Source organism: Paenibacillus algorifonticola (assembly GCF_050481745.1).
GTDB lineage: Bacteria > Bacillota > Bacilli > Paenibacillales > Paenibacillaceae > Pristimantibacillus > Pristimantibacillus algorifonticola_A.
The window spans coordinates 1-57,671 of sequence record NZ_JBCNGR010000024.1; the positions used below are offsets into that span (position 1 = coordinate 1).

Below are 57,671 nucleotides of genomic sequence, written 5' to 3' on the forward strand. Positions count from 1 at the left end.
CGCGGCGCGTTTCAGTCCGAAAAATGCTATAATAATGTTGGCATCTTATTCATAGAAGGATGATTTATTGTAATGACAGAGCAGGAACGCATGAATTGCATGAAATGCCGCTATTATTATGTAACTTGGGACCCCGGCGCGCCAAGAGGCTGCAGGGCGTTCGGCTTTAAATCGCGGACGATGCCAAGCCAAGTTGTGCTAGCTTCCTCCGGGAAGCCTTGCCTGAACTTTGAAGCCAAGGGCAAAGAATAAGGCAGCAGACCGTCAAAGAACGGTTTGCTGCCTTATTTTTGTCGGTTTTGGCTTCCTGTCTTCTCTACTGAAGGTAGACAAGAGACAGATTTACATAGGGGGAAGCCTGCTCCATGTGCTGCGCGTATAGCAAAGGCGCATGCCAGCACGCTCCATATTCCGCTGGCTGCTAGAGCAATAGGCGGCTTGTCCTATAATAAGGCTGCAGCCCGCTTGGGCAGCAGCCTGCAAGCGGGCTGCAATTAAAGCTGCTTGAACACCTCGCTTGCGATATTCCGGCAATGTAGCGGCAAATGTAAGGGATGCGGAATGTTCATGTATATGCATGACGCCGACCCCAACAGCAATATGATCGATCTCAGCAGCATAAAACTGCCAGCCTTCCCGGCTGAACAGCATGTGATTATTGTCGGCAATGTGATTTTTCCCCGTTATCGGCAGCCCGCTGCCCAGCGCATGCAGTTCTGCATAAAGATCAACCTCATGCTCATCCAGCCTGCGTACGACAATACCCGTTAGATGCTGCTCCAACTTCACGTCGGCTTTTTCAGCAATGTTTCCTGCCATACTCGCATGAAAGCCCGACTGATAAAAACCTTGCTTAGCCAGCGCCAGCATCGTCTCCCCATCTGTACGCGAAGGCACGATTTCAAATTGCGGGCTCCCGCCCTGCTCTTTGTACCACTTTAGCACTTCATTCAGCTGTGCTGCGCCTGCACGGCCAATACCTTTAACCGTATTAAATTGCGGCCATGGCATGGCTCGGCTGGCAATAGCCACTGCTGGGCCGAAGCGTTGAAGCGCTATCCCCATTGGGTTATGCTCCCGTTCCTGAATGGCCCTCATTCGATCCAGCATATATGCAAGCTCGGAATTCTCAACGTACTCCACAAGCTCAGGGGTAGTCATCCACGTATTCAACATGTGAAGCCTCCTTATAATTGGAATAACGGAATATCCTCAATTTCATTAACGATCCAATCTGCGCGGGAAAGATCTTGATCGCCGGAATGAATATTAATATAGCCAATGCAGCGCATGCCCGCCTCTTTAGCTGCGATGACCCCGTTGCGTGAATCCTCCAAAACGACGCAATCTGCTGGTAACACGCCAAGCTGCAGCGCTGCCTCCAAATATATATCGGGAGCTGGCTTGCCGCTCGGCACCTCTTCCCCGCTTACGATACTTGCAAAATAATCGATCATATTGAACTTGCGCAGCACTTCTTCAATAAAAATCCGCGGGGAGGATGACGCTAAAGCGATTGGCAGGTTCCGCCCCTTAAGCTCGGCAAGAAGGGACACAACACCTTGAATTGGCGCAAAATCACGAGCGCGAAGCTCCTCTATTTTTCGCCGCTGCTGGTAAGAAATGATCTCCTCCACCGTCCGCTCAATGCCATATTCCACGCGAATAAGGCGCCACATGGCCGGATTGGTCATGCCCACGTATTTTTCCAGGTCGTCCTGCGAGACCTGGAAGCCCAGATGCTCCATCGTCTCAATATCCACTTCAAAATGCAGCGGCTCACTATCAATAATGACGCCATCCATGTCGAAAATAAATGCTTTCATTGCACTCTCCCCATTCCGCTTTTATTTTTTGTTTACATAATTATATTTATGTAACTAATTGATTGATTTCAGACTATTCAGAAAACAAACCTCTACTATCCTATTTATGCTACAGTAAATTAAATACCTTGAATCATTGACCAAATTTGTATCTGTTGGAAATTACAGAGCAATATCCATTTATAAATAAACGCTTAAGTGTGAAGCAAGTGAATTTGCGAAATCTGCGGAAACTCGATTCGTCCTATTGAAGCGACTACCACTTCAGCCGGATAAAATTGCGCCTGTCTGCCGCCTGAGAAATACCATTCCCGGGCTTGCTTCACTACAATAAACAGCCCCTGCTCATCGCCGGCAGGAGTTAGTCCTTCGCTATCCTCACGCCAATTGGGAATGCCTAAAGCGTTTAGCTCTCGAACGGCAGGGATGACTTCGACAGCAACGATGCCGAGCTCACTGATTTCAATGCAATCGGAGAGAGTAAACGGGTGCGCGGTACTATTTTTCAACTGATGCCTGGCAATAAACTCGACAATATTTCCAGCGGGATCGGCGAAATAAACGGCCCCTGCATCCCATGAAGTGAAAAATACTTCGTCACGGCCCTGCTCCTCAATGAGCGCTACTTTTCCCTTTAGCCAGCTTTTTGCCTCCGCAAGTTTGTTTTCCGGTATATTGATCGCAAAATGATAGAACGGGTCGGTCTGGTCCGTTGTCGCCCGGAAAGTGAGCTGCGTGCTGCCAATTGCCGCCGTGAAGGACTGCTCGTCACGGTCGAGCACCGGGAAACCAAGCTGCTCCTTATAAAAGGAATACAGCGCGTCCAGCCTGCTTGTCCATAATGTGATTTGTTCAAATTTCATCGTGCCTATTCCTCCCTACAGCGAAGCATTGCTGCCTGCACCTTAGCAAATATTTTGAAAGTCTATTTTATACCACCTAGCCTTTAGCTTCAGCGCTGCAAGGGAATGACGATGGTAATCGTCGTGCCTTCGCCGGGTTTAGAGCGCACACGGAGCTCAGCCTGCTCGCCATACAGCAAGGCCAGACGTGAAATGACGTTGCTCATTCCGATTCCTGCACCTTCCTTGCTCCGCGCGTCCGCCGCCTGCTGCAGGCTCATGCCTTTGCCATTGTCGCTTACCTCGAACAACAATCGGTTTTCCACCATCCGGCCGCTAATGATCACAAGACCGCCCTGCTCGCCCGGTTCGCCGGATTCAAAGCCATGAATCATTGCATTTTCCACGAGCGGCTGGAGAAAAAGCTTCGGAACGAGGCCATCCTCCGGCACGCCCTCTATATCATAGGCCACTTTAAAAATGCCAGCATAGCGATTTTCCATAATATGCGTGTAGCTTTGCAGCCAATTTAAATCGTCGCGCAGCCGCACCATTTCCTGCTTGTTTTTCACCGTGTATTGCAGCATGGAAGACAAGCTGACGATCATTCGGCTAATGGCTGGCTCATCCCGGTCAATTGCCATCCAGTTAATAATATTAAGCGTATTGTACAAAAAATGCGGGTTCAGCTGGAGATTAAGCGCCATAATTTCCGTTTCCTTCTCCCGCAGCCGACTTTCGTAGTTTTCTTGAATCAGCTCGCGTATTTTATCATTCATCACATTAAATTTCTTCGTTAAAATGCGGAATTCCAGCTGCGGCTGATCAGGAATTTTCGCCGTGAAATCGCCTGCTCCGGTCATTTGAATGGCAACCAGCATTTTTTTGATCGGCTGGGTCAGGCGCCCCGCGATGAAGGAGGCAATAACGATGGAAATAATGAGCAGCGCCACGCCTGATAATATATCCATATAGCGAATGGCTGGCAAATTTCCCAGCAGCTGCTTGTAAGGCGTCACATTTACCGTCACCCAGCCCGTAACCAGAGAAGTATCGTAGCTGATCAGTACATCCTCCCCGTTTTCCTTAACGAGCGAGGTGCCGAATGGCTGCTGAAACTCCGTCTTGTACCACTGATTGTGATCCGCTGTACCGAGCTTGCTTAGCTCGGGATGCGTAACGATTCTTCCATCCTTGGAGACGATATAAAAATAGGAGCCTTGAACCGCGGACAAGCTCTGCTGCACACTGCGCTGATAAAAGGATTCATTGAAGTTAAGCAGCAGCACCGGACGCTCGACATGCGCTGGCCAATTGTAGATGGCACCGTCAATAATCGGTGAGCTGTTGAGCAGGCGGGCGCAGGAAAACACCATCCGGAACTTGGCATCCATGTCATATAGCGCCTCCTGTTGGAAAGCGCGGGTTAAATCATAGGTGGGTACCCAAATTAGGCTGCCCCTGCTGGCCAGCACTTCCTTATAAATGGCCGACTGGCGGAAGCCTTGAGGATCTGCTGAGACGAACGGGGAGGAGGACGTATACATGCCGCTGCCCGATCCAAAGCTGAAATAGCTCGTCACAAGCTGAGCGGTATATAAATCCTGATCATGTCCAAAATATTTATTCAAAATAACCGTTGCCTGCCGGTCCATCTGGAGCAGCTCGTAATCGTTTTGCGGCTTAGGGCGGTTGAACAGCCGATATAAGTCCGGGTCGGAAATGAGCGAAACGGTGCGCTCTTCAATGTTGCTGAACACGATATCGCCGATTTCATTGTTTTTTTTCACAATTTCCAGCATGCTGTCGCGCGCATTCGTGACAATAATATCCGAGCTCGCGCTGTAATGCAGGATGCCGCTCAGCACAGATGGAAGCGTAATCAACAGCACAAAAAACAAAATGAGCCTCGTTCTGAATTTCATATCCCGTACACGCTCGCGAATTTTCCGCAAAATGTTCCCTGCTTCCTCCGGCTTCTGACCTCGGGTCAGGAGCGCTTCATATGACGGGCTATCGATCGGTATTCCTCTGGCGTCAGTCCAAATTCCTTTTTGAACACGCGATTAAAATATTTCACATCATGATAGCCGAGGCTTCCAGCTACCTGATAAATTTTATCGTTGCTTTCCTCGAGCAACTGTCTCGCTTTCGTGAGCCGAACCTGCGTAACATATTGGCTGAAATTGATGTTCAGCTTGCTTTTGAAGTATTGGGAGAAATAGCTGGCATTAAAATGAAAGACGGCCGCAACCGACTCCAGTGACAAATCTTCCATGTAATGCTCGTCAATATAAGCGATACACTTGTAAATCAACTGCTCCTTATGATTCCGCTTGGCTTCGGCATGCGCAGTTGCCAGTAAGCCCAGCTGTTCTGAAATGACGGTTTGGAGAGCGCTCAGGCTGGTAGCTTCACCTAATGCCTGTTCCATCCGCTCCCTCCATTCCTCCAGCGTCTGATACTTCGGCATCGTTAAGCTTTCGGACAACCGTACAAGCAGTTTCTGGACGCAAAGCGTCAGTCGCTCTGGCTGCGGAAGCCCGCTGCCTGCTTCCCCAAGGAGCTTGTGCAGCAGCTCGCCTGCGATAAGCCTAAACTGCCCTTGCTCCTGTTCATGAACAACGGCCTCATGCAGCAAGGCCTCGTGCCGGGCATCCAGTTTAAGCGCAAGCTCTGCACTCACGTTCGTCTGCAGGGCATGGAATACGCTCTGTTCCTCCACATAGAAGCTTTCCGATAAAGCTAACCTTGCTTCTGCATACATCTGCGAAGCGGAAACGAGCATATCCTTCGCGTGACTGCTCACGCCAAGCGTAATTTGATAGAAGCTGGGAACTGCCTGCTGCATTTTCTGCTGCAGCACCTGCAATTGCTCCTCGCTGATTGAAGCATTCGTTACTGTAATCAGCCTGCCGTTTCTGTCTCCCTCCCCTTCATACAGCGGAATGCTGCTGCTTGAGCTACCCAATGCTTGCAGGCAAGCTTCCAATTGCTGCTGGACGCGGGGAAAAAGCATATCCTCCGGCTCCCACGCTGCCTTGCTGCGCAGCCGAATTTCGGTTAACAGCAAAATGCCGGGGCCGCCGAAGCCAAGCCATTCTTCCAGCTCTTTGCTCTCGGCGTTGGATAACGCTTGATTATGCAGCCATTCCTTCATTACACGGCTGCGATACAATGGCGCAATTGTGTTCAGCTTAACCTCTAGCCGGCTATTCGCCAGCTGTGCCTCCTGCTCGTTTCGAAGACTTCGCTCGGCCTTCTCCAGCACAAGTTCGAATTTTTCCTGATCGACAGGCTTTAACAAATAATCAAAGGTGCCGAGCCCTATCGCTTTTTGGGCATAGTCAAAATAGTCATAGCCGCTCAAATAAATAAATTTCTGCGGCTGATTCGCCGGGGGAAGCTGCTCCAGAAATTCGAGACCGTTCATCAGAGGCATTTGGATGTCGGAAATGATCAGCTGAAATGGCTGCTCTTGGCATTTTGACAGCGCTTCCTTTCCATTGCGCGCTATAGAAATCGCATATTGAGGGCGGAGCTTTTGCAGCATTTTGGATAGTCCCGCCAAATGGCCCGGCTCATCATCCACCAGCAAAATGTTGTACATAGACACCGCTCCTGTTCGTTTCATTTTGTAACATTTTCCGCTGCAGTTTCGAAAATGACACCGATTTACTCCCTGCACAAAACACGAAAATAAATTTGGCTGACTCAGGAGCCGCTAATGGACTGCCAATCGCCATTTTGACGGGAAATTGAGGGCAATAACGGCTCTCCTGTTCGCAGGCAGCCTAAGATAGGAAAAAAAGCCAGAATAGCAGAACCTCAGTCCTCCAGAAAAATTAACTCACTCTCAACGAGGCGTCTATTTACACCTCTCATCTACCTAGCTCTTTGTTAGACTTGCAGGCAGCTTTACGGCATGCAGCGTGCCGCCAGAGCGTACATAGATCATATCGCCTGACTTCAGCGTCGGATCAAATTCACCCGAGCCGGTCTTCACGCTGAAAACGGGCTTTGTAGTTGCGAAATTATACGCATCCAGCGTTCCGTCAGCGCGAGCGACAAACAGGCCGTTGGCGAATAAGTCCGTCTGCACGGGTTTAATACCGCTCGGGAAATGGATTCCTTGACCGCTCGTTGTCTTAAGAGCGAGAATGGAACCATAATTGGAGCTCTGATAGAGCAGTTTGCCGCCATAAATACTATAGAGCGGTTGATATTCTTTCGGATTTGGCGCGTTCCACTTCTGAACGGCTTTACCGTTTGGGGTATAGGAGGCAAAATTATATTTGGCAACCGCTTTTCCCTGATAAATATAAAGGTCATTGCCATCCAGAAATGCAGAGCCACTAGCACCGCCGAATTCAATTTGTCCAGGTGCTTCAGGCTCCACCGTCCAGTTGTAAACTCGTTCGCCTTTCTTCTTCCCAGTCAATAAGTCCAGAACCGCGATATGCAAACTTCTATTAATGGAATCGTCATCTCCCCTCATGAACGTGTCCATGACCGAATACACCAGCCCGTCCTTGACCAAGAGCGGGGAAAATTGGGCAAATGACGACCAAAGTTTTTTACCTGTTGCCTGATCGTAGGCATTAATCTGACTAGAAGTAAGAGCGCCTTGAACCAAATAACTGCGAAGCACGACACCTTTGCTTACGACTATGTCATTTGTTCCTGATGAGTATTTGTTCTCCTTCTCCGTTATTTTCCATTTCAACTTGCCCGTTGCCCGATCTAATGCAAAAAGAGTTAAATTTTGCGTCACATAAATCGTATCTCCGACCACAATGATCTGATCCGCTTTAGTTGCCTGAATCGCTGTCGTCCACTGCTTGCTGCCATTTTTGGTAACAGCAATGACTGCGCCATCTGTTGTCAGACCATACAAGCTGCCTTGATTATAGGCGAGCACAGGCCTCAGTCCAGAGCCATATTTCCACAGCTTTCGCCCACTCGTGCCGTCATAAGCCGCAAGCTGCCCCCCATCTACAAGCGCGAACAGGCGCCCCTCCTCTGCAAGCGCCGCTGTTATAGCTCTGCCATCCTGATCAAATTTCGCAAGCGGCAAGCTCCATAATGGTTTGACAGCTGGAGCAGAGGCTACTCCATACATAGGGGTGGTACTGCTAATGACAGGCTTCTCAGCAAAAACAACCGCTCCTCCCTGCAAGCCGTAGGCGAGAATGGAGGAAGTGACACTAACCGCGACGATCCTTTTCATTTGTTGCGAAAGATTGTTAAGCATCTAACACCGTCCCCTTCTTTCATTTTTTAAATATGCAGAATACTTTTTCAACATAAATGACCGAATTGCCCATTAATCAATCTGCAAGGGCAATCCGGTTTTTGTTCAAACGCCATGACCAGCTATTCAACACTCTCTGCCATTTCATTATCCTTAGCAAAATGGCATCATATCCATATTATAGGTCAATCAGGGTGGCGATTCTACTTATTTTTATGAAAGTCGCTTCTTTTTACCATATGAATCTAAGCTTCAGCACGATCTAATGGCAGTGGCATAGAAACGGTAAATTCAGTCCCCTCTCCCAGCTTGCTGCGCACAGCTATTGAGCCGCGATGGAGCTCCATAATTTTATGGGCAATGGACAGACCGATGCCGCTGTTCTACATCCAGTTTGTCATCCTTCAGCGCCTTGGCAAATCCGCTGATCGATGTAAGCGGCGAGCCGATTTCATGCGATACGTTCGAGATGAACTCCTGCCGAAGCTCCTCCATCTCCTTCAAATTTGCTGCCATGCTATTGATGCTGTCAACAAGCTGGACATAGGGATGCCGCTGCTGTTCATTGTTTCTGCCGAACTCCCACTCCAGATTGACTCGAAAATCGCCCTGTGAAATACGCTTTAACGCTTCAAGCATGTCATTCAGAAAGTAATGCTCCTTCGGGCGAAAATATTTGCCTATAACGGCTATTCCCATCCCAAAGAAACAAAAACCGAGCACCGCATTTATGAGCAAACTTAGCAAGTCATGAGGGGTCCATTCTAAAGCCGAAAAAATGGACTTTGTTATATAAAAAGAACCGATCCAGCAGACGAGCAATGCCGACAGGGCAAGCGTAAAATTTATCGCCAGATGGAGGAGGCTCGGTTTCCGGTTCACGACTGCACCTCCAGACGGTAGCCAAGTCCCCGGATCGTGCTGATGCGAAAGCCATGCTGCTCCTCTGGAAACCGCTCCCTCAGCCGCTTTATATGCACATCGACGGTTCTCTCGTCCCCTTCATAATCGTAGCCCCAAATCTGCTCAATCAGCTGATCGCGCGTGAACGTCTTGCGGGGATAGCTGGCGAGCTTAAACAGCAGCTCAAATTCTTTAAGCGGCAAGGTCAAGTCTTGTTCACCTGCGCGGCACTCGAACGTATCGCGGCGCAGCGTCACATTGCCTATGATGACCGCTTGTGAGGATTGAATCCGATAGCGCCTGAATAAAGACTTAGGCCATCGTGAGCGAGTTGCGGATCGATTGTCCCAAGCTTGTATGTTTTTTCAACTGGCGACTAATACGTGGATGGATGGACGCGCTTTTCATACGGCTGCCCCCTCTTTCTTATTCGATTGTTCGGGCGGCAATGAAACGTTGTCTTTCACGCCATGGCCTGTAATGGTTAAGAACACCTCGTCAAGTGTAGGCTTCTGTACGCTCATCTCCGCCAAATAAATGCCCGCCTCCCGAAGAGCTACAAGCAGGTCGGTAACTTTGTCGACATCCGCCAGCGGCGCCGTAATTTTTGCATTTTCTGCTGATACAACAGACTCGACCCTAAACACTTGTTCCACAATTTGGCGTGTGGCCGCGATGTCCTGTGGATTTTGGATTTTCAGCTGCAGCGAGGAGGTGCCGACTGAAGTTTTCAGCTCATCGACCGTCCCTTCTGCAACGACCTGACCGCGATCAATGACCGCAATTCGGTCAGCCAGCTGGTCAGCCTCATCCAGGTATTGCGTCGTTAACAGCACTGTTGAACCGGTTTTCACCAGCCGGCGGATCGTATCCCACATTTGCGTACGCGTACGCGGATCAAGTCCTGTCGTCGGTTCATCGAGAAAAATAAGCGGCGGCTGCGCGATGAGGCTGGCTGCCAAATCCAACCGGCGCCGCATGCCCCCGGAAAAATGCTTCAGTGGACGTTTCGCAGCTTCCGACAGCCCGAATTCCTCCAACAGCTCCTCCGTCCTATGCCGCGCCTCTGCCCGCCCAAGCCCTAGCAGCCGGGAAAAGATGACCAAATTTTCCGTAGCGCTGAGCGCTTCGTCGACGGATGCGTATTGGCCTGTCACCCCGATCAATTGCCGCACGATTTGCGGGTCCTTCGCTGCATCGTACCCGAAGATGCGTGCCGAGCCGGCATCGGGTCGCAGTAGCGTAGCCAGCATTCTAATGGTCGTTGTTTTGCCTGCTCCATTAGGGCCAAGCACACCATAAATGGTTCCGGCGCGCACATTCAAATCTACGCCATCCACTGCGCGGTTATTGCCAAATGTCTTCACAAGCCCACGTGCTTCAACCGCCAACTCCCCGCTATTTTTCCATAGCTCTTCTTTGTATCGATCATTTACTGTCATTAGTCGTGCCTCCCTGTAACGGTTTATAGATGGATGTTAATCCTCGTATATGAACTGAATGTGAACCCCCTAGCAAGAAGGGCACGCAATGGCAAAAAAAAGCCGACCCGGCAACCGGATCGGCCTTTACCTGTTATTTTTTCAGTTCAGCGTCGTTTATTGGGGTCCATTCTCCATCCTAAGCATTCGTTAGCGGAAAAAGCATAATGGACAGCTTCATCGGCTGCGGCTTTATTAAATAAGCTTCGAGCGTCGGCGCGTAGCCGCAGCTATGATTGCCGAGGCCGCTTTGCTTGGCGTCGATTTTGACGATCGTTTCTGGCAGCCTGGTCAGCTTATGCACGTGGCTGGTGCGCGACATATCCTCCGTGGAATAATGGTGGACGCTAATGTTGAGCAGCTCGCTGCCCGTAATGCCGATTCCAGCACCGTCCCCATCTCCAAGCTTCGCCCAGCGGACATCGCACTTATTGCCGTTTTCCTGGGGCTTTACATAGGGGACAAATTGTTCCGCTACCGTACCGCTGTAAATACCAAGCTTGCCGCTTTCTTTGCGGTCGGCGTAACATTCATGAGGGCCTCTGCCATACCAGCTAAACTGGTCATAGCCATCACACAGACGCAGCTCCAAGCCAAAACGCGGCAGCGGCGGCAGCTCGCTTCCAAGCGGTTCAAGCGTGGTCTCCACGCCTATGGAGCCGTCGGCATTTATTTGGTGAACTATCTTGCTGCGGAAAGCTGCTGGCTCGCCTTTTGCCCCGATGACCGCGTCAGCTGTTGTTATAACGCTATCCTTGTTGCCAGCAGCTATTGAAAATCGGCGCAGCTGCCATTGAAGTCGGTCATAACCGGCTTTCATCCATTCCTTCGCCAGATGGACATCGTTGTCCAGCGGGGCGCGCCATAGCTGCAGCTGTGGGCCTGCAAGCAGCAGCTCATCGCCATGATAAAGCCAATTGCTAATTGTGCCTGTCATTTGATCGACGTCTACTTGAAACCTGTTCCCACTTATGCGATAGACAAGCTTGCCGTCTTCCCGCTGCAAATTTTGGTACTGAGGTTGCATGTGGACGGGAATCCCTTCGGACGCATTGGCTGCCACTAGATGGAGAGTACTAGAAAACTCAGCATTAGCGTTATACGCTGTAGCATTTTCCTGCGGGGACCAACCCGCCTCCTTAAACAGCAAATCGGCCCAAGCTGTCTCATGGCCAGCGTCACACCACAAGCTGCTATTACGCTCTGTAAAGCAGATATGCAGCGCATACTCGCCCTTTTCCTTCAATTGCTCCAAAGGCAGCGGAATGATTAGCGTCTCTTCCCCGCCCGGCGGCGTATGCAAGCGTGCAAGCTCGCCTTGGGCAATCGCCGTGCCGCTTCGCAGCAGCTGCCAATGCCCTTTCAAATGCTCCAGCGACAAATAGCTGTAGCGATTCATAAGATGAACCCTGCCAAGCTGGGCGGGGTCCGGCTTTATTTTCACCGGCTGAATGATCTTCTTGTATTCCAGCAAGGACGCTTTAACGCTTCTGTCTGGAAACAGCAGCCCATCCAGGCAAAATGGTCCGCTGTGCGGGGCATCGCCAAAGTCGCCGCCATAGGCGTAAAACGCTGGTTCGCCATCGTTTTGCTGTAAAATGCCCATATCTGACCATTCCCAAATAAGGCCGCCCAGCAGTCGTGGATATTCGTAAACCGCATCCCAATATTCCTGCAAATTGCCCGTTGAATTGCCCATGGCATGACCAAATTCAACCATGAGATAAGGGCGTTCATCCGGCTTCCGGCCTTCTTCTATGAGCATATCGACCGAAGGATACATGGAGCTCACGATGTCAACGACTGCGGCCTCATAAGCCCGTTCATAATGGATCGGACGGGTCGGATCAGCGCTGCGTATCCACTCCGCCATCGCATCATGATTTTCACCGTAGCCTGACTCATTGCCAAGCGACCATACGATGATAGAAGGATGATTTTTATCGCGTCCAACCATTTTCTGCGCACGATGTAAATACGCCTCACGCCAATCGGGATGCTTGCTCAAATAGGACTCATCGCCCATAAAATGAAACCCATGCGTCTCCAAATCCGCTTCGTTTATAACGTACAAGCCAAATTGGTCGCATAAATCGAGCCAGCGCGAATCGTTCGGATAATGGGACAGCCGGACCGCGTTAATATTATGCTGCTTCATCAGCCTTATATCTTGCAGCATCGCATCAGGCGTCGTTACATACCCCAATTGCGGGTGGAACTCGTTGCGGTTGACGCCTTGGATAACGACAGATTGTCCATTAATGAGCAGCTTGCCTTTTTCAATTTGAATATCCCTAAAGCCAACCAAAAGCCGCTTCACCTCCGCTATCTCTCCATCCGGCCCATATATCGTCAACAACAGCGCATACAAATAAGGCGTTTCTGCTGTCCATAGCTGGGGCATGGAAATAGGGATCTCGGCGGAAATCGTTCTGAGCTCTTTAAGTGAATGGGACGTTGGATAGCTGCCTGTTCCCTGTGCATCAGAATGGCAAGAAGGGTCTGGCGTGTTCACATTGAACGATTGCTCGGCAACGGTTTCTCCGTCCGCATCTAACAAGGTGACGCTTAAACGGAAGCCTTCTCCATCTGTATAATCGGTCAAGTTGGCGGTTTCCGCCGCAATTCTCAAAATGCTGCTTTGAGCGAGCATCAATTGCAAGCTCAAGCTCGCCTCCCGGTAGGCAGAATCGGGGACGAAAACGGTTCGCACCAGAACATCCTCAATCGTAACAGCGGCCTGTGCCGTTAAATAAACATCGCGAAATATGCCGCTTAGCCGCCATTTGTCCTGCGACTCCAAATAGCTGCCCTCGCACCATTGGTAGACGCGAACCGCAAGCAAATTAGAACCGGGACGGATGAGGCGGGAAATATCAAACTCTGTCATATGATGGCTTCCCTGACTGTATCCGACCAGCTCGCCGTTGAGCCATACATGGAAGGCGGAATCAACTCCGCCAAATACGAGGCGAATTTGGCGCTTTTCCCAATGCTCAAGAACCGTAAAGCTGGTACGGTAGAAACCAGTAGCATTGAGCAGTGGAATATGAGGAGGGTCAAGCGGAAAAGGATAAGGGCAGCTGCTGTAATGGGGCTGTCCGTACCCGTGCATTTGCCAATTGGAGGGCACGGGAATCTTATCCCAGCCCGTATCATCGCAAGCATCCAAATGGCTGCCCTCTGGACCATGCAGCGGCGATTCGAAGTAGCGGAAACGCCAATTCCCGCTAAGCAGCTTGTAATAGGGCGATTCTTCTCGGTCGCCACGCAGCGCCGCTGCCGTATTGTCAAATGGAATCAGCTCGCTGCGTGGAGGCAATGAACCGCGCTCCAGCACGTTTAAGTTGCGATAATCTGGCAGTTGCTCGTTTTCATTCGGCATATGCTGTCCTCCCTTGCTTCATCCGGGTGAAAAAATCCCGTTCGCCGATTTGTCCACCCTTCAGCACCAGCTCCAGCCCATCCAGCGCAGACTCCTCCGAGAAAGCTCGGCATAGTGGTGCACCCGGCGTTAATGCAGCCACGCATTCCAGTGCATAAATGCCCAAGCCGCGCGTTACATAACCAGACGTATCCCCGCCAGCGATGACGATGCGTGTAAGCTGCTCGTCGATGATCAGCTCCCGTGCAAGCGCTCCAAGCAAAGCGCCTAATAGGCGGCTGCTTTGCTCAGGCCCATAGCCCTGCGCAGCAAGCGTTTCCCGGAAACGCGGAATGCCTGGATCGTCCACACCTTCTGCTGAATATAGGAGCAGGCTGCGCCCATCTGCCAGCTTTTCCCGAGCTTCTTTCAGCAGCCGCTGCCTCGCAGCCGCGCCTTTCTTCCCGTCCAGCAGCTCCTCTGCCGGAACGCGAACGCCTGCAAAGCCTGCCGCCAGCGCTGCCTTGATTTGCTGCTCCGTAACAGGCGAGCAGCTTCCCGATACTACGAGCAGACGTTCAACTTCTGCCGCAGAAGCAGCGCTACTTTCTGGCTGCTCCTGCAGCAGACCAAGCTTGCGCCAGCAGGCTCCAAGTGCGTACTCCACGCCAGAGGAGCCAATAGCAAACAAGCCGTCGCGCTGCTGGGCTTCCGCCCAAATCAGCTGTCCAGCCGCTGCCAGTCTAGCTTCGTCGAGCACATCAAACAGCACGAGATCAGGCTGCTCGCGCTCTACCAGTTTAGCGAGCCGTTCGCCCACTTCGGCCGCGTCTCCCTCCAGCGCCAAAATATCCATCAGCGCCGTCTTTAAGTCCGTCTGCTGCGCCAAATGCTGGCGCAAATCTGCTTCCGCCATCGGCGTAATCGGATGGCGCGACATCGTCGGATGGCGGTCAAGCCGATACATCTCGCCGCCTGCCGCTGCAAAATGGTTGCCGAACAACGTATAGCGGCCCAAATAAGGAACCCCCGCCAGTATCGGAACATAGCCAGAACCGAACACGGAGCGGCCAATTTCCGCTGCCTTGCCGATGCTGCCAACTTCAGCGGAGGAATCGAATGTCGAGCATATTTTGTAATGCGTAATGGCTGACCCTATTTTTCGCAGCTGCTCCAGTACCGGACGCAGCTCGCGCTCCGCCTCCTCTGGCGTCAGCGAACGCCCGATGCCCGCTACTCCTATGGCCTCTAGATCTGCAAATTTGCGGGCAAGCAGCTGCTCGCTCGGCGGCTCCAGAAATAACGCTGCCCGCAGACCCGCCCGGAACAGCGCTTCCAGCACATCGGTTGAGCCTGTGAAATCGTCGCCATAGTAGCTGAGCAGGCGCTGCGCTGCCGGGAGTCGATCACCGGAGCTGCCAGAGCCTGCCTCCTTCTGGCGCCACCCGGTGTCCCCCATATTGCCTTTGCTGAATGACATCTTTCCGCCGCTGTCGCTGCTGCTAGTGTCACAATCGTCTGGCTTATGCGTTAATCCCGCTCTGTCCATCCCCGCTCAGCCCTTTCCGTATTTTGCTATAGCCTGCTGCAGCTCAGAATGCCGACTTGCATACTCAGCTAGCGGAATGCCTTGAACAGCTGCTTCCCAGCCCTGCTTCATGCTTGCAAAGCCAGCCGCCGCCCCGCCCGGATGGGCCAAAATGCCGCCTCCGGCCAAATGCATCACATCTACCGTCCCTGTTGCTTCATAAGTAGCCGGAGCAGTCCCTGCCCATTGTGCCGAGGAAACGACTGGCATCGTCCCGTACCCGCCATACATAGGCTGCAAACAAGCACGGATGGAGCTGACAACCGAGCTGTTGCTTTCATAAAATTTGCTGTCTAAACCGTTCACATGCAGATGGTCGGCTCCTGCCAGACGGCACAGCTTCTGATAAGCTGGAAAAGCGAAGCCCAGCTGCGGGCAGCGCGTCATCATGCCCCACTGATTGCGATGGCCGTGAATCGGCACCTCGCTGTATTTGCTCAAGTGGGCAAGCCCCGCCAATCCGACGCTCATTATGCTGACCATGACACAGTTGCCGCCTGCCTTGACGACCAGCTCATGCCCACGCTCCATTTCATCGATATCACCGGTAATGTTAAAGGCGTACATGATTTTTTTGCCTGTTGCATCAGCCGCCCGGTTGACGGCATCCATGACTGCACTCACCCGCTGTGCAAGAGGCGCGTAGGTTCCATTAGCATTCAGCTCATCATCCTTTATAAAATCAAGCCCGGCAGCCGAAACGTCCATAATCATCTGCTGGAGGTCAGCCATAGGAAGACCGATGCTCGGCTTGACAATCGTTCCTATAATCGGACGGTCATACACGCCCGTTAGCTCCCGAGTACCCGTGATGCCAAATTTCGGGCCGGGGTACCTTGCTGCGAACGCTTCCGGCAGCTCCAAATCGATCAGCCTCAGTCCGGACAATTCCTGCAGCTCGAACAAATTGCCGGCAATAGCAGACATTAAATTCGGAATGGATGGCCCAAAATTGTGCAGCGGAAAGGATACCGTTACCTCCCCGCGCCGATAAAGACCATCATGACCCAGCGGTGTTTTGGAGCCCGGCAGCGTCGGAGCGTACACAGGCGGAAGCTCGACAATTTGTTCAATCCGCGCCCCATGCCGCTCTTTCAGCTGATCCGTTTCGCCTGGAACCGCAGTAAAGGTGCCCGTCGATTGCTCGCCGGCAATCACCTCGGCAGCACGCTCCAGCGTATAGGGTGTCTCTATTAAATAGACGGCCGTTACTCTTTCTTGTTCCACGCTATTTCCCTCCTGCTAAATCTGCCTTTGTCCCTTGCTGTAGCTGTTCATGCTAAAATTATCGCGGCTAAAGCAGTCCTCGCTCTGCCAGCATCTCCTTAATTTGCTCGGCAGCAAGCCGCGGGCTGGATAACACCGGCTTGCCTGTCGCCTCCCGTATGGCTCCCTCCATCCGCGCCATTGATCCTTGGGCAAGTACGATGACATCCGCTTTATCGCTGGCCGCAAGCGCCGTCTCCAGCAAAATGCGATCATGCTCCGCCGGGCTTCCTCCTACCAGCGCATCGAAGGCTCCGACTGCAAGCCCATTCAAGATGGTGACCTCTTTGCCAATGGCTTCCGCCTGCTTCGCCAAAAAGCGCATCGTCGGTTCCAGAGTTGAAGGCAGCGTGGCCAGCACCGCAATCGCGTCGTATTCGGCCGCCGCCTTGGCGGTCATCGCCTCATCAATTTTAACGAGCGGAATGCCAAGCTGTCCCCTCGCAGCATCAGCCACTTCGCCAACTGAGGAGCAGGTATTCAGAATAATATCCGCCCCCAGCTCCTCCCCATTCTGAAAATATTGCGTCAGCCGCTTGCTCACTCCCGCAGGAATATGCCCCGCCATGACGACATCGCCGATCAGGCTGTCATCAATAATGTTGACCAGCCGCACGCCAGGCAGCACCTCCTGAAACACAGCCTTCAGCGGATCAGCAAGCCCTTGTCCGGTGTAAACCGCAACTACCGTTGTCATACTCCCAGCCTCCCATTCGAACAATTATTGAACCTGTACTTTAACCTGCTCTATAGAATTATCAAACTTGCAGACTTGCAGACTAGCAAACTGGCTGAGCTACCAGACCAGTTCGTTCTCCACTCGCCGTATGCTGGCTTCGCGCATCGGTGCTTTATCATATACCTCTCTGCCGCTGTAGAATGGATGATGCTCCCCTTCCGGCGAAATGCCAATGACATCATCGCCTTGCCACTGGGTTAGGAACGTTTGTCCGATTGCGGTTTCAACCGTCTGGCGGCGCGAAAGCGGGAACGTAATCGTAATCGTTTCTCCAGCGGATGCTGCGCCAAGCAGCAGGAAGCATTCATTCACCCAGCGGCTCGGCTCACTGCCTTTGCCCTGCTCCGTGCTGCCGTTCAGCTCGCGGGTAAAGGCTACCTTCGCGAAGCCCGCCCACTCGGGAATGCGCACCTGCAGACGCGGAATGTCGCGGTGGATATGCAGCACCAGCTTGCCTTCATGCGGCAAATAGCTGTCGACATCGAGCCACGCCGAGCTGCGGTTGAGCAGGAAATTAACGCTGACGGTACCTTTTTTCTCAGTAACGGTGTTGCTCCAGCCCATGAACAGTCCGCGCGTGCCCGAGCCGAGGCAGCAAATTTGCAAATCATTCGTATGTCCCCGCCCATGGTTGACGTTGCAGCAAAAATCATTTGGCGCCGAGTAGCCGGCAAAAGCGCCCCGCGTCCGCTTTGCAATATTTTCATGCGTAATAAGTCCAGGAATGTTGCCGGATCGGTCTTCCGTTTCCTTTACCCAGTCCATATCGAGCAGCTGCGACTCAGTAAGGTGATTGCGAATATAACGCTCGGTCACGCCCCAGTAGCGGGTATAGCCGCTTTGCGCGAGCGTAATGCCCGTGGCAATTAGATCGACCAGCGAGCATGTTTCATGCTCATAGGCCTGCTCCTTCATGTCGCCTGGGGTCCAGCCGAAGGCCGTACACTGGTTAACCGCCCAAGCGTAGCTTTTTTCTACAAAGCTGAGCAGCGCCGCATCCCCTGTGAATACGCCAAACCGCGCCAACGCATCGAGCGTGCCGAGCCTCGTATGGAAATGTCCGCTGCGGTAAGCGAGCGCATCGTTAAAGCTGCCGTCGGCGTTAAACACGCCGCTGCGCTGCACGATGAGCGCGGTGAAAAACTGGCACAGCTCGAACGCATCCGCATTGCCTGTGAGCTCATGGTATTTCAGCAGCGGCATAACGAGCCTTCCGCAGAAGGCAGCCGGATCTGGCGCAAGACGCAGCATGATCCCATTGGACGAAGGCCAGCCGCCTTCCTTATACTCCGACGCCGGATAAAACCACACATCGCGCTCCTTAATCGCAATCCGTTTAAGCGCCGCAACATGGTTATCTGCCGCCTCCTTTACCAATGGATCACCTGTCTCCATAAACCAGCTAGTTAGCGATAAAATGACCGCGCGCTGGTCGATCAGATTCGCATTCGGCTCCCAGTTGAAATTCGGGTTCGTCTGGCGATAGCTAAGACCATCTTCCTTGAAAAAAGAGAGCAGATTCGCACGGTATTTCTCCTCCGTCTCCTTGCCGAACGTTTCCCCCGACATATGGCGGGCCAAAATCATCCCGTCCACCATTCGACCATGAGATGAGCCATAGTCCCAGTCCCCATGTGTCAGATTGGCTGGCTCCTTCATCAGGTTCGCAGCAAAAAAAGGAATATCGTTATAGTCGCGGTCTGCCATTCCAACTATCGCATTCATCGCATGTCCGGCTCTGTCCGCAAGGGTCAGCGTATCTGGTATTTGTCTCGTTTGCATCGCAAGTCTCTCCCCTATCGTTTATTGCGGCGTTTTTACAGCTGCGCCGCGGTAATCGCCAATCGTTTGCCCGGTTTTCTTTTTGAAAATTTGACTGAAATAACGGTAGTCCTCATAACCGACAAGCTCCGCTATTTCATAGTTTTTATATTGCGGATAACGCATCAGCTCGGTTGCCTTCGCAATCCGGTAGTCGGTTAAATAATCGACAAAATTGCTGCCCGTCGTTTTTTTAAACAAACGGCCTACATAATCGGCATTCAAAAAGCGGCTTTCCGCGATTTGCGGCAGGCTAAGCGGCTGGTCATAATGCTGCTCAATCAGCTTTTGGATTTCACGGACCAGCTGCTCGCCATGCCGCCCTTGGCTGCTGCCGCGCTGGGCAGCAACAGCGGACAATATTTGCTCCTCGAACAGCCGCTTAACCGATACATGGTCTTTGCGCAGCCGGATCAGCTCCATGTAGGCGAGCGCGCTTTTCCCGCTCAGCTGCTCCAGGCTTGTGTCGGCCGCTTGAAGCTGCCGCTCCAGTGCATGCACAAGCATGGAGGCGCTGCGCCGCAGCCCATCCACCGTCCGCGACGGGGCGGCAAGCGCTGTGAAAAAACGGTTGAATTCCGCCTTCATCTGCTCCACATTGCCAAGCTGCAGCTGCACGAGGAACGCTTGCTCCAGCTCCGCCGGATAAAAATCGGCATTTGCAGCACCTATAGGCAAATGCGGTTGATGCTTACCCGGCTTCTCCTCCGGCTCAAAGCCACACTCCACGAATCCCATAATCGCCATTTCTCCCAGCTGTCTCCCGTCCAGACGCTGCTGGAGCTTGCTGTAGACAGCTGGAAGCTGGTTGGCAAGACAAGGCTTGCTCCCGGCGATCATGCTGTAGCTTGTGCCCGTCTCCTCTTGCAGCATGCTTTGAAGGAAAATCGCAAGCCGCTGTATCTCCACCTGCTCTAAGCGGCTGCCGAACAAGCAAATGGCTATTTCGCCGAGGTTGACCGGGGGGGCGGCTGCAACAAACGACCAGCTTCCTTCAAAATAAAAGGGCTGGCTTTGCTGCAGCGACCGCTCTATTTTCCCAGCTGCCTCTTGAATGCCAGCCTGCTCTATATAATAGTCCGGCTGAGCGAGCAGCAGCAGCGCTTTAGTGCCTGAGCCTCCTCCTGGAAGCTCAGGCAAACACTCCGTCCTTAAAGCTGTACTTGTCTGTGCAATCCCTGCCGCCAGAGACTGAGCATGCGCGTGGTTCTGACTTTGTGCAGCCTGTTCGCCGCGCAGCAAAACGTCCAGCAGCCACTTTCTCAGGTTGTCCCGGTGCTGCTGCTCTTGCCGCCTATCTCGTTCATCCAGCACCACCAGCGCCTTGCCGAGCACCGTAATCAGCTCCTCCCGCTTAAGCGGCTTGAGCAAATAATCAAACGCCTTATGGCGGATGGCCTCCTTCGTATATTCGAAATCCGAATAGCCGCTGACGACGATCGTCACAACGTCCGGCAGTGATTCGGCCAGCAGGCCAAGAAGCTCCTTGCCGTCAAAGCCGGGCATGCGCATATCGAGAAACAATAGGTCGGGCTTATGCCGCAGCGCCAGCTCGTAGCCTTCTTCGCCGTCAACCGCTTCACAGGCAAGCTCAAGCCCTAGCTCCTCCCATGGAATCATTTGAATAAGTCCCCGCCGTATCCAGCGTTCATCGTCCACAACCATGACCTTGCGCATAACCCTCGCCCCCCTTGGCTGTCGCCCTCTTTTATTCGCTTAGCCTTTCACTGAGCCTGCCGTCAGACCGTCAATAATGTAGCGCTGCAGGAACAAATAAATGATCAGCACTGGTGCAATGACAACGATCATAAAGGCAAATACGACACCCCAGTTCGTGCTGTACAGTGTAACAAAGTTAAATACTTGCAGCACAATCGTCCATTTCGTGCTGTCCGTGACCAAATAGAACGGGCCGAAAAAATCATTCCATACCGACACAATGACGACGATCGAGACGGTAACGAGCACTGTGCTGATGAGGGGTAAAATGATTTTGAAGTACAGCCGGAAGTAACCGCAGCCTTCCAAAATCGCCGCCTCATCCAGCTCGCGCGGCACCGATTTAATAAACCCAACGAGCAGAAAGACGGCAAACGGCAGCAGCACCGCTGTATAGTACATAATGATGCTTAAGTAGCTTCCTTTGATGTGGAGTATATCCATTAGCCGAATCGTCGGAATGATGGATACCGGGACAATCAGCCCCATAATGAAGGCAAGATAGACGCCTTGCAAAAACTTCCCGCCGCGCCGCTGGATGACGAATGCAGCCATCGAAGCGAAAAAATTGACACTGACGACGACGAGCGCCGACAGCAGAAAGCTATTTTTGAAACCACGCAGTAGATTATCCTGATTAAATACCTCTTCATAATTGCTGAATATCCAGTTGCTTGGCAGTGACAGCCCGAACAGCGCCGACTCCCGAATATCCTTAAACGAGTTAATGAATATCATAAAAAATGGAATGAGAATGAGCATAGCCAGGCAGATCGCGAGCAGCTCTAGCAGCAAAGGCGAATATTTTCGGCTTCTCACATTTCCACCTCCCTCTTCTTCATCGCCAGCAATACCGGAATGCCGACAAGCGTCACCAATACGAACAACAGCATATTAATCGCCGTCGCATAGCCCATTTCACCTGAGCTGAACGTATTGCGGATGTACGTGTAAAATACTTCCGTTGTATAGCCCGGACCGCCTTCGGTCAGCACCATTACGATTTCGAACACCTTCATCGAGCCAATCATCGCCAGCAGCACGTTAACCGTGAACGCCGGAGCGAGCAGCGGAAAAACAACATGCTTGAACCGCGTCCAATAGTTCGCGCCATCAATGGATGCGCTCTCCGTCAAATCCTTTGGAATAAACTGCAAGCCCGCTAAATACACGACCATTGAAAAGCCAGCTACCCGCCAAATATCCGTCATAATGACGGTGAACAGCGCGAAGCGCGGATCATTCAGCCAATCCTGGACCATAAAATCCATGCCCAGCAGCCCGAAAAACTGGTTGACGATGCCATGCTCGGGATGATAGATCGCCCGGAAGATGTAACCGATAACAAGCGGAGCAATAACATACGGCATAAAAAAGATCATCCGAAGCAGATTGCGCAGCTTCAGCTTTTCATTCAACAATAGCGCCAAGGCGAGGCCAACTGCATTTTGCAGCAGCGTAACAGCGGCGGCGAAAATAAGGGTGTTTATAAAAGCCTGCTTCAGGCGCGGCTCGTTAAACAGCTCCTTGTAATTTTCAAGTCCAATAAACTTAATCGCATCGGCGTTAATATTCCAGTCGGTAAAGCTGTAATAGATTCCGATAATGGTTGGTGTAATGAAAAACAATAAAAATACGAAAACTGCCGGAAATGAAAAATATAACGGATATTTGCTTCTCTCCATAGGGCCTGCCCTCCTGCTCCTGCCTTGTTTGGCCGGGATGGCGCGGGGCGAAGCCTTGGGTGACCTTAATCATCTCGATCACCTTAATAGCATCGCCCGCTGCACCTATCCCGCCTGGTAATTAACAGCTTCGGCTTGTTCTGCTGCCGTCTCTGTTTTTTGTTTTTGCCCCGTTCATTTATTCAAAGCCTTCAAGACGCTTCGAGTTGCCGTCCTTCACATAGTTCGCATCCATCTCTTTAATCGCGGTGTCTACGTCGCCAGTGATGTGGAAGTTTTGCAGAATTTTGCCCAAGTCCAGGAACGATGCGGTCAGCCGGTTCTGAACATTGACCTTCGATTTGCCTTGATCAATATAGTCTTTAACCGTCTGCTGCATCGGATACAGCTCACTCGTCGCATCCTTGAACACCGGAATACCCGGCTGGCTTTGGTAGAAGATATTTACGCTTTCTTTCGAAATCATAAATTTAACCAATTCTTTGGCTGCATCCAGATTTTTCGCCTTCGACGGCACCATCAGCTGGTTCGGAGGCGTAATCATAGCTGTACCCGTATCTGTTGCAGTCGGGAATGGGAAGAAGCCGATTTTGTTCGTTACAAAATCTTTGCCAAACTTCTTTTCCAGCTGCGGCAAAATGCCATCCAGCATAAAGGCCATCGCTACCTTGCCTTCGCCCAGCTCGTTTTGCAGCTCGTCGAATGTGCCGGACAGCGTATTTTTTTGGAACAAGCCGAGATCCTTGATTTCCTTCGATTTTACAAAAAGATCCTTCAGCGCCGCGATGTCCGACAGCTTCAACTGATTGACGTTCAGCTTCTGCACGCCTTCGTCGCCGATCTCCTGATCTACCTGGCTAACCCAGCCGGTCAAATAAAACACTTGCGTCGGCCAGCCATCTTTTACCCCCTCGTAAAACGGCGTTACGCCGTCGCCCTTCAGCTTTTTAGCGATTTCAATTAAATTCGCATAATTTGTTGGTGCGGCGACGCCCGCTTTTTCAAATACATCCTTATTGTAAAAGACGCCCATCATGCCGGTTTTGCCGAATGGCACGCCATAGGCTTTGCCAGCCGCATCCTTCTGGAAGTCCACAATTGTATCAATGACATTGTCCCAAACGCCAGCTTCGCTGGACCATTCGTACAACGTTTCATCCGCTCTGAGCTTTACATATTGCTTCGTTCCCGGCTGCATGAGGAATACGTCAGGAAAATCGCCCGTCGAGAAGCGGGTTTTCAGCATATTGTCATAGTCGCCGCCTGGCAGCGCCTGTACCTCGACTTTATTGCCCGTCTTCGCTTCAAATTCTTTGAAAATAAGATTGTAAGGCGTGACATCCTCCGTATTCGGAATTAGAAAGGTCAGCGTAACGGGCTTTGCTGACGGCTGTGCGGACGCTTCAGCTGAGCTGCCAGCTGTTGCTGTTCCCTCCGGGGTATTCGTCCCCTGCGAGCTGCCATTGTTGCTGCCGCAAGCCGTTAGTGAAAATGCCCCCAGCATTAGCGCCATTGTGAGGTGAACCGCTTTCATCTTTCTCATGATAAGACACCCTCTCATTCATAATGATCTGCACCTTTATTATATTGAAAGCGCTTCCTTGTCTTCTGTACACGATTTTGACTTCTAATGTTGAAAATTCCGACCTTTATGAATGCGCTTCCTGATATTCAGGAATAAGGAGCTTAATTTCGGTGCCTGCACCTTTACGGCTGTTCATTTGAAATTCAAAGCGGTCGCCATAACGAATCCGATAACGCGAATACACATTTTGCACCCCGATGCCGCTGCGCGTGTCCGAGCTCAAACCTTCGCCCTGTTGAAGCGGAGGCTTCAAGCTGCTTCTGATATCGGCCAAATGCTTTTCGGATATGCCCACGCCGTCGTCTTTGACGGTGAGCGTGATGCTGCCGCCCTCTCTGCTGACGATTACAGCGATCGTTCCTTTGCCGCGCTTGCGCTCAATACCGTGAAATACGGCATTTTCAACGAGCGGCTGAAGCGTCATTTTAAGCATAGGAAAGCTGTAGAGGTCGTCATCAATTTGCTGCTCAAAGGAAATTTTGTCTTCAAAGCGAATGCGCTGAATGTTCATATAGGCTTCAATTTGCACAAGCTCCTCCTGCAGCGTGACGATTTCATCCTTGTTTTTCGTATTGTAGCGAAAAATATCAGCGAGCGACTGCGCCATTTCACTAATTTCCTGCACTTGGTAATAGTCGGACATCGCCCGGATGCTGTCGAGCGTATTGTACAGAAAATGCGGATTGATCTGCGAATAGAGCATGGCAAGCTGCGCCTCCTGCAGCTTAATTTGGTTCACATACCGCGTCTCAATCAAATTTTGCAGCTCATCCTGCATCGCATTGAAGTTCATCCCGATTCTGCCGATTTCATCATTGCGCCGCACCTCGACGCGCACCGAAAAATCGCCGCGTTTAATGCGGTTAACCGTCTTGTACAAGTCCAGAATCGGCCTTGTAATCCGCTGCCCGAACAGAACCGAAATAATCAGCGTAATCGCAAAGGCAATGAAAGCGGTAACAATAACGGTCGTCTTAATGATGTCTAATGCGCCAAAAATATCATGCTTCGGCACGATAAGCACGGCCTTCCAGTTTGAATAAGCGGAATTCGTATAAGACACTAGCCGCTCTTCTCCATCCAGGCTGAGCCAAAACTTGCCTTGGCTTCCACTAATGCGGCTTGTCAGTTCCTTGCCTCCGGCATAACGCTGCGCGTCGCCTGACGCATAAACAAGCCGATTGCCTTCATCAAGAATAACGATGCTGCTGTTTGGCGAGAGGCCATCGTTGCGGCCAATGCTGTTGAACAGCTCGGCCCGATATTCCGCGCGCACTAAAATAAACTTCTCGGGATTGGAAAAATCGCGAATCATAATGGAGGAAAAATACGCCGTTTCTCCATCTACTGTCCGGTCTGCCGCGGGGATGAAGCCGCTGTAAAATACTTCGCCATCCTTCGCCACCGTCTGGCGGAACCATTCCGATCCGCGCACCTTCGCCGGGTTATGCTGTCCGCTTTCGTCCGAGGAGCTAAGCAGCTCGCCATTGCTATAATAAATTTGAAAACGCAAAAAATCACGGATTGGCGTCACATTAAAGCTTTTCAAATACAAATCGCCGATTTTCTGCCGGAACAAGAAACGTTCGCGATCGCTAAGCTCGGTGTAACGGTTAACGCCATCAATATAGCTTTGCTCGTTGTAGGAGGCCAGCAGCAAATTGCGCTTGCTGTGAAAATCATTATCCATATTTTTTTCAATTTGCTGGACGAGCAGCAGGCTGGCAGCCTCCGCTTGGCTTGCCATCGTTTTGTAGGAAATATAGAAGGAGACCGAACCGACCAGCGTAATACACACCAAAATAATAATAAAGTAGCTCAGCAACAGCTCATTGCGCAGCCGAATAACAATTCCCCCTCAGGCCATCATGTTTTATTGTTATTATAACGAATCGGTCGAGCCGAACCTATACCAAAAAGTGTCTAGCTTAAAAAGCCCAAAGCCGCTTCTCAGATACGAGACGACTTTGGGCGAATTCATTTGCTACCTTTCATTATGAAACTTAACAAAAAATCGGATAAGTAGAGCATTTCCGAAAACTTACTCTCAGCAGACTTCGCTAGACTTTGACCTGACTGACGAAACAGTAGGAGCCAGAGCCGATTTCCAGCACCGTTTGACTGCCAAAAGCTTCAATCAGTTTAATATCCTGGCTCCCGGAGGAGCTTGTTGAGAACGGCTCCATTGAAGCATCCTCCAGCTTACCCACAACTGCTCCATCGATTGCGTTGACCGTACCCGGGATGTATAGCGTTGCCGTCGTATTTGCGGGAATTATTACGTTCAACTGGAACTCGCCGGATTTATCGATTTGCCAGTCTACTTCGATTTTTCCATATAACGAAGCAAAATGCGATTTCACAAAAGAAAGGCCGCCGCCCGGCTGAGGACGGATAATAGCATGGCGGAACGCTGGTGCTCCCTTGTCTGCTTCAATGCCTGCCATATAGCGGAACATCCACTCGCCGACGGAGCCTAGCGAATAATGATTGAATGAATTCATTTGCGGCGTCTGGAAGCCATTTTCCTCCGTCCAGCCATCCCAGCGCTCCCAAATGGTCGTCGCTCCATGCTTGATGGAATACATCCACGATGGAAAAGCTTCCTGCGTCAGCAGTTGGTAGGCTACGTCAAGGCGGCCGTTATCCGACAGCGCGGGCAACAAATAACCCACGCCGAGGAAACCCGTCGTCAAGCGGTTGCCGCGGCCGGCAATATCCGCTGTGAGATGGCGGACTGCCTTTAACCGCAGCTCCTCTGTCAGCAGACCAAATTGCAGTGCAAGCACATATACCGTCTGCGTCTCCCCATGGATGCGACCCTCCTCCGTTACAAAAGCACGGCGGAATGCTGCGGCAATGCCCTGAAACAGCTGCTCCAGACGGCTAACATCGTCCTCCTTGCCCAGCACTTCGGCAATTAAGCCAAGCACCTTCGTGCTGTAGGCAAAATAAGCGGTTGCCAGCACCTCGTTTGGCGTATCCGCATCAATGGACAGCCAGTCGCCGTAGTTGGCATAGTTCGGCCTCACGAGCTCATCGGTCGTGGCGTGCAAGTAATCGACCCATCTGCTCATCGCCTCATAATGCGTTTCCAAAATGCGCACATCGCCATACATTAAATACAGCGTCCAGGGGATAATGACGCCCGCATCGCCCCAGCCTGCGTTATCTGGCGCATACCAGTTCAGGCGCGTGCTCCAGTTTTTATAGCGAATCCAGCCTGCATCCGGAGCCACATCGGTGAAAGCGCCCGATGGCTGCTGGCAATCAATCATATCCCACATAAATTTATTGAAAAACCTTGCCACGTCCATATTGTACGAGGCAGTACGCGCAAAAATTTGCGCATCCCCCGTCCAGCCGAGCCGCTCATCCCGCTGTGGACAATCGGTCGGTACCGACAAAAAGTTGCCGCGCTGCCCCCATGCAATGTTGGAAAACAGCTGATTAACCATCGCATTCGACGTTTCCAAATGTCCAGTCTCCGGCGTGTCGGAGTAAACGACCTTGCCCACAATCGTATCAAGAGTGACTTCGCCGGGAAAACCGATCAGCTCCACATAACGAAAGCCATGGAATGTAAAATGCGGCTCGTAACGTTCCAGCCCTTCTCCTTTAAGTGTATAATGCTCCTGCTGAACCGCAACGCGCAAATTATCCAAATACAGCGAGCCATCAGGACTGAGCATTTCCGCATGGCTGATCGTGACCGTTGTGCCGCTCTCTCCGCTAACGCGAAGCTCCGTCCAGCCGACCATATTTTGCCCCATATCAAAAATATAGCTGCCGCTCGCTGTCCGCTCCATCTGAATCGGCCTAATCGTCTTCATCACCTTAATCGGCGGTTCGTTAGACGCCACTAGCATCCCGTTATAGCCAGGACGGACATCCGGCTCCTCCCACAGGCTGTCATCAAAGCCCGCTTCCGACCAGCCCGCCATTTCAAGCCGTGCATCATAAGCTTCGCCCATAATAAAATCGGAATATAAAATAGGACCTTTGCTCACCTTCCACGTATGATCGGTTGCGATACTTTGCTTCGTGCCATCCTCATACTCCACATTAACCTGCATCATAAAAAACGGACGTTCCCCGTACACCTTTTCACCTAGAAAACCGACCGTGCCTGCATACCAGCCCTCTCCAATAATGACGCCAAAGGCGTTATCGCCTTCTTGCAGCAGCGGCATAATATCGTAAGCCTGCACCTGCGAGCGGACATTGTAATCGGTAAAGCCGGGGGCAAAATAATCCCCCACCCGCTTCCCGTTAACATACAGCTCGAACAAGCCGAGCGCTGTCGCATAAGCCGTAGCGCGGCGCACCTTGCCGTCTAAGGCGAATGGCCTCCGCAAATGTGGCGAAGGCTGTCTGCCTGCTGCCCCCTCATCATGCTTGCGGCCAATCCATTTTCCCCGGTACGCTGCCCGGTGCAGCAGGCCTATCGTCCAGAAGGCTGGCTCGCTCCATGCCGATACGCGTCCGTAATTGTCCCACACGCGCACCTTCCAGAAGCATTCGGCTTCCGCCTCAAGCAGGCTTCCGCCATATTCTACCTGAATCGACTCGCTCGATTCGGTTTTCCCACTATCCCAGCAATTGCCATCATCTGCGGCCAGCCGTTCTTTGGAAGAAGCCACCAGCACTTGATACGCCGTTTGGCGGACAGTGCGCTCCTCCGAGCGCAGCTTCCAGAACAAGCGCGGCTTAGCCGCTTCAATACCGAGCGGATTCGTCATGTACTCCGTTTTGCAATCTTCAATGGTTAATGCCATTAAATTTCAGCCTCCCGCCATTCATTATGAACTAAACGATCATGCAAAAAATCAACGATATGCTGCACCTGCATTTGACCATCTCCATGCTTGGCCACGCCGAGCTTCATTTGGAGCAGGCAGCCTGGATTGCTCGTGAGCAAATAATGCGCCTTTGTCGCATTGGCATGCTCCATTTTGCGCTCTAGCAGCCCACCCGCCATTTCCGGCTGAACAATATTGTAAGTGCCCGCCGAGCCGCAGCAGCGGTCAGCCTCAAACATTTCTACAAACTCAGCTCCACTTACCTCTCTCAGCAGCTTCCGGGGAGCATCGGCAGAGCGCATCACATTGCGCAAATGGCAGGAATCCTGATACGTAATCCGAATCGGCTGTCCCTTTATCTGGGCGGTAGCAAGCTTGCCGGAACGGATCAGCAAATCACTAATATCCACCACACGCTTCGCCAGCCACACCGCACCTTCCCTCCACTGCTCATCCTCATGCAGCAAATGATCGTATTCCGTTAAGATAGCGCCGCAGCCGCCCGCGTTGGATACGATATAATCCACACCAGCATCCTGAAAAGCAGCAATGTTCTTCCTCGCTAATGACCGGGCGTCCTCCGTCTCCCCGCTATGTGCGTGAAGCGCTCCGCAGCAAGCCTGTGTATCCGGTATGATGACCTCAAAGCCAGCTTCCGTCAGCAGCTCCACCGTCTTGATGTTCGTTTCCGTGAACAGCATATCCATGAGGCAGCCGCGAAACATGCCCACTGTAGCTATTTTCATCCCTTTGGCCGGATGGTGGCTGCCGATTTTCTGGACGATGCCTTTGCTTGAGGCATTCGGCAGCACCTGCTCCATCTCGCTCAAATGCGCTGGCAGCAGCTTCATAACGCCAGAGCTCCGGGCCAGCTTGCGAAGACCGGATTGCTGATACAGCTGCATAGCACCGCCGAGCAGACGCACCCGCTTCTGATGCGGGAAAAGCTGCTTGAACACCACCTGCCGCAGCGGCTTCACCCACCACCGATGGCTTTCCGTATGCTCTTCAATCGCCTCCCTCGTCTGCTCGATGAGCTGGCCATATTTCACATCTGCCGGACAAGCAGGCTCGCATGCGCGGCAGCCGAGACAATGGCTCATTTGCTCCTCAAAGGACTGGTCGGGCATCATCAAACCATCGGTAACCGCTTTCATTAATGCAATGCGACCGCGGGGCGATTCCGCTTCAATGCCCGTTTCCCGGAATGTTGGACATGCAGGCAGACAGAAGCCGCAGCGCATGCAATTGGTCAATTGATCCTCATCGAGCCGCAGCTTGAGCTTTCCAGCAAGCTGAAGCTGCGGGGAGCGCGGCGAACTGCACGCGGGTTCTGTTCCATGAGTATTTACGTTTGCGGCTGTTGCTGCTGCTGCAATTCCAACAGATAGCCTGTCTTCCGTTTTAACCATGCTGAAGCACCACCCTCTTGCGCGACTGTTTCGCAAATATTTTACCGGGATTGAGCAAATGATGCGGATCAAACGCCTGTTTAACGGCTTTCATCACTTCGACGCCTGCGGGGCCGACCTTCCATTCGAGATAAGGGGATTTCACCAGGCCAACGCCATGCTCGCCTGTAATCGTTCCGCCGAGCCGTATAGCTGCCTCGAAAATTTCCTCAAACGCCGCCTCGACGCGGTGAATTTCCTCCTGATCCCTTGCATCAGTCGTTGCTGTAGGATGCAGATTGCCATCGCCGGCGTGGCCAAAGGTACAGATGGTCACTTGATGCTTCAGGGCAATCCGGTTAATTTCCAGCACCATTTCGGCTATTTTGGAGCGAGGCACCGTCGCATCCTCAAGAATCGTCGTTGGCCGCAAGCGTGCGAGTGCGGTAAAAGCACTGCGCCTTGCCGTCAGCAGCTTGAGCGCTTCCTCTGGGCTTTCAGCGACGCTGATGCTGTGCGCCTGCTCGCTTCGGCAAATTCCCTCAATCCGGGCGATATCCCGCTCTACCATTTCGGTTTCTCCGTCCTGCTCAATGAGCAAAATCGCCTCCATATCGAGCGGCAAGCCGAGCTTGGCAAAATCGTCGACCACTCGCACCGTCGCATTATCGAGAAATTCGAGCGTTGAAGGAATGATGCGGTTTTCAATGATTTTGGAAACGGTTCGCGCCGCGCCATATAAATCCTTATACATCGCCAGCATCGTCTTCTTGTACTTTGGCGGAGGCACCAGCCTCAGCGTCGCTTCGGTAATAATAGCAAGCGTCCCTTCCGAGCCGACGAGCAGCTTGGTCAAATCATATCCGGCTACGTCCTTCATCAGCTTGCCGCCGGTACGAATAATTTCGCCGCTCGCCAGCACCGCCTCAAGGCCAAGGACGTAATCTTTGGTCGTGCCATATTTCAGCCCGCGCAGCCCTCCGGAGCATTCGGCGATATTGCCGCCAATCGTCGAAATCGCCATGCTGCTCGGATCGGGCGGATAAAACAAGCCGAGCGACTCCACATGGGCGATAAAAGATTTTGTAATGAGTCCAGGCTGAACGATTGCGACCAAATTTTCAAGATCAACCTCTAAAATGCGATTCATCCGGTGCATGACCATCACTACTCCGCCCTCTACAGGAACAGTACCGCCGCATAAGTTCGTGCCCGATCCTCGGCCAATGACGGGAATGCGATGCGTATTCAGCACCTTCATAATTGCGCTCACCTGCTCCGTGCTCGCGGGATAGATAACGCCGTCTGGCAGCGCTTGAAGCATCGGTGTCCCATCATAAGAATGGGTCACAAGCGACTGCGGATCATCTTTATAATAGTCACTTCCCACTATAGCGAGCAGTTGTTGTCGAATCGTTTGCTGAAGCATATGGATCTCCCCTTCCCTAAAATAAAGCTTCCATCCCTTAATCGATTAATTAATCAGGTCATCTGATGACTTTAAATTAAAAAAAGTATACAATAAAATAGATAAAAGCGAAAGCGCTATTTTTAAGCATGCTAGTTCGTTGTTTGAAGGGAGCTATTATGGACATTAGCCCAAACCGACCGCTCAAAAGCTATGAGTGGGTCATGAACGATATTAAGCAAAAAATGGACGGAGGCTCGCTCGCCCCAGGCGATAAGCTCTCTTCTGTTGCTGACCTTGCCGCCTCCTATGGCGTTGGGCAGTCTACAATCCGCGAGGCATTAAGCGCGCTGCGGGCCATGGGCAGGCTGAACATTCGCCAAGGCAGCGGGACGTTTGTCACCGCTCCTCCAGAGCCTGCTACCCTATCGGCTCCAAGCTTTCTCTATGACGAAGCGTGGATGGACCGTGCGGAGACGCTGCGCCATATTTTGGAGGTGCGCAAGGTGCTGGAAACGGGCTGCGCTGCGCTTGCTGCCCGCAATCGGACCGAAGCCGATCTTGAAGCGCTGGCCTCCATTTTGCAGAGCATGCATGAACGCCTTGGCGATGAAGCCTTCAGCGAACAGGCAGATATCCGCTTCCATCAGGAGCTTGCGAAGGCGACCCATAATCCCGTGCTGCTGGAGATGATGGAATCGTTGTCCACCAAGCTGCACGAAAGCATGAAGGATACGCGGGCTTTGTGGTTTTATGCCGAGCGCTCAACAGCGGAGCGCTTGCAAGGCGAGCATCAGGCCATCTATGCCGCCATTGCTGCACAGCAGCAAGCGGACGCATCGCTGCTTATGGATGCGCATATTTCCAAGGTGGAGTCCGTGCTGCTCGCCAAGCTGGCCAGCGGCTAAATGCACCAAGCAAAAACGGCTGTCGCCGTCCTTTGGCCGTGCGGCGCGTTTCAGTCCGAGAAATATAAGCAGAGTATAAGGGGGAAGCTTATACTACCCTTATATTTGCAGCAAAGGGAAAGCGCCTGCTCGAACATGCAGGCGCTTTCCCTTTTTATTTTTCATGGTCAAGTTCGTTTTCCCACGTTTATCTTCCCCTGCTACCCCTTTATGCCCGTCATGGCAATGCCTTCAATAAAATGCCGCTGCGCAACAAGAAAGACGATTAGCGAAGGAATAACAATGACTGAAGTCGCCGCCATCATCAGATGCCACTGCGCCGAATAGGAGCCTTGGAACAGCGTCAGCCCCTGCATGAGCGTGTAATTGCTCTCTGAGGTGATGAAAGCCAGCGGTCCTAAATAATCGTTCCAGTTGGCGAGAAACGTGAGCAGTCCAACGACAATCATCGCCTGCTTGCCAATCGGCAAAATAATTTGCAGATAGATGCGGAAATGCCCGGCTCCGTCCACCTTAGCGGCTTCATCCAGCTCCGTCGGAATACCTAAGAAAAACTGGCGCAGCAGAAAAATGTTGAATATGCCGCCTCCAAACCAGGCAGGTGCAATGAGCGGTACGAACGTATCGGTCAAATGCAGCGCATTCCAGAACACATATTGCGGAATCATGACGACGAAAAACGGAATCATTAACCCCGTTAATATAAAGCCAAACACTTTGTCGCGGCCCTTCCAGTGAATGCGCGAGAAGCTGTAGGCGCAGACGGAGCTGGAAAATAACACGCCCAGCATCGCTGACGCTGTAATGATGGTACTATTGAGAAAAAATCGTCCGAACGGATAAGCGCCGAGCGCCTGCTCGAAATTTTCCCAGCTTAAATCGTCCGGCAGCAGCTTCGGCGGCATTTGATACAGATCGCCCATATTAATGAGCGAGGTACGCAGCATCCAAAAAATCGGAAACAGGAAAAACAGGCTGCCGGCTATAAGCAGTGCGTAAATAACGATTCGATTGCCCAATGATTGCTTTTTCATCTGCGTTCCTCCTTGCCCTCATAGTAGACCAAAGACTTGGAGAAGTAGAAAATCGCTGCGGTGAATAGCATAATGACGAGAAACAGCAAGACGGATATTGCGCTGGCGCTGCCCATTCGTGAAGACTTGAAGCCTTCGTTGAACAAATACAGCACATAGAGCAAGCTGGCATTGTTAGGCCCGCCCTGCGTCATGACCGCTGGCTGCACAAACGTCTGAAATCCATTAATGAACGCAATGACCGTATTGAAAAAAATAATCGACGAGCTCATCGGAATGGTAATGTAAATCAGCTTATGCAGCCGATTGCCTCCGTCCAGCTCAATGGCCTCATACAGATGGGCAGGAATGCCCTGCAAGCCCGCGAGAAAAATGACAATCGTATTGCCCAGCGTCCAGAAGCTGAACAAAATAAGCGTCGGCACAACGGAGGTCGTATCGCCGAGCCATCTGGAGGCCCGCAAATGCAGCGCATCCAGCGCATAGTTGACGATGCCAAAATCCGGCTGCAGCAGCCACATCCACACCATCGAGGACGCTGCAAGCGGAATAATAACGGGCAAATAGAAGACGCCGCGAAAAAAGCTTTTGCCCGCCACCTGCTGATTCAGCAGTATGGCTAAAAAAAACGATAGGATAATGCCCAGCGGCACGCTCAGTCCAACATAATAAACCGTTGCTTTCACGGCCGGGTAGAAAAAGGGATCTGCCCCGCTGAACAAGCTGGCATAATTGTCAAAGCCGATCCATTTCGGCACAGTGCCGACGCTGTAGGAAGTGAAGCCCAAATAGAAGGTTGCCGCAATCGGCACAATGACGAAAATGACGTAGCCTAGCAGCACCGGAGAAGCGAAGAGCAGGCCTAAGCCCAGCTCTCCGAATTTCCGTTTATGCCTGACTCCGCGCTCCGCCTTTAATTCACGCTCATGAACGCTTGCCAGTGGTTTCATAACAGCTCTCTCCAAACTCGTTTTATCGTTTATTCGCTCACATCATAGCGCCCTTGAATTTCCGGCTGCACCTTCGCTTCGACTTCCTTCATCGCTTCTGCCGCTGTTTTCCGGCCTAGCCATACTTCATCCATGCCAGAGAAAGTAATGGCATTAACCTTCGAGAAATTTTTAATATAATAAGAGCCGGTCGGAACGCCGTTATTCAGCAGATTGTTCATCATCGCATCCTTGAAGCCCGCTGGATGCGCCGGGTTATTTTCTGCCCATTTCGCCACAAGCTCTGGATCGGTGTACCACTTCGTCATCGTTGGCATCCAGAGGCCGCCCTTGTAGAGGTCAATCGAGCCTTCCGGATTTTCCAGGAATTTCGTGAGCAGCCACGCTTCCTCCAAATGCTTCGTCGATTGGTAAATGACCGATGCCCCGCTAATGCCCATAGGCACGCTGCGTTTCATTTTTGGCAGGACGCCGATATCGTAGTTGACTCCAGCCGCCCCGAGATCAAGGTTAATCCACTGCCCATGCATCGACATGGCAACCAGCTTCGATTGCAGCGCTACCGCCTGCGAAGGAATCGATTTCATTTGTACCGGAGACGGCGCAACATGATGCACATTAATTAAGTCCGCTAAACGCTGGATCGCTTCGGTCGCTTCCGGCTGGCTAAAGCCGAACTTCCCATCCTTCGTAATCCATTCGCCTTCATTGTTAATCACCGTCGCATGCACAGGGCCATGCCACGTTTCAAAGGATACGCCGTATTGGCGAATGTTTTTCGGATCAAAATCCGCTTCCGAGGCGTTTTTGCCGTTTTTGTCAATCGTCAGCTTTTTGGCAACGTCGACAAACTCATCCCAAGTCCAAGCTTCCTCCGGCTTCGATGGCGGATACGCGGCATTCGCCTGATCGAACAAATCTTTGTTGTAAAATAAACCGAACGTCTCGCCCGCTGTGCTAATGCCGTAAGCAAAATCCTCGGAAGATTTGAACCAAATATAGTCGAGGAAATCCTCGCGCTTTAGCTCCTCGTCATTATCCAGCAGCTCAAACAGATTGACGAATTTCCCTTCCTTCTGCCAAGGATCAGCAAGCTCTCCGTGCATATAACCGAGATCCGGAGAGTCGTTGCCTGCCACCATCGCTGTAATTTTCGCATCATAGTCGGCTTCTGGAATATGAATGGCATTGACTTTAATCCACGGGTATTTTTCCGTAAAGGTTTTGGTCGCCTGCTCCATCGCCGACTTCTCCTGCGGGCTTCCCCAAAACGTAAACTTGAGCGTTACAGGCTCTTTCTCCTCAGGCGCCGCTGTCGCCTCCCCTTTCGGCGATTCCGCGGGCTGCGGGCTGCTGGCTCCTTCACTTGCTGGCGTGTTTCCCCCATTGCCTGCTCCGCTGCATCCTGCCACAACGAGTGTGAGCGATAATAGCAATGCTGTGAATGCTGATCTTCCTTTGAATCGTGCGATCATATAAAGCCTCCCTTTGTTATTGCAATCTCTTTGTACAGCTCTATCATATTGAATGCGGTTACATTTTAAAATTCGAATATATTTATAATGGTGGACTTTTTATAGCGCTTGCCAAAAACTTGCAAAATAATCGGTCTCATACTAAAATAATGACTGCAGTCATTTATTGACCGAAGTCATTATTAGCCCAGGTGGTGTTCTTAAATGGTGTTGAGACAACAACGGAAACAGGAGCTTAAAGAACGTATTTTTATGCATGCCGTGCAATTATTTCGGGAAAAAGGCTTTGCAAACGTCACCATTGATGAGATTACGCAAAGCTGCGGCGTTGCTAAAGGAACGTTTTATAACTATTTTCCACGCAAGGAAGCAATCCTCCTTGACTTGGGGCAGATGCAGTTGGAAGTGACGGAAGAAAACCTTGAGCGATACGCATTAATTAATGGCATTAAAGAAAAGCTGCTTACGTTATTTCGCGACTTGTTTCAAAAATATGCCGTAAACGCTGGGCTCGCGAAGCTCACCATAACGGAAATGCTGCGCTCCCCCCTGCTCATGCAAGAAGAATTTAATGTCATTAATAAATTTGAGAAGCTGCTGAATGGCCTACTGAATGAGGCTCAGCAGCAAAATCAATTGCCAAGCTACCTCGCTAGCGCAGACGTCGCGGCCGTGCTCGCAGGCTTGTATTTTCACGCCCTATTAGCCTGGGCAGTGTCAGTTGAGGAGGCATGGCAAATGCAGACAGGCTTTGAGCGCCGTTTCGAAGTGATTTGGGAAGGCTTGAAAATGAGAGGTGAATTCGCATGATGCTGTGGCTTTCCTTAAGCGGGTTCATTTTGCTGCTGCTGGGCGGTATTCATGTTTATTGGGCTTTTGGCGGCAAATGGGGCGCCAGCGCTGCATTGCCTGCGAAGGCGGGATCGCAGCAAACCCTATTTGTGCCGGGAGCAGCAGGTACGATGATCGTAGCCTGCCTATTGTTTTGTGCGGCGATGCTCTTGCTCATGCAAGGAAGGCTGCTCCCCGTTTTCTTAGGCGCGGCCTTCATCAAGTGGAGCTGCTGGGCATGTGCAGCCGCCTTTATGCTGCGGACGATAGGCGATTTCAATTACGTCGGCCTTTTCCGCAAAGTCCGCACCACCCGCTTTGCCAAGTTCGACCTGTATTTGTTTACGCCGCTTTGCCTGCTGCTGTCAGGTGCTTTTTATGCTGCTGCCACTTTGGCAGCCTAACAAATTTAATATAGTGAACCAGATTCTAAAAAAGCCTGAATAGCGGAACCTCAGTCCGCCAAAAGCATGGAAGGAGTGGCCGAAAACTGCGTCAAAAAAGCAGCACGGCTTCCTTGAAACACATTGATATCGACGTACATGTCAATGCCTGCCACATGTCCGCGGTTATGATATTGCCAGAACTGCCACCCCCGCTCTCCAAGCTTCGGCTGCTTGACAATGTCACGTATCCATATTTCATAAGGAGCAAAAGCGGATACATCTTCTATATAAGTATGATAAGTATCATACGTCACATACAAAATAGGCTTTTTGCCATAATGCGCCTCCATGTCGTCCGCCAGCGCCTTCAGTTCCTTATGTACGCCCGCTTGGTCATGGTCCAGGCTGATTTCCAGATCGATGACGGGCGGCAGGCTGTCCTGCTCATTCGGAACTGTTTTTATAAAATGGGCCGCCTGCTCCTCCCCCGTACTTTTCGTTGTGAAAAAATGATAGGCTCCCGTCAGAAAGCGCTGCTCCCTCGCTCCTTGCCAATTTGCCTCGAACCACTCATCGGTATAATCCTTGCCTTCCGTCGCTTTCACAAACATGAATTCATATTTCCCCGCCGCTTTTATTTGCTGCCAGTTTATTTCGCCTTGATAATGCGAGACATCCAGCCCCTTCACCTCATAGCCATTCGCAAATATGGAATTATGCCAAATGATCCCTTTATACTCTAAAACGCCAAGCAGCACGAGCAAGGCTAGTCCGCCAATGACTATATTTCGCCATTTCTTATTACGTTTCATGGATATGCCCCTTTCTATCATTATGAATATTATACCCATTCAGCAAAGTGAAGCCTACAAAAAAACTCGCCCTGCCTCCCATGTTTGGGAAGCCGGCGAGTTTTGCAGCGGTGTGCTCGTTATGAAGCTTTTAAATGGCAAAAATATGATTGCCGATCTGTACGAGCTGTTCCCTCGTCCAAATCCATGATGACGTTGCAGTCTTTGGGTTAAAATAATACAGTGCGCCATTCGACGGATCATTACCGGCAATGGCCTCAACTGCGGCCTTGTAAGCTGTAGAATCTGGCTGCAGCCTATATTGTCCATCATCAACCGCTGTAAATGCGCCTGGCTGTTCGATGACGCCTTTAATCGTATCAGGGAACTGCGAGGAAGCCAACCGATTCATTACGACAGCACCTACAGCGACCTGCCCCTTGAACGGCTCACCACGCGATTCGGCAAATATAATGCGAGCCAGCAAATTCAGTTCATGCTCGCTGACGGATACTTTTTTCAGCGTCTTCCAGGTTTGCTTGCCCGCTATGCCGTCGGCTTGGAGGCCATAATCTTTTTGAAACCGTTTCACGGCATCTTCGGTCATTTTACCGTAGAAATCCGTTACCTCGGCATTCATAAAATACCCTAAAATCTTTAATCGATACTGAACGTCGGGAACATCTTCCCCTTTGCTGCCATAGCTAAGTGTAGCTGGAGCCGCGGCTCCAACGATTTGAAGCGGCAAGCTGACGACCAAAAATATCGCAAATATATATGCCAAGAAATTGCGCAATATTCGATTGTTTTTCACAATTCTAATATTCCTCCTCTGTAAAACAAGTACAAAACTTATTTTTCAAAAATATTTTTTTATTTATTTCAGCACTCGTATGAGTTTATCATAGTATTTAAATGAAAGTAACCTTAATTGCATAATTACATGAATTTACTAATCCTTGAACAAGCAGACAAGCATATGCTGTGGGCTAGCGCGCTATACGGGAGTTTTCTCCAGGGAACTGATATAATGAGAGTCAGATGATTGGCAGAGGTGAAATAGGATGAACATTATTAAAGTGAAGGATCGGCAGGAGCTGGACAAACGGGTTCCATCTATGCCTTGGTATATTGAGAAATTTATTAATTATAAGCTGCCAGACCTCTCTCCTTCGTCGCTGCTTGAGTATATAAGGGATTATGAGCTTTTTTTGAATTGGCTCGTTGCGGAAGGGCTTTCTGAGGCGGCGGTCATCAAGGACGTTCAGTTAAGTGAGCTGGAGCAGCTGCATATGGACAGCATTGACAGCTTCCGTATGTTTCTCGCCACCCATCCAAGCCATAATAATCGTAAAACGACGATTACCCGCAAGCTGTCCTCCCTGCGCTCGCTGTTTCATTATTTGAGCCAAATCGCTGAGGATGAGCAGTTTTATCCGCTATTGAAGCGCAATGTCATGGCGAAGGTCGCTATTAAGCGTACAAGCAAGCCTAAGGATACGGCGGCGAAGCTCGAAGGCAAGCTGCTTCAGGAGGAGGAGATTGGGGAGTTTCTTGCTTATATTGCCAGCGGCTACGAAAGCGATCTTGCCGGCAACAAGCAGGCGCTGTATTCCTATGAGCTGAACAAAATACGGGATACGTGCATTATCAGCTTTATTTTGCATTCCGGCTTGCGTGTATCGGAGCTGATCAATCTCAACGTCGATGACATTGATATGAAAAAAAAGCTCGCGCATGTTTACCGCAAAGGTAAAATCGACGATTCGTTTAAAACCCCTGTCTATTTTCGCCAGGAGGCGGTAGATGACCTTCAGGTGTACCTCCAAATGCGCGATTCGCATTATAAAGCGCCAAAACGTGAAAAAGCGCTGTTCCTTGCCATTGCGAATGGTAAAAAAGAAGGCTCTCGGATGACGAAACGGGCGGTACAGGCCATGGTTATGAAATACGCGAAGCGTTTCGGCAAGCCTTATTTATCCGTCCATAAGCTGCGCCATTCGTTCGCAACCGACTATTATTTGCGCAATGACCTGTACAAAACGCAGGAGCAGCTTGGGCATGCATCGCCGGAGACGACGCAAATTTACGCCCATTTGACCGATAAGACGATGGCGGAAGCAATTGATCGGGAATAATATAAACCAGCAAATGCAAGCCAAGTAAAGTCAAATAGCCTTCTCGGCTGCGGCTGAAGCTCAGCTCATGCAAGAAGGCTGTTCGGATTGCTCTATTTTCTTGCTCAAAAATCTTTGGACAGCTCCATATCTGTAGCGGAAATGCCCTCTTCCACCGCAAACTCAAAATCTTCAATGTCGTAAATTTGCACAGGGATCTCAGCTTGAATCAGCTTATCCTGAAACTCAAACTGGTCGGACAGCAGCGGCAAATTAAATTTCAGTGCAGTCAGCAGCAGCTCCGTTTCGATCGGATCGAATGCTTCACCATATTGTGCGCTGTCCACAGCATGTACAATTGTAAACTGTATTCGCTCGTTCAGCAGCAGCGGCGAGCTTTCCCGCCACGGCACCTGCATCGTGCGTTCGATTTTTTTACGGTTGAGCGGATCTTCAAAAAAAGCAATCAGCTCGCCGATTTTATTTTTGACATGAGCATCATCATCTGGATCTTCCATAACGGGGTCCGATCCGTCTCTCATATCATATAGCTCCAAAATGGATGAATAAGGAACAACATAATCAATGGCACTGCTTGGAACGAGAAGGTGACCATAAGTTGCCACCATTACTGCCTCTATAACAAACCGTCGCGGCATGTTTGACCTCCTTCTATAAAACAACGTTTCCACATTATTATACAATAATCCAACTGGTGTACAAGATAGCCATTCGCCAAATTTGCATTAATTCCACACGCCGCAGTACAATGGTTGGGAAATCATTATCGGAGGTACATACATGATTAGAGAAGAAGCAATCATTATTGGAGCTGGTCCATGTGGACTTGCCGCGGCAATTGAGCTGCAGCGCATCGGAATCCGCCCCCTTATTATAGAGAAAAGCCATCTGGTCCATTCAATTTCACAGTATCCGACCTATATGCATTTTTTCAGCACGCCAGAGCTGCTTGAAATTGGCGATATTCCATTCACGACGCCGAATGACAAGCCTTCGCGGCTTGAAGCGATGAATTATTATCGCACAGCGGCGCTGCGCCATGAGCTTCGGATTAATCCTTATGAGACGGTAACGAGAGTCGTTCGTGATAACGGTCGCTTCACGCTTTCCAGCACCAATCGTTTTGGCGAACCGCTGACCTATTCCAGCCGCTATGTTATTATTGCCACAGGTTATTTTGACCATCCGAACTATTTGGGCATACCTGGAGAAGAGCGGGAGAAGGTGACGCATTTTTTCCGCGAGGCCCATCCGTATACCGGGATGGAGGTCGCGATTATTGGGGGCAGCAATTCCGCTATAGATGCAGCGCTTGAGCTTGAACGGATTGGGGCGAAGGTTACCGTCATTTATCGCGGTGAGCATTATTCATCAAGCATTAAGCCATGGGTGAGACCAGGCTTTGAAAGCAAAGTAGCCAAGGGGCAAATTGCGATGCGCTTCCGATCTCGCGTCACGAGCATCGACGACCGTAGTGTCACGCTTGAAGACCCTGAGGGCAACCATACGATTGCAAATGATTTTGTGCTTGCGCTGACAGGCTTTCATCCAGATCGGGATTTCCTGACGGATACGGGCGTCGTGATGGCAGAGGAAGGGTATCCGTTCTTTGACGAAGCTACGATGGAGACGAATGTGCCGAACTTGTTTCTCGCTGGCGTTGTTGCTTCACGACATGAAGCGAATGAAATATTTATTGAAACCGGACGATTCCACGGTAGAAAAATTGCCTCGCATATCGCCCAAAGCACCACAGCTGACAAATAAAAAGCAAACACCTTAATAGTTAGAGGCTGCCCATCGCGAGAGAGAACGCAGTGTGATGCGCTAAACCTCCGAGCATGAGCAGCCTCTTCTATAAATCTGTCATGATACGGTTAGCCCCGCTCGCTCCATGCTTCCCCCAATAATTCACTATTGATGCTTACAGCTGCCATTGATCCCATTAAAGCCGCCGCAACGACCTGATATTTTTGCGAGGCAGCATCTCCGGCACTATAAATGCCAGGCACATTCGTCTTGCCAAAATCATCGACAATAACAGCCCCTGCTTCTGTCATTTCACAGCCCATTGCCTGCGGAAGATCCGATCCAATCGCTAGCATCGGCACGAAGAAGATGCCTTCGCAAGCGATAATTGAGCCATCCTCCAGCACGACTTGCTGAACGTTGCCATTTTCTGCTTCAATCCGCTGAATTTTCGAGGCAAATACGGGTACATCATGCCGCTTTAATTCTTCATGCTGCTCATCGGTCATTTCGTCAGGGCCATCGGTGCAAATCGCATATTGGCTTGTCCAGCCTGCTATCGTTTTAGCTAAGTGCAGCGCACGCTCCCCATTGGCTATTAGGACAAGCTTTCTATCTCTCATTTCCCAGCCGTCACAATACGGGCACACAAATGCGCTTTTTCCATATACGTCAGTTAAGCCTTCAATAGCAAGTGGAATATCCTTCATCCCTACCGCAAAAAGCAGCTTTTTGGCTCCGAAGGCTGTTCCTTTTGCGGTCGTAATCATAAATGCCCCATCGCCCCCCGTTATTGCTACGGCTGAATCATTTTCAAAATGAACGGATGGGTAAACACTGATCTGCTCGCGCGCGATTTGACGAAACTCGCCAGGCTTAATGCCGTCTCTCGTTAAAAAGCCATGCGACTCCTGTGTCACCCGATTGCGCGGACGCTCTTCATCAATGACGATAACATTCTTCCTCGCTCTGCCTAATACTAGCGCGGCACTAAGTCCTGCCGGCCCTCCACCAATAATCGCAACATCCATTAATTGTTTCATATTAACCACCTTCCAAGAGTTTTAATATCTTTAATTGAATCACAAAACGCTTTCTAATGCTCATCGTTTTCTATTGCGATACGAATATTTAGGGATTGGAAAAATATATACTATTTTGTTTAGAATACCTCTTTCCAATCATCCATTAAAGATACTTGATATCCATTATCGCGCTACAAATTTAATTATAGATAAATCGAGTCTTTAATTCAAGTTTTATTTTATGTCGGCAGCTTATCTTTAAAGAAGTCCGATTTTGGAAAGAAAATAAGGCAGATCGATATAATCGAGAACAAAACGGCGGTAAATTACCCTTATTTTCATATTTATGTATATATTGGCTTTCTAATCATATGCTCCATTTGTGGGGAGGCAATTATCGAGTTAAAGGAGTGGAATGATGAAAAAAAGGCTAATCACTTCTATTGTCCTATTGTTTTCCATATTTGTAATGGGTTTTAGTTTAAGCAGTTCGGCAGCGCCATCCACATATGTCCACGGTATTTTTTCACAAAAACCGTTGTATGTATTGGATGGAACGACAGGCAATTGGCTGACCTCGACAAGCGGCAATGCGATAGCGAGTTGGACAGAAGCCCCGCTGGCCTCAGGAAATCAGGCATTTTTCAATGCAATCTCGATAGTCGGAACCGACCGTTTTGAATTCCGTCTAATCAGTCCTGGATCCACTACCGTTGATCAGATCGATGGCAAATTCGATATTTACAAAAATAATGTGAAGGTCGCTTCGGCGATTCCCGGCAGTGTATACGGTTTAAGCCAGCCGGTCGGAAATTATTTTAAATTTTATAACAGCACGAACACATGGCATGTATCCGGATACATCACAGATCGACTAGACTACTAAGATTTGACATCGAAGAAGTCCCACCCTCCCCGGACTTCTTGTTGCAATCATTCAAGCTATTTTTTGTAAACCTTTACATAAAAAACTTCCACCTGCTCCAAATCCTAACAATTTCAAGCCAAAACTGCTATGTATACGGGTAGGCCGTTGCTGTCCTTGAGTGCCGACCTTTATTCTACGCCATATCAACCAATAATAAAAAAACCTCCTTTATTTAGGATACGATTCACCGAACCGCACCAGCACGTGCCACATGTATTTTAATTCCTGAAGCACCCCATCTAAATTTCCTCTATCACTCCAAAGATCTGGATTGTATTTCAAATCATTGACCGCAGTTCCTACTGCTCTAACGTCAATTAGATTGTCGATGGCTATACGTTTGGCGAGTGATGGCATGGTTGACCCCCTAAAATCAGATGGTACTTTATCGGCTCGGATAACAAATCCCTTATGCCAATGAAGTTCTATTGAATATTTTAAACATAGCTTCTCAAAAGTTCCCTCTATGTCTGTTCCTTGAAATGAAGGATCGGCCACCAGTATTTCCACGTCATCTTGAAGAAAAATATCACCGTGAATTTGGGCCTCAATGAAGTGATTAAGATTTCGACTAGGCATCTGATTTATACGTTCAGTGATAGGCAGATTTAAGCAGAACAAAAGCCAATCGACCACTTTTCGGGGCTTTTCTCCAAGAGCATATTCTAGGAAGAATGCATCTTTAAGAACGGCGGCTAAAATGTCATCGAATTCCTCATAGGTACCTTTTTCTAGAGGATCATCCTGAGACCCACCGTAAGTATATGTGCAACGATAGGATGCCTGTGAAGCAAGAAGGAAATAACACGAACCAAACCTCGGAGATGGACCATCAGAATGCAACATTAAATCTAACGCGCCGTATTTTGGCCTTTCACTGTTGGCGATGCCCTCCAAATGATACGCGCCTCCAAGCAACTTCATCTCCCAGAGATCCCGAGCGCCTCCCGGGTAGGCGGACACGCTGCCATTAGAAATCTTCGTCTCAAACTGACTCTTATATGTCCCTTGCTCAAGTAATGCTTGTGCCACGCTTTTCTTGTCAGCAAGTGGACGATCAGGATGGAAATGCAACGCTACTCTGGCATGCGATCGAAGTTTCGAGACAGCATCTTCAAAACTACTCAAAGGGATATTAGACAAATGGAGAATTTCTCGGATTGATTCCTGTGCAGCTACCCTTCTCGAAGCAGCATACTGCTTGATATGCTGAATTGCAACGACGTTTTCGGGCCTCTTGAAAGCCCAATCCCAAAAAAACTTGCCGCTACTTATGGTATGGTTCTCCGCGCTGTCTGTTACGGCAAGTTGTTCGCTTAGCCCATATAAACCAAGTGCTTTCTCTCAGGGTCCCAGCGCCATGTCAAATCGCCATGTAGCCGCAGGCCGCCATACCACTCATTCATTCCCTTCACCTTCACCCAGTCCTTTAATCCCGCGGATACATCCACCCCTACCTCCGTTAATGCAACAATGCAACTTTCAAAGGAGGGGGTTGTTTTATTCCCATAATCAGGATATGAATGAGGGCCCCGTATCTCTAATAGTACATTCGGCCGTTCCGACATACTCCTTAGTCGATACCAAAATTCCAAATCACCCATTCCTAGCACATTTAATCGGTTCCCGATCTCTTTAAATAGCTCGCGCGGGGTATTCACCCCATGCCGGACCAGCTCCAAAGTGGTTTGCTCTACGATTCCCAGGCCATTCTTTACAGAAGGCAGGCGGGATACATGCAGTTCAAGTGCCGCATGAGCGAAGGGCAGCGCCGATGTATCTTCATGCAAGATTTCAACATGCCTTTCTATATCCTGGGAAGCGTATGCCTCCCAGATTTTGCTGCCCGTCTCAAGTTCCTTCCATTCAATCTTCTTCCACGTACCTGACAATGTTTCCAACTGGTTGGTTGTAAGCTGTCCCAACCCTCGAAACAAATCAATGCCTGGGTAGGCGCCAATACACAACAAATTCAGTTTTGTACGACCTAGTGGCTGCTTTGAAAACCAGTGCAACAAATAGCTTAGCATGAGTTGGTCAAACAAATCATGCTCGAACCATAGTACGACCTCATCATATTTGTGGAAGTTTTGTAGAATCTGTTCTTGCGACCTACAATTTGTCTCATATTCATCTGCCGAAATGCCCATAGTTCTCTCTAAATATTCCGCTCTGGTTGATCTCTGATGGGGCTCGCCCATATCAACAAATACCGGACCTACCGGATACACTTCTCTCCAGACCAGAATATCTCCGCGAATATTCCCCTTCCTTAACTTATCGCCGACAATATCTCCGTTTACTATATGGAGCATGGATACCCCTCCTTCGTAAAGATCGTTGAACATGGATACAAAGTCGGTGACAAGCAGCGACGTTCTCAGCTTACTGCGAGCATCGAATAATCGTTTTTTTAGTACGGAAGGGGATACACTCAGGAAATTTGAGATTTCTTTTATCGAATACCCCTGAAAATAAAATAATTGTACAACTAGTTTTAAATGGCTGGACAAACCCTCCACGGATTGATGAAGCCTCTCCTGCCATTCATTTCTCTCTGCGATGGACTCCACGTTGAATTTTTCTGCATCCATCGTAATCACTTCATCCATCGGCAGCGTGGAATGTTTTTTCCGGCGAAGAAACCGGTGGCATTGACGTTCGATAATGGTCTTGAACCATCCCGGGAACGCATCCGCCTCTTGCAATTTAGCGAGATTGAGAAAGGCCTCCGCAAACGCTTCTTGAACCGCATCCTCCGCTTGGCCCCAGTCACCTAACTTTCCATATGCAACAGAAAATGCCATTCCACTGAAATGTTTCACGATCCGCTCCCATGCGATTTGATCGCCAAGCCGAGCCCCTTCGATCCACTGCCGCACCTCTTGCACCCCCTCTGTATTCAAATTCTATATACAAAGTGCCAGTATTATTGCAAAAGGTTACTAGGTTCTGTCAAAAAAACAACATAAACATGCTCCTACTTATGATACGGTTCTCCGGAATGCATCTTCAACTAAACTGCCTGTTAGCTTAATACCGACCACGGTCTAATCGTTTATTTTTTGAACAAAAATTTAATTAGCCTAACTGGGTATTTCCCAGCTAGGCTGTTCATATTATTTGCCGTGCTTCTGCTGGCGTGCATACAAGGCATTTACCGCTTCTTCCTGCGGCTCCTCTTCCTTGTAGCGCGCCTCCTCATACAGCTCAATCAGTTGCTTACGCTCTACCTCGCTGTAGCTGTCAGTCCCCTTCGCAGCCACCTGCCATTTGATGAGCTCTTCTGCCGTTTCCCTAGGCGTCAAATGAGGCTGATACACATAACCTTTGCTTATGCTGCGCTTTACCCAACGACTGTACAAATAGCGGATTCGCTCCCTTGTTCCCGAGAGCTCCTCCCATTTAACAGCCTGCTCGGCTTTATTGCGCTTTCTGCGGAGCCGCCAGCCATCCTGCCATTTATTTAAGGTCATTAAACTTTCAACCTCATCGGTATAGCCCTGCTCGTCTCCCAGCCTTTCAGCGGAGCGCTCTGCCATTTTGGCAAGAAATTTTTTCGAGAGACGATACACGACTCGCAGCAGCCAATAGAGGGCCAGTCCGATCGCAGCAATCACGATGATTATAATGACGACTTTCAATAGGTTTTCAATCCAAACGAGCCAAGGGGCAGGATCTTTTTGCTCCACAGGCGGAAAAGCGGGCGGCGTCGATGCTTCCGGCTGCGGTGAATCGGGCACCTCTGCCTCACGACCCGTCATTAACGATAAAATCAGTTGAACGAGGGAACGTACTGCCCATTCTATCCCCTGCGTAATTTGTCTGATAAAGCCGATTGCAATGACAGGCAGCAGCAGCAGAGCAAGCATCCATCTATTTTGACGTTTAAAGGCTTCAAGAGAGGCTGAGATTGGACGATGCTGCCCCGTCTGATCTGTCTCCCGCTGCATCAGCCGCTCATTCACCATGAAAAAATAAACAATCAACGCTATGATTCCGCCCGCTGTCATCCATATTGAGTATTGCTGAAGCGGAATGAGCCAAAATTTAGCCAATTGCAGCACTAAATAGCCGAAAATGCCTATCATCATCGTGCTGCCGGTAAACATAATCGGCCAGCTGTACAGACGTTCATTCATTCCACGATAGGCAGCAATGCTGCCGAAAATAGCAAGCGCTGGCCACCAAGCTTGCCAGTTCGCTCCTGATGCCGTTGCAATTGTCCCGCATACGGCAAGCAAACCATCAGAAAGCAAAATGCCAATCAGCAAGGCAAGGCATAATCTAGTTGCCCGATTGCTGTTAATCAGCTTCTCTGAAATGGCAAGCAGCAGCGAGCCAGCGCCATAGCATAATGGCAAGCTGATCAGCCATACGATAAGGAGGCCGCCTGAGAGCGCATAAGCACCGAAAGGCAAAGCGAAAGGCAGAAAAAACAACAGCTCCAGCAAGCCTTTCCCTACAGCTATTCCTGCGATTTTTCCACTAAGCGCTTTGTTCATGATACGTCACCTGCCTGCTGCTGTTCGCTATGTTCGCTAGCCTGCCCTGCTAATAGCCAAATCGAGACGGAGTTGCCGCCAAAACGCAGCTCCTGAGCAGCAAGCTCCAGCGTTTCATTCCAATACGCAGAAATAATGAGCACATCGCAGCCACTTACACCGCGCTCGCTTTCCCTTTGCAGCAAATCGCTGAACAGCTCCGTCCGGGTTAGCGACAGCTTCGCGAGCAGCTCCAGTATCGCCAGCCACTGGTCATGTCCGCTGCGCGGCAGCAGCATGGCACTTTCAAGCTCGCCGTGCAGCGGCATATTGGCAGCAAAGCCGACTTCCATGCCGCTAGCCGTGACGGCCTCCGCTGCTCCTGCTGCCCATTCAATGCCCCGTTCGATTAATGCTTCATCCGTAATCGTGCGCCACATGCCCTCATGATCCTCGACATTCAAATAAATCATCAGCTTCCGGTCAGCTGTATAATCATATTGATGAACCTGCAGCTTGCCTGCCCGAGCAGTCGCTTTCCAGTTGACTGCCTTGAAGGAGTCGCTAGGGCGATAATCTCTTGCGCCTACGACAACGAAGGGATCTTCCACAATCCAGCGCCGTACCGACGTCTCGCCCTGCCAGCTGTGGGAAGGCAGCTCGTCCACCTTTACCTGTGCGGGGAGCGGATATACAAGCAGCTCGCCTTCAATCATCAATTGCTTCATATCATGATGAATGCCAAGCAAATCGCCGCCGGTCAGAGCAACCGAGCGAAGCTTGTACACCCCGCGCCTGGCGCTGACGAACGAATGCGTTCGAGTAATTTTCGTATAAGGCATAAGGCTGAAGAAGCTTTTATGATTCTGGTAATGCTCCCCGCTGCTCACCGCAAGATTATCCTGCGAGCGAAAGATGAGCTGGGAAGACAATTGGGATTCGACGCGCAGCCAAGGAACAGGCAGCCATTTGCCATTTGACAATTGCTCCACTAGCTCCATACGATCCCCACTAAAGCAGGTTTTTTGACTAAAGCGCCTGGAATAGCTAATGTTCCGCAAGGCAAACCTGCGAAACACATTAGCTTGAAGCATAACGATAATGATTGCAGCGATTATAAAAGAAACGACAAGCATCGTCTATTTACTAGCCTATTTAGCGAGAAGCCCTGCCTCGGCAGGAACCTCGGTTCGCCTAATAATGTCTTCAATAATTTTCTCTGCGCTGCCTTGTGTACGCTGCAGTCCACGAAGCGCGAGACGATGGGCCAGCACGGGCTGCGCCATCGCTTTAACATCATCCGGCGTTACAAAATCTCTTCCCCGCAAAATCGCCTGCACCTGCGAGGCTCTCAGCAGCGCCTGGCTGCCGCGAGGGCTGACGCCCGTCTGCACTTCTTCCCTGCTCCGTGTCTGCTCTACTAGCTTCAGCATATAAAGCAGCACATCGTCCGATACGCGTACGGAGGAGTAAAGCCTCTGGGCTTCAGCTATTTCGTCTGCCCCAGCAATAGGTGCAAGCTGCTCCAGCGGGTCTTCCTCTTTAAAGCGCTTCAAAATTTGCAGCGCCTCATCCGTTGTGGGGTAGCCCATTTTAACCTTGAATAAAAAACGGTCCAGCTGCGCTTCCGGCAGCGGAAACGTTCCTTGATGCTCGACGGGATTTTGCGTCGCCATAACCATGAACGGCCGCGAAAGCGGCATTGTCTCGCCCTCGAGACTAATTTGCCGCTCCTCCATACATTCGAGCAGGCTGGATTGGGTGCGCGGAGTGGCACGGTTAATTTCGTCAGCCAGCAGCATATTCGTAAACAAAGGGCCGGACCTGAATTCAAAATCTCCCTGCTTCTGATTGTAAAAATGGATGCCCGTCAAATCGGACGGCATTAAATCCGGCGTAAATTGCACACGCCGAAAGGTCAAGCTGAGCGACTTCGCCAGCGATTTGGCAAGCAGCGTTTTTCCCGTCCCGGGTACATCCTCCAGCAGCACATGACCACCGGTAATTAATGCGATAAACAATAGATCGGCTATATGCTCTTTCCCTACGATAACGCGGCCAATATTGCTTCTCAGCTGTTCAGATAATACAGCAATGGATTGGTAAGACATGCTAGCAGCTCCTTTTTTTTCACTATAAATAGGATGTTTTATTGACTCCAGCCACAGCGCTCGCGCTGCACACGCTGCAGCTGCGACCAGCGAACGAGCCGAATGCCCTCGCCCTGCAGCGTCTGCACGATTTCGCGATCACGGAACAGTTGGAACTCAAGCCCGCGCTTCTCAGGCTGGCCATGGAAGGATAGCAGCTCGTCGGTTACAAGCGACGGATGAATAATAAGCTCTGTCAAACCCGGCGGCAAGCTGCGCAGCTGCTGTTTCATCGCCTCTTTGAACGACGCATACGTTTCCCCAGCCTGCAGCTGAAATGGCAAACTGACTAAGTAATCCAATATAATGACGCCTTTGGAATCCGCCAGCATTCCGAGCTGCTTCGCCTGCTCAGCAAGCTCTGGAGAGGCTGTTAGCGCGCGATCACCAAGCAATTGACGCGGTAGGCGAAAAGGCAAGCCATATTTGGCGCATACATCGAATACAATAGGTAAAAAATGCTTGCCTGTCGCCAGCCCATATAAGCTGCCCATATGATTGTCGGCATGGCTCGGCTTCATCCCTAATTGCAGAGCAAGCTCTATTTGGGCAACCATTTCTCGCTCTACCTGCTCGGAGTCGGCCTGCAGCTCGAACGTTCGGCTGTCTTTCGGGAAATATCCGCCCTCTGAGAGCAAAGAAGGAACATCCTCCGGCTTGCTTACAGGGCCCCAGCGATAATTGTCCCACTCGCTTGTAAAAGTGAAATGAATGCCTACATCATGCTCCTGATGCAGCGCGCTCCACTTCGCCGCTTCCCGCGCTGCGCGGCACGGCATCATAATCGTTGCCGAGCTTACTGCGCGCTCTTCCAACAACTGCTCCACTGCTTTATTGACTGAACCACATAAGCCATAATCATCTGCATTAATAATGAGCAGTCTTTCATCGCTGCTGTATCCTAATGCTCCTGCAACACTCATGAGCCCAACTCCTTCAAATTATAGTGGTTAATGACTACAATGGTTGTTCAACGCCAGCAAGATGCTTCAGAAATAGCGCTTTCAAACGTGGTTCATTGCTGCCTGTCCAGTTCACGATTTTTGCCGCTTGGATCACAATTTTCTGCAATATCGCCGCTTCATCAAGCTGCTCCCGCCAGCGCGTCATAAAATGCAGCGTCACATCAAGCATCCGCAGCTTAAGCAGCAGCGTTATCGCGTTTGCTTCTGCCTCCGTCAGCCGTAATTCCGACCCAAAGCCTTCACAAAACAAGGCGATTCGCTCCAGCCGCCCTTCATCAGCCCCATCAATCAGATCCACGATAACGACAGCGAGCTCCATCGCCCTTACATCGACAGTGCAAAATTCAAAATCCAGCAATCCGACTACAGCATCCCCACGTGCAACGGAATTGCTGAAATTCAAATCGCCATGAATCCATTGGCGGGGAAGCTCCGCTATGTTTTTCAACTCTTTTTGTAAACGCTCTCGCTCCTGCTGCAAGCAAGCTATCTGCTCCTCAAATTCCGGCAGCAGCCCAGCTTCATTAGCAATTTGTCGCATAGCTGGAAGGTCTATGGCTTCATAAGATTGCTCCAGCTTATAATACGGATCATAAATAGGCTCGCCATGCGGCTTAATAGCGCTTAATCCCTTGCATAAAGCAGCCGTAGCGATGCCAAGACCCTTAATGTGGGAAATATTTTCGGCGGAAGGCCGCTTGCCTTCAATGAAATGGCATAGTGTGGCCAGCTTGCCGCCTGGCGCCTCCGTTACGGTCTGCCCTGCGCGATTTGCTACAGGCATCGGAACGTCAAAAAGGCGCGCGTCTTGCTCCAGCAGCCCAAATAACACCTCATGCTCCAGCAAAACCGTCGACTTATTTTGATGATTGTTGTAAATGCGCAGCACGTAGCGGTTATTTCCCGCCTGCACGATCCGCGTTGTATTGTTCATGCCGCTGTCTCCGGCAGCTATTTCCCATCGTTCGCCGAACTCGTATTGGTCTAAAAACGTTGCAAAATCATGCTGACTCAATCGTTTTGTCCTCCTTCAGCTACCAGTTGCTGCCTTTATTATACTTGCTGAGGGCAGAAGTTGGCAAAAAAGCGGAAATCAGCCGCGGACATTCGCTATTTCCCCGTAACTGAACCGCCCTTTTACAGGCAAGCTTCGACACATTTTGTAACAGGCTGATGCTGGATTTTCGCTTTCTTGCGCCTTCATTTTGCCATATCTAGTTTTCCTTGATTTTGCTCCCTCCATCTGTTGTAGCTTGGAAGGATATCCTATGTTTTAAGCTTTATTAGGCAATCGTTAGCCTGCTGTCGAAATCATTTTAAACATGTTGGATTGTGCGCTTCCCCGGGAAATAGGCGGATCATTTCCACCTCTCTATTTCCCATAATGGCTCCTCATTCCGTCAGTTCGAATTTTCGCTCAATTCTAATAATTTCCCCGTGAGGTTTATTCAGGCGGCTTTGCAGCGTCTCCAGATGACGTCTCCTGTATCGAAAATCCAGCACTGCGGATACAAGCAGCACCGCACCCGCACCCAGAATACCTTCCTTGCCAAGCACGCTGGCCGCCAGCACAACGCTGAGCAGCAGCCAGACCAGTGCTGACATATTCACCGTGCGGCTCCACCTTCCAAGATGCCAAGGCGCATCCATGAGCAGCTTGTGCTTCTTCCCTGCGCGCAGTGCTAATGCTATCGGGATTGCATACGCCGTGTAAAGGCAAATTAGTGTAAAGCTAGGGACAGCAGCTGTGAGCAGCCGCTCTGGAAGGAACACACAAGAGGCTGCAAGGATAGTGAAAAACAAAGCGGCTGCTAGCCAGACGCATTTCCTGGGAGATTGAGTTGCAGGGTGAACGCCTGCCAGCTGCTTGCTGAAGGGCAGCGCCTTATCGCGCGTCAGGCTGTACAATAATCGGGAGCAAGCGATCAGCACGCTGCTGCTGCTTGAGTAGAGAATCACGACTAGGAGCAGGGTCACCAACGGTGAATGGCTTATAGCTTGCAGCAAACTGCCTGCAAACCACTCGCTCCCGCCAGCCGGTATGCCTCCATTTGAGAAGCCAGGCCACACAAGTGTCAGCACAGCCAACAGCACAAAGCCGATAATAAACGTGTAGGCCGTCGACAAATAGATCGCCCATGGCACGCGAATGCGGGGATCGGATGTCTCCTCGGCACCTTGGGCAGCGCTGTCCATGCCGAGAAACAGCTTTTGCAGCAGCAGAAAGCCCGCTATCATCCCTAAAGCGGATTGGCCTTTCCCCTCCCCACTGCGGGCAGTAAGCGTAAATAACAGCTCAGGTGCATAAGCACCCGGCCAATACAGCGCCATTAAAATGCCGATTGCAGCGATTGCAGCGATAAGCTGCAGCCATAGTCCGCTTCGCAGCAGAACAGCCAGCAGACGGACGCCCCGGCTGTGCAAAGCAGCTTGCGTAACCACCATTGCCAAGGCAATGATTGCTTTCGTCCAGATTGCAGGCATATAACCGAGCCAGCCTGCAAGCATGCCATCCAGCAACGAGGCGCACAGCAGATTGGTCAGCAGCAGAAGCCCCATATAGCCAGCCATGTGAAACCAGCCCGCATGCCAGCCCCATACACGCCCTCCTAATGCCGAGGACCAATGATAGACGCCCCCGGCGGTCGGAATAGCAGAGGACAATTCGGCCAGCGATGCACTTACCATTAAGGCAAACAACGCGGCAAGCGGAATGCCTATGCCGACGACAATTGGCCCGCCCTGCTGCAGGGCAGGCGCCAGAAACAACAAAGCTGCTGCACACAGCCCCATCGTGTTGAAGGAAAGCCCAAATGAAGCTGCCGCTCCAAATTTGCGTCTGAGCTGCTGGGCAAGGCCAAACAAATTCAAATCATGCTTATCCTGCTGCATTTGAATATAGGTGGCATAAGCCGTCATACTCTGATGGCTCGACGATTTGATACTTTGCTGCGCCTTGACAGCTCCGGCTAATGCAGCAGCACATACAGCGAAAAATAAAGCCAGCCCAATTACGAGCGCAATCATTCCACCACCCCCATCCTTAAGCAGTATATGTGAGGGTGGAAGGGCTCATGCCAGCAAACAAACGAAATACATCACGACATTAATATTTTATGACATTAACTATAGGGCAGAAGCAGGCACACTAAACTAGCGCGAGTACCCGATTCAGCAATTGGTCGGTGTCAAACGGTTTTTCTATCCACTCGGTAATGCCAAGCTCAGCCGCTGCCTCTATTTTTTCAGGCTCCCCGTAAGCAGTAATAAGCAATACCTTAACATTCGCATCGCTTTTGCGAATCGCGCACAGCACGTCCAAACCGTCCATATCAGGCAGCATAAAATCCAGCAAAATGCAGTCCGCTCCATATCGCTCGAATTGCTCAAGCGCAATCAGCCCATCTGCAGCTTCATAGACGGTAAATCCCGCCTTCTGAAACAGCTCTGCCAGCATGAGCCGAATGAGCGGCTGGTCGTCAACAATCAGCAGCTTCTTTCCCTCCGCTAGCTTTGCTGCATCCGCACTGCCAGCCAAAGCTTGGTGCGCCTGTTTGCTGCGACCATCCTCCAGCTTGCCGGGAACGTTTTTTTTCACTGGGCTGAGCTGCAAGCTTGAAGACTGTCGCCGAATGGGGGGCGCCGAAAAGCGCGGCCCCTTGTCCTTTTTCACATACTGCAAATAAACAACGAAAGCGATCGTCGTGACAAATACAGCGCATAATAAAATGATATAAATCATGCTGTCTTCTCTCCTGCTGCAAAGTTGCACATATCAATAATTGACGACCATTGGTCCGAGCGGGCCATTTTCATTAATCATATCCTCAATGTCATAGACGGAGATGGGGAAATACGGAAAACCAAATGCATAAGGCGTCAGCTCATACAGGGCAAAATAAAGCACCAGCGTCCGGTCCGCCACATAATAGTCCTGATCCGGCCTTATCGCTTTGAATGGCGACAGCGTGCTAATATCTCGCGACCTGATTTGAGCGGTGACCAGCGCGGACAGCTTGACGATATAATTGCTGCCAGGCTTAAACAGCTCAGAAAGCGCGTAAGAACGTCCCGTTGTCAGCTTGAAGGTAAGTGACTGCTGCAGTGTCAGTCCATGCGCTCCACCCGTATAGGCGTAGTTGAACAAAGACAGGCTGAGCACATCCTTCTGGTTGTTTTTGAGCTCAAAATATCCTTGCATCTCCGCATGCGGGTCTTCAAGCGTGCCCTGCTCAGCTATGAGATGCTGCGCTGCTGAGTGAATGATCCCATTGATTTGACTATCTGCTGCCTCATTGGATCCCCCGCTAATATGAGGCAGCCACAGCTCGGCCTTTGGAAACGTACTGCGGACAGACTGAACGATTACAGGAGATTGAAACGCCATATCGGGCTACACCTGCCTATTCGCTAGAATGCTCCATTGTATGCAGATTACGCCTCATCTCATGCCACTCAATTCCTCCATGTGTGGAAGAAGCCTTGCCTACGTATGTAAATTTCGCCTGCTCATAAAAGGAAATCAAATGCGGCTCGCACATTAAAATAATCGCTTTAAGCCTCCCATTTTCGCATGCTTGGATCAGCTTGTCCAGCAGTTTTGCAGCAATTCCCCTGCGCCTGAATGCCGGATCTACTGCAATAGTCAGTATGCAAAAGTTGTCTCCCGCGTATTCGCCTTGGTGGCTCCCCTTCATCTCGTCACCGCAGCTTTCCTGCTCCGTCCGAATTCCATTGGCGATGCCAAGCAACTCGCCGTCATCCGACCAGGCGGACCAGAAATACGAGGGATACTTCTGAAAACGGTACTGGAATCCCGCTCCCGTCGCCGCGGCCTCAGGAGAGTAACAGCGCTGCTCAAGCTCCAGCGCCTGTGAAAGCTCATGCTGCTGAATCAATCTCAGCTTCACTTCGTTCATAGCTGCATTTTCTCCCGTTCGGTTAAGCGCCTGCCTCTAATGTCTAGAACAAGCTTGCCATTATTGAGACCAATAATGCGGTCCGCAAACCGTTCGGCATAATCGCCTTGATGAAGCACGGCAATAACCGTAACGCGCTGCTCTGTGCATAACCGTTTTAAATCGGCGAGCACCTGATCGGCCGTATGCGGGTCAAGTCCGGATACCGGCTCGTCCGCCAAAATGATTTTTGCGCCGTGCACGAGCGCGCGGGCAACGGCGATACGCTGGCGCTCTCCCCCGCTCATCTTCTCTGCCTTCAGATGTGCTTTATCGAGAAGACCCAGCTTCTCTATCGTATCCATAGCGCCCATATAATCGTCGCCGCGCACCATGCCGGTCCATCGCCGCCAAGCGGGTGTTTGGGTCACTGATCCGATAATTACATTTTTGAGTCCAGTCTTACTCGGATACAGCACAGGCTTCTCTTCCAAATAAGCGACCTCGCGGCGAACTTTAAATCTGCCGGTCAGCCCTTGCTTTAAAACATCCGTTCCATTGAGCTTGTAACTTCCCCGCGTCCATTTTTCCTGCAGCGCCAAGCATTTAAGCAGCATCGACTTCCCGCTTCCGCTCGCTCCCTTAATGGCGATAAACTCGCCATCCTCCACATCCAAATGTATATCGTCGAGCACTTTCGGCCCGCCTGGAATAACCTTCGTCAAATTCGAAATTCTTATCATTTTCCGCGCCCCTTTGTTTCACGCATCATATTTTCAGCATTTTGTATAATTCGATTCGGGTCGCTCCCGGGTGCAATATTTAGAGCGATAAGACCGCTTCACTCTTAATATTGTACATTGAAAGTCGCTCAGGGTATTTATGCAAAATGCTCATTTATATAAATCTAGTTTACGGGAAACAAAAAACAGTTTCCACGCGAACAAATGTTTGGTATAATAAAAACAGCAAGCGTAAACGGCTGAAGCCCTCCTTTGGTGGCAAAGCTGCCGTTTCGCGATGAAATATAAGAGTTTATATGTGAACAACTTATAAATTCTTATATTTGAACAAGGTTCTTATTTACTATTTAATAAACATCCAATAAGGGAGGCAGGATCACCATGAAGAGCACTTGTGAAAATTTTCGTTTCGTTGAGAAAAGTTGGCCACGTCGAGATTTGACTTTTAAATTTTATTCAAACGGAGAGTTGACGATTATTGATAACAGCTCTGAGGAGGTGATCTCTCCGAATGACTTGCGGGGCGACAGTCTGGATTTCTA

General features: G+C 50.6%; 50 protein-coding genes (1 of these 50 running past the window's edge). 8 read left to right on the plus strand and 42 right to left on the minus strand.

Features of this window, described 5'->3' with window-relative positions; all coding sequences use genetic code 11:
• Positions 1-72: 72 nt before the first annotated feature.
• Entirely contained in the window at positions 73-252 is a 180-nt protein-coding gene (locus tag ABEW34_RS19635; protein WP_430161009.1) for a uracil-DNA glycosylase, read from the plus strand.
• Between the two features lie 90 nt (positions 253-342).
• On the opposite strand, the gene ABEW34_RS19640 is transcribed toward ABEW34_RS19635, so the two are convergent.
• From ABEW34_RS19640 to ABEW34_RS19750, 23 genes are all read right to left on the minus strand, one after another.
• Positions 343-1,176, minus strand: a complete 834-nt coding sequence (locus tag ABEW34_RS19640; protein WP_430161011.1) for a GNAT family N-acetyltransferase — start codon at positions 1,174-1,176, stop codon at positions 343-345.
• An 11-nt stretch (positions 1,177-1,187) separates the two neighbouring features.
• On the minus strand, positions 1,188-1,826 hold the full coding sequence (locus tag ABEW34_RS19645; RefSeq protein WP_430161013.1) for an HAD family hydrolase: 639 nt from the start codon (positions 1,824-1,826) through the stop codon (positions 1,188-1,190).
• 194 nt (positions 1,827-2,020) lie between these two features.
• Positions 2,021-2,689, minus strand: a complete 669-nt coding sequence (locus tag ABEW34_RS19650) for a VOC family protein (RefSeq protein WP_430161015.1) — start codon at positions 2,687-2,689, stop codon at positions 2,021-2,023.
• Positions 2,690-2,778: 89 nt separating this feature from the next.
• Positions 2,779-4,623, minus strand: a complete 1,845-nt coding sequence (locus tag ABEW34_RS19655) for a cache domain-containing sensor histidine kinase (protein WP_430161017.1) — start codon at positions 4,621-4,623, stop codon at positions 2,779-2,781.
• Between the two features lie 35 nt (positions 4,624-4,658).
• Positions 4,659-6,278, minus strand: a complete 1,620-nt coding sequence (locus ABEW34_RS19660) for a response regulator transcription factor (protein WP_430161018.1) — start codon at positions 6,276-6,278, stop codon at positions 4,659-4,661.
• Positions 6,279-6,557: 279 nt separating this feature from the next.
• Positions 6,558-7,922 carry a PQQ-binding-like beta-propeller repeat protein gene (locus tag ABEW34_RS19665; protein WP_430161020.1) on the minus strand — a complete coding sequence of 455 codons (1,365 nt, stop codon included), beginning with the start codon at positions 7,920-7,922 and terminating at the stop codon, positions 6,558-6,560.
• Between the two features lie 245 nt (positions 7,923-8,167).
• Entirely contained in the window at positions 8,168-8,269 is a 102-nt protein-coding gene (locus tag ABEW34_RS19670) for a hypothetical protein (RefSeq protein ID WP_430161022.1), read from the minus strand.
• 4 nt (positions 8,270-8,273) lie between these two features.
• A complete protein-coding gene (locus ABEW34_RS19675) occupies positions 8,274-8,804 on the minus strand; it encodes a histidine kinase dimerization/phospho-acceptor domain-containing protein (RefSeq protein ID WP_430161023.1) in 531 nt (176 codons plus the stop codon).
• Entirely contained in the window at positions 8,801-9,082 is a 282-nt protein-coding gene (locus ABEW34_RS19680; protein ID WP_430161024.1) for a winged helix-turn-helix domain-containing protein, read from the minus strand. Before ABEW34_RS19680 ends, ABEW34_RS19675 begins: the two co-directional genes overlap by 4 nt.
• A 147-nt stretch (positions 9,083-9,229) precedes the next feature.
• Positions 9,230-10,267 carry an ATP-binding cassette domain-containing protein gene (locus ABEW34_RS19685; RefSeq protein ID WP_430161026.1) on the minus strand — a complete coding sequence of 346 codons (1,038 nt, stop codon included), beginning with the start codon at positions 10,265-10,267 and terminating at the stop codon, positions 9,230-9,232.
• A gap of 178 nt (positions 10,268-10,445) precedes the next feature.
• A complete protein-coding gene (locus tag ABEW34_RS19690; protein WP_430161028.1) occupies positions 10,446-13,691 on the minus strand; it encodes a glycoside hydrolase family 2 TIM barrel-domain containing protein in 3,246 nt (1,081 codons plus the stop codon).
• A complete protein-coding gene (locus tag ABEW34_RS19695; RefSeq protein WP_430161030.1) occupies positions 13,681-15,219 on the minus strand; it encodes a four-carbon acid sugar kinase family protein in 1,539 nt (512 codons plus the stop codon). Before ABEW34_RS19695 ends, ABEW34_RS19690 begins: the two co-directional genes overlap by 11 nt.
• 6 nt (positions 15,220-15,225) lie before the next feature.
• Positions 15,226-16,485, minus strand: a complete 1,260-nt coding sequence (locus ABEW34_RS19700; RefSeq protein ID WP_430161031.1) for a ribulose-bisphosphate carboxylase large subunit family protein — start codon at positions 16,483-16,485, stop codon at positions 15,226-15,228.
• 67 nt (positions 16,486-16,552) lie between these two features.
• Positions 16,553-17,221 carry an aspartate/glutamate racemase family protein gene (locus ABEW34_RS19705; RefSeq protein ID WP_430161032.1) on the minus strand — a complete coding sequence of 223 codons (669 nt, stop codon included), beginning with the start codon at positions 17,219-17,221 and terminating at the stop codon, positions 16,553-16,555.
• 99 nt (positions 17,222-17,320) lie between these two features.
• Complete coding sequence (locus ABEW34_RS19710) at positions 17,321-19,045, minus strand: hypothetical protein (protein WP_430161034.1); 1,725 nt, start codon at positions 19,043-19,045, stop codon at positions 17,321-17,323.
• Positions 19,046-19,066: 21 nt separating this feature from the next.
• On the minus strand, positions 19,067-20,761 hold the full coding sequence (locus ABEW34_RS19715; RefSeq protein ID WP_430161036.1) for a response regulator transcription factor: 1,695 nt from the start codon (positions 20,759-20,761) through the stop codon (positions 19,067-19,069).
• A 39-nt stretch (positions 20,762-20,800) separates the two neighbouring features.
• On the minus strand, positions 20,801-21,622 hold the full coding sequence (locus tag ABEW34_RS19720; protein ID WP_430161037.1) for a carbohydrate ABC transporter permease: 822 nt from the start codon (positions 21,620-21,622) through the stop codon (positions 20,801-20,803).
• Positions 21,619-22,488, minus strand: a complete 870-nt coding sequence (locus tag ABEW34_RS19725) for a carbohydrate ABC transporter permease (protein WP_430161039.1) — start codon at positions 22,486-22,488, stop codon at positions 21,619-21,621. Before ABEW34_RS19725 ends, ABEW34_RS19720 begins: the two co-directional genes overlap by 4 nt.
• Positions 22,489-22,666: 178 nt before the next feature.
• Positions 22,667-24,031 carry an ABC transporter substrate-binding protein gene (locus tag ABEW34_RS19730; protein WP_430161041.1) on the minus strand — a complete coding sequence of 455 codons (1,365 nt, stop codon included), beginning with the start codon at positions 24,029-24,031 and terminating at the stop codon, positions 22,667-22,669.
• 106 nt (positions 24,032-24,137) lie between these two features.
• Entirely contained in the window at positions 24,138-25,898 is a 1,761-nt protein-coding gene (locus ABEW34_RS19735; RefSeq protein WP_430161043.1) for a sensor histidine kinase, read from the minus strand.
• Between the two features lie 235 nt (positions 25,899-26,133).
• A complete protein-coding gene (locus ABEW34_RS19740) occupies positions 26,134-28,851 on the minus strand; it encodes a glycoside hydrolase family 78 protein (RefSeq protein WP_430161044.1) in 2,718 nt (905 codons plus the stop codon).
• On the minus strand, positions 28,851-30,287 hold the full coding sequence (locus ABEW34_RS19745) for a (Fe-S)-binding protein (RefSeq protein ID WP_430161046.1): 1,437 nt from the start codon (positions 30,285-30,287) through the stop codon (positions 28,851-28,853). Before ABEW34_RS19745 ends, ABEW34_RS19740 begins: the two co-directional genes overlap by 1 nt.
• Positions 30,280-31,695, minus strand: coding sequence for an FAD-binding oxidoreductase (locus ABEW34_RS19750; protein ID WP_430161048.1), 1,416 nt, complete (start codon positions 31,693-31,695; stop codon positions 30,280-30,282). Before ABEW34_RS19750 ends, ABEW34_RS19745 begins: the two co-directional genes overlap by 8 nt.
• A gap of 158 nt (positions 31,696-31,853) precedes the next feature.
• Here ABEW34_RS19750 and ABEW34_RS19755 point away from each other — a divergent pair, with 158 nt between their 5' ends.
• Entirely contained in the window at positions 31,854-32,582 is a 729-nt protein-coding gene (locus tag ABEW34_RS19755; RefSeq protein WP_430161050.1) for a FadR/GntR family transcriptional regulator, read from the plus strand.
• 200 nt (positions 32,583-32,782) lie between these two features.
• Here ABEW34_RS19755 and ABEW34_RS19760 read toward each other — a convergent pair whose 3' ends face one another.
• Genes ABEW34_RS19760 through ABEW34_RS19770 form a run of 3 tightly spaced genes read right to left on the minus strand, consistent with a single transcriptional unit; the run spans position 32,783 to position 36,041 of the window.
• Positions 32,783-33,616, minus strand: coding sequence for a carbohydrate ABC transporter permease (locus ABEW34_RS19760; RefSeq protein ID WP_056040638.1), 834 nt, complete (start codon positions 33,614-33,616; stop codon positions 32,783-32,785).
• Positions 33,613-34,566, minus strand: a complete 954-nt coding sequence (locus ABEW34_RS19765; RefSeq protein WP_430161052.1) for a carbohydrate ABC transporter permease — start codon at positions 34,564-34,566, stop codon at positions 33,613-33,615. Before ABEW34_RS19765 ends, ABEW34_RS19760 begins: the two co-directional genes overlap by 4 nt.
• A gap of 29 nt (positions 34,567-34,595) precedes the next feature.
• Complete coding sequence (locus ABEW34_RS19770) at positions 34,596-36,041, minus strand: ABC transporter substrate-binding protein (RefSeq protein WP_430161053.1); 1,446 nt, start codon at positions 36,039-36,041, stop codon at positions 34,596-34,598.
• 207 nt (positions 36,042-36,248) lie between these two features.
• Here ABEW34_RS19770 and ABEW34_RS19775 point away from each other — a divergent pair, with 207 nt between their 5' ends.
• Together ABEW34_RS19775 and ABEW34_RS19780 are read left to right on the plus strand one after the other, a co-directional pair.
• Complete coding sequence (locus ABEW34_RS19775) at positions 36,249-36,851, plus strand: TetR/AcrR family transcriptional regulator (protein ID WP_430161202.1); 603 nt, start codon at positions 36,249-36,251, stop codon at positions 36,849-36,851.
• Positions 36,848-37,276 carry a DUF3995 domain-containing protein gene (locus ABEW34_RS19780; protein ID WP_430161055.1) on the plus strand — a complete coding sequence of 143 codons (429 nt, stop codon included), beginning with the start codon at positions 36,848-36,850 and terminating at the stop codon, positions 37,274-37,276. Before ABEW34_RS19775 ends, ABEW34_RS19780 begins: the two co-directional genes overlap by 4 nt.
• Positions 37,277-37,326: 50 nt before the next feature.
• On the opposite strand, the gene ABEW34_RS19785 is transcribed toward ABEW34_RS19780, so the two are convergent.
• Both ABEW34_RS19785 and sleB read right to left on the minus strand, forming a co-directional pair.
• Positions 37,327-38,070: a GH25 family lysozyme gene (locus ABEW34_RS19785; RefSeq protein WP_430161057.1), complete on the minus strand. Its 744-nt coding sequence runs from the start codon at positions 38,068-38,070 to the stop codon at positions 37,327-37,329.
• A 130-nt stretch (positions 38,071-38,200) separates the two neighbouring features.
• Positions 38,201-38,866 (minus strand): spore cortex-lytic enzyme, encoded by a 666-nt coding sequence (gene sleB, locus ABEW34_RS19790; RefSeq protein ID WP_430161203.1) that lies wholly within the window; start codon positions 38,864-38,866, stop codon positions 38,201-38,203.
• Positions 38,867-39,113: 247 nt separating this feature from the next.
• Between sleB and xerS the strand changes: the two genes are divergently transcribed.
• Positions 39,114-40,187 carry a tyrosine recombinase XerS gene (gene xerS, locus ABEW34_RS19795; RefSeq protein WP_430161059.1) on the plus strand — a complete coding sequence of 358 codons (1,074 nt, stop codon included), beginning with the start codon at positions 39,114-39,116 and terminating at the stop codon, positions 40,185-40,187.
• 104 nt (positions 40,188-40,291) lie between these two features.
• Here the strand turns inward: xerS and ABEW34_RS19800 are convergent, their stop codons facing one another.
• Positions 40,292-40,825, minus strand: a complete 534-nt coding sequence (locus tag ABEW34_RS19800) for an ADP-heptose synthase (RefSeq protein ID WP_099520235.1) — start codon at positions 40,823-40,825, stop codon at positions 40,292-40,294.
• A 142-nt stretch (positions 40,826-40,967) separates the two neighbouring features.
• On the opposite strand from ABEW34_RS19800, the gene ABEW34_RS19805 reads away from it, so the two are divergent.
• Positions 40,968-41,954, plus strand: a complete 987-nt coding sequence (locus tag ABEW34_RS19805) for a YpdA family putative bacillithiol disulfide reductase (protein WP_430161062.1) — start codon at positions 40,968-40,970, stop codon at positions 41,952-41,954.
• Positions 41,955-42,064: 110 nt separating this feature from the next.
• Here ABEW34_RS19805 and ABEW34_RS19810 read toward each other — a convergent pair whose 3' ends face one another.
• Positions 42,065-42,979: an NAD(P)/FAD-dependent oxidoreductase gene (locus ABEW34_RS19810; protein WP_430161064.1), complete on the minus strand. Its 915-nt coding sequence runs from the start codon at positions 42,977-42,979 to the stop codon at positions 42,065-42,067.
• Between the two features lie 400 nt (positions 42,980-43,379).
• Between ABEW34_RS19810 and ABEW34_RS19815 the strand changes: the two genes are divergently transcribed.
• Positions 43,380-43,847: a hypothetical protein gene (locus tag ABEW34_RS19815; protein WP_430161066.1), complete on the plus strand. Its 468-nt coding sequence runs from the start codon at positions 43,380-43,382 to the stop codon at positions 43,845-43,847.
• A 210-nt stretch (positions 43,848-44,057) separates the two neighbouring features.
• Here the strand turns inward: ABEW34_RS19815 and ABEW34_RS19820 are convergent, their stop codons facing one another.
• The 12 genes from ABEW34_RS19820 to ABEW34_RS19875 all read right to left on the minus strand — a co-directional run bounded on the left by ABEW34_RS19820 (position 44,058) and on the right by ABEW34_RS19875 (position 57,129).
• Positions 44,058-45,164, minus strand: a complete 1,107-nt coding sequence (locus ABEW34_RS19820) for a DUF3626 domain-containing protein (RefSeq protein WP_430161204.1) — start codon at positions 45,162-45,164, stop codon at positions 44,058-44,060.
• 41 nt (positions 45,165-45,205) lie between these two features.
• Complete coding sequence (locus tag ABEW34_RS19825) at positions 45,206-46,771, minus strand: sigma-70 family RNA polymerase sigma factor (RefSeq protein ID WP_430161067.1); 1,566 nt, start codon at positions 46,769-46,771, stop codon at positions 45,206-45,208.
• Positions 46,772-47,008: 237 nt separating this feature from the next.
• Entirely contained in the window at positions 47,009-48,394 is a 1,386-nt protein-coding gene (locus ABEW34_RS19830; RefSeq protein WP_430161069.1) for a hypothetical protein, read from the minus strand.
• Positions 48,391-49,374: a DUF58 domain-containing protein gene (locus ABEW34_RS19835; RefSeq protein WP_430161071.1), complete on the minus strand. Its 984-nt coding sequence runs from the start codon at positions 49,372-49,374 to the stop codon at positions 48,391-48,393. The genes ABEW34_RS19830 and ABEW34_RS19835 overlap by 4 nt, the downstream gene beginning before the upstream one ends.
• 150 nt (positions 49,375-49,524) lie before the next feature.
• Positions 49,525-50,484 (minus strand): AAA family ATPase, encoded by a 960-nt coding sequence (locus ABEW34_RS19840; protein ID WP_430161073.1) that lies wholly within the window; start codon positions 50,482-50,484, stop codon positions 49,525-49,527.
• A gap of 38 nt (positions 50,485-50,522) precedes the next feature.
• Complete coding sequence (locus ABEW34_RS19845; RefSeq protein ID WP_430161074.1) at positions 50,523-51,446, minus strand: polysaccharide deacetylase family protein; 924 nt, start codon at positions 51,444-51,446, stop codon at positions 50,523-50,525.
• A gap of 34 nt (positions 51,447-51,480) precedes the next feature.
• Positions 51,481-52,503, minus strand: a complete 1,023-nt coding sequence (locus tag ABEW34_RS19850) for a phosphotransferase (protein WP_430161076.1) — start codon at positions 52,501-52,503, stop codon at positions 51,481-51,483.
• A gap of 377 nt (positions 52,504-52,880) precedes the next feature.
• On the minus strand, positions 52,881-54,515 hold the full coding sequence (locus tag ABEW34_RS19855; protein WP_430161078.1) for an amino acid permease: 1,635 nt from the start codon (positions 54,513-54,515) through the stop codon (positions 52,881-52,883).
• A gap of 121 nt (positions 54,516-54,636) precedes the next feature.
• Positions 54,637-55,230, minus strand: coding sequence for a response regulator (locus tag ABEW34_RS19860; RefSeq protein ID WP_430161080.1), 594 nt, complete (start codon positions 55,228-55,230; stop codon positions 54,637-54,639).
• Between the two features lie 33 nt (positions 55,231-55,263).
• Positions 55,264-55,875 carry a DUF3298 and DUF4163 domain-containing protein gene (locus ABEW34_RS19865; protein ID WP_430161081.1) on the minus strand — a complete coding sequence of 204 codons (612 nt, stop codon included), beginning with the start codon at positions 55,873-55,875 and terminating at the stop codon, positions 55,264-55,266.
• Between the two features lie 16 nt (positions 55,876-55,891).
• Positions 55,892-56,407 (minus strand): GNAT family N-acetyltransferase, encoded by a 516-nt coding sequence (locus tag ABEW34_RS19870; protein ID WP_430161082.1) that lies wholly within the window; start codon positions 56,405-56,407, stop codon positions 55,892-55,894.
• Complete coding sequence (locus tag ABEW34_RS19875) at positions 56,404-57,129, minus strand: phosphonate ABC transporter ATP-binding protein (protein ID WP_430161084.1); 726 nt, start codon at positions 57,127-57,129, stop codon at positions 56,404-56,406. The genes ABEW34_RS19870 and ABEW34_RS19875 overlap by 4 nt, the downstream gene beginning before the upstream one ends.
• Positions 57,130-57,510: 381 nt before the next feature.
• Between ABEW34_RS19875 and ABEW34_RS19880 the strand changes: the two genes are divergently transcribed.
• Positions 57,511-57,671 carry the 5' portion of a hypothetical protein gene (locus ABEW34_RS19880; protein WP_056040867.1) on the plus strand. Its footprint extends 64 nt past the window's final position, so only the first 161 of its 225 coding nucleotides appear in the window; its start codon is at positions 57,511-57,513; its stop codon lies off the right edge, out of view.

Excerpts from the sequence above, each read along its gene's own strand:
- ABEW34_RS19635 (WP_430161009.1), top strand. The coding sequence starts at position 73 with ATGACAGAGCAGGAACGCATGAATTGCATGAAATGCCGCTATTATTAT.
- ABEW34_RS19640 (WP_430161011.1), bottom strand. The coding sequence starts at position 1,176 with ATGTTGAATACGTGGATGACTACCCCTGAGCTTGTGGAGTACGTTGAG.
- ABEW34_RS19645 (WP_430161013.1), bottom strand. The coding sequence starts at position 1,826 with ATGAAAGCATTTATTTTCGACATGGATGGCGTCATTATTGATAGTGAG.
- ABEW34_RS19650 (WP_430161015.1), bottom strand. The coding sequence starts at position 2,689 with ATGAAATTTGAACAAATCACATTATGGACAAGCAGGCTGGACGCGCTG.
- ABEW34_RS19660 (WP_430161018.1), bottom strand. The coding sequence starts at position 6,278 with ATGTACAACATTTTGCTGGTGGATGATGAGCCGGGCCATTTGGCGGGA.
- ABEW34_RS19665 (WP_430161020.1), bottom strand. The coding sequence starts at position 7,922 with ATGCTTAACAATCTTTCGCAACAAATGAAAAGGATCGTCGCGGTTAGT.
- ABEW34_RS19670 (WP_430161022.1), bottom strand. The coding sequence starts at position 8,269 with ATGGAGCTCCATCGCGGCTCAATAGCTGTGCGCAGCAAGCTGGGAGAG.
- ABEW34_RS19685 (WP_430161026.1), bottom strand. The coding sequence starts at position 10,267 with ATGACAGTAAATGATCGATACAAAGAAGAGCTATGGAAAAATAGCGGG.
- ABEW34_RS19690 (WP_430161028.1), bottom strand. The coding sequence starts at position 13,691 with ATGCCGAATGAAAACGAGCAACTGCCAGATTATCGCAACTTAAACGTG.
- ABEW34_RS19695 (WP_430161030.1), bottom strand. The coding sequence starts at position 15,219 with ATGGACAGAGCGGGATTAACGCATAAGCCAGACGATTGTGACACTAGC.
- ABEW34_RS19705 (WP_430161032.1), bottom strand. The coding sequence starts at position 17,221 with ATGACAACGGTAGTTGCGGTTTACACCGGACAAGGGCTTGCTGATCCG.
- ABEW34_RS19710 (WP_430161034.1), bottom strand. The coding sequence starts at position 19,045 with ATGCAAACGAGACAAATACCAGATACGCTGACCCTTGCGGACAGAGCC.
- ABEW34_RS19715 (WP_430161036.1), bottom strand. The coding sequence starts at position 20,761 with ATGCGCAAGGTCATGGTTGTGGACGATGAACGCTGGATACGGCGGGGA.
- ABEW34_RS19725 (WP_430161039.1), bottom strand. The coding sequence starts at position 22,488 with ATGGAGAGAAGCAAATATCCGTTATATTTTTCATTTCCGGCAGTTTTC.
- ABEW34_RS19730 (WP_430161041.1), bottom strand. The coding sequence starts at position 24,031 with ATGAGAAAGATGAAAGCGGTTCACCTCACAATGGCGCTAATGCTGGGG.
- ABEW34_RS19740 (WP_430161044.1), bottom strand. The coding sequence starts at position 28,851 with ATGGCATTAACCATTGAAGATTGCAAAACGGAGTACATGACGAATCCG.
- ABEW34_RS19745 (WP_430161046.1), bottom strand. The coding sequence starts at position 30,287 with ATGGTTAAAACGGAAGACAGGCTATCTGTTGGAATTGCAGCAGCAGCA.
- ABEW34_RS19750 (WP_430161048.1), bottom strand. The coding sequence starts at position 31,695 with ATGCTTCAGCAAACGATTCGACAACAACTGCTCGCTATAGTGGGAAGT.
- ABEW34_RS19755 (WP_430161050.1), top strand. The coding sequence starts at position 31,854 with ATGGACATTAGCCCAAACCGACCGCTCAAAAGCTATGAGTGGGTCATG.
- ABEW34_RS19760 (WP_056040638.1), bottom strand. The coding sequence starts at position 33,616 with ATGAAAAAGCAATCATTGGGCAATCGAATCGTTATTTACGCACTGCTT.
- ABEW34_RS19765 (WP_430161052.1), bottom strand. The coding sequence starts at position 34,566 with ATGAAACCACTGGCAAGCGTTCATGAGCGTGAATTAAAGGCGGAGCGC.
- ABEW34_RS19770 (WP_430161053.1), bottom strand. The coding sequence starts at position 36,041 with ATGATCGCACGATTCAAAGGAAGATCAGCATTCACAGCATTGCTATTA.
- ABEW34_RS19780 (WP_430161055.1), top strand. The coding sequence starts at position 36,848 with ATGATGCTGTGGCTTTCCTTAAGCGGGTTCATTTTGCTGCTGCTGGGC.
- ABEW34_RS19785 (WP_430161057.1), bottom strand. The coding sequence starts at position 38,070 with ATGAAACGTAATAAGAAATGGCGAAATATAGTCATTGGCGGACTAGCC.
- xerS (WP_430161059.1), top strand. The coding sequence starts at position 39,114 with ATGAACATTATTAAAGTGAAGGATCGGCAGGAGCTGGACAAACGGGTT.
- ABEW34_RS19800 (WP_099520235.1), bottom strand. The coding sequence starts at position 40,825 with ATGCCGCGACGGTTTGTTATAGAGGCAGTAATGGTGGCAACTTATGGT.
- ABEW34_RS19805 (WP_430161062.1), top strand. The coding sequence starts at position 40,968 with ATGATTAGAGAAGAAGCAATCATTATTGGAGCTGGTCCATGTGGACTT.
- ABEW34_RS19810 (WP_430161064.1), bottom strand. The coding sequence starts at position 42,979 with ATGAAACAATTAATGGATGTTGCGATTATTGGTGGAGGGCCGGCAGGA.
- ABEW34_RS19815 (WP_430161066.1), top strand. The coding sequence starts at position 43,380 with ATGAAAAAAAGGCTAATCACTTCTATTGTCCTATTGTTTTCCATATTT.
- ABEW34_RS19830 (WP_430161069.1), bottom strand. The coding sequence starts at position 48,394 with ATGAACAAAGCGCTTAGTGGAAAAATCGCAGGAATAGCTGTAGGGAAA.
- ABEW34_RS19835 (WP_430161071.1), bottom strand. The coding sequence starts at position 49,374 with ATGGAGCTAGTGGAGCAATTGTCAAATGGCAAATGGCTGCCTGTTCCT.
- ABEW34_RS19840 (WP_430161073.1), bottom strand. The coding sequence starts at position 50,484 with ATGTCTTACCAATCCATTGCTGTATTATCTGAACAGCTGAGAAGCAAT.
- ABEW34_RS19845 (WP_430161074.1), bottom strand. The coding sequence starts at position 51,446 with ATGAGTGTTGCAGGAGCATTAGGATACAGCAGCGATGAAAGACTGCTC.
- ABEW34_RS19855 (WP_430161078.1), bottom strand. The coding sequence starts at position 54,515 with ATGATTGCGCTCGTAATTGGGCTGGCTTTATTTTTCGCTGTATGTGCT.
- ABEW34_RS19860 (WP_430161080.1), bottom strand. The coding sequence starts at position 55,230 with ATGATTTATATCATTTTATTATGCGCTGTATTTGTCACGACGATCGCT.
- ABEW34_RS19865 (WP_430161081.1), bottom strand. The coding sequence starts at position 55,875 with ATGGCGTTTCAATCTCCTGTAATCGTTCAGTCTGTCCGCAGTACGTTT.
- ABEW34_RS19870 (WP_430161082.1), bottom strand. The coding sequence starts at position 56,407 with ATGAACGAAGTGAAGCTGAGATTGATTCAGCAGCATGAGCTTTCACAG.
- ABEW34_RS19875 (WP_430161084.1), bottom strand. The coding sequence starts at position 57,129 with ATGATAAGAATTTCGAATTTGACGAAGGTTATTCCAGGCGGGCCGAAA.